At 48.3% G+C, this 57671-nt stretch carries 45 protein-coding genes and 1 tRNA gene (1 of these 46 running past the window's edge); 23 read left to right on the top strand and 23 right to left on the bottom strand.

Translation table 11 applies throughout. The annotated features are described in order from the left end of the window. On the top strand, nt 1–189 hold the 3' end of the coding sequence (locus IT233_13685) for a KUP/HAK/KT family potassium transporter (protein ID MCC7303686.1). It extends 1800 nt beyond the left edge of the window; the window shows 189 of its 1989 coding nt (coding positions 1801–1989); its start codon lies beyond the left edge, outside the window; it ends in the stop codon at nt 187–189. Between the two features lie 200 nt (nt 190–389). Here IT233_13685 and IT233_13680 read toward each other — a convergent pair whose 3' ends face one another. The 10 genes from IT233_13680 to IT233_13635 all read right to left on the bottom strand — a co-directional run bounded on the left by IT233_13680 (nt 390) and on the right by IT233_13635 (nt 7503). Continuing rightward, complete coding sequence (locus IT233_13680; GenBank protein ID MCC7303685.1) at nt 390–989, bottom strand: mobile mystery protein B; 600 nt, start codon at nt 987–989, stop codon at nt 390–392. Continuing rightward, complete coding sequence (locus IT233_13675) at nt 980–1417, bottom strand: mobile mystery protein A (GenBank protein MCC7303684.1); 438 nt, start codon at nt 1415–1417, stop codon at nt 980–982. Before IT233_13675 ends, IT233_13680 begins: the two co-directional genes overlap by 10 nt. Nucleotides 1418–1525: 108 nt before the next feature. Continuing rightward, nucleotides 1526–2407: an ATP synthase F1 subunit gamma gene (gene atpG, locus IT233_13670; protein ID MCC7303683.1), complete on the bottom strand. Its 882-nt coding sequence runs from the start codon at nt 2405–2407 to the stop codon at nt 1526–1528. Nucleotides 2408–2442: 35 nt separating this feature from the next. After that, complete coding sequence (locus tag IT233_13665) at nt 2443–4020, bottom strand: F0F1 ATP synthase subunit alpha (protein MCC7303682.1); 1578 nt, start codon at nt 4018–4020, stop codon at nt 2443–2445. Between the two features lie 12 nt (nt 4021–4032). After that, nucleotides 4033–4590 carry an ATP synthase F1 subunit delta gene (gene atpH / locus IT233_13660; protein ID MCC7303681.1) on the bottom strand — a complete coding sequence of 186 codons (558 nt, stop codon included), beginning with the start codon at nt 4588–4590 and terminating at the stop codon, nt 4033–4035. A gap of 1 nt (nt 4591) precedes the next feature. Next, nucleotides 4592–5086, bottom strand: coding sequence for a F0F1 ATP synthase subunit B (locus IT233_13655; GenBank protein ID MCC7303680.1), 495 nt, complete (start codon nt 5084–5086; stop codon nt 4592–4594). A gap of 69 nt (nt 5087–5155) precedes the next feature. Then, nucleotides 5156–5410: an ATP synthase F0 subunit C gene (gene atpE, locus IT233_13650; protein ID MCC7303679.1), complete on the bottom strand. Its 255-nt coding sequence runs from the start codon at nt 5408–5410 to the stop codon at nt 5156–5158. Between the two features lie 34 nt (nt 5411–5444). Next, on the bottom strand, nt 5445–6575 hold the full coding sequence (gene atpB / locus IT233_13645) for a F0F1 ATP synthase subunit A (GenBank protein MCC7303678.1): 1131 nt from the start codon (nt 6573–6575) through the stop codon (nt 5445–5447). A gap of 121 nt (nt 6576–6696) precedes the next feature. Beyond that, entirely contained in the window at nt 6697–7071 is a 375-nt protein-coding gene (locus IT233_13640; protein MCC7303677.1) for a hypothetical protein, read from the bottom strand. Nucleotides 7072–7107: 36 nt separating this feature from the next. Then, a complete protein-coding gene (locus tag IT233_13635; GenBank protein ID MCC7303676.1) occupies nt 7108–7503 on the bottom strand; it encodes a polymer-forming cytoskeletal protein in 396 nt (131 codons plus the stop codon). A gap of 148 nt (nt 7504–7651) precedes the next feature. Here IT233_13635 and IT233_13630 point away from each other — a divergent pair, with 148 nt between their 5' ends. Then, nucleotides 7652–8101, top strand: a complete 450-nt coding sequence (locus IT233_13630; protein MCC7303675.1) for a YbjN domain-containing protein — start codon at nt 7652–7654, stop codon at nt 8099–8101. 30 nt (nt 8102–8131) lie between these two features. On the opposite strand, the gene IT233_13625 is transcribed toward IT233_13630, so the two are convergent. From IT233_13625 to IT233_13610, 4 genes are read right to left on the bottom strand one after another with little or no spacing between them, the layout of a single operon-like run. Then, a complete protein-coding gene (locus IT233_13625) occupies nt 8132–8521 on the bottom strand; it encodes a hypothetical protein (GenBank protein MCC7303674.1) in 390 nt (129 codons plus the stop codon). Next, nucleotides 8511–9260, bottom strand: a complete 750-nt coding sequence (locus IT233_13620) for a 1-acyl-sn-glycerol-3-phosphate acyltransferase (GenBank protein ID MCC7303673.1) — start codon at nt 9258–9260, stop codon at nt 8511–8513. Before IT233_13620 ends, IT233_13625 begins: the two co-directional genes overlap by 11 nt. A gap of 16 nt (nt 9261–9276) precedes the next feature. After that, entirely contained in the window at nt 9277–10008 is a 732-nt protein-coding gene (recO, locus tag IT233_13615; protein ID MCC7303672.1) for a DNA repair protein RecO, read from the bottom strand. A 2-nt stretch (nt 10009–10010) separates the two neighbouring features. Beyond that, the gene (locus tag IT233_13610) at nt 10011–12347 is read right to left on the bottom strand and encodes a T9SS type A sorting domain-containing protein (GenBank protein MCC7303671.1); all 2337 of its coding nucleotides are present in this window, start codon (nt 12345–12347) and stop codon (nt 10011–10013) included. 115 nt (nt 12348–12462) lie between these two features. Between IT233_13610 and IT233_13605 the strand changes: the two genes are divergently transcribed. Together IT233_13605 and IT233_13600 are read left to right on the top strand one after the other, a co-directional pair. Further along, nucleotides 12463–14469 carry a tetratricopeptide repeat protein gene (locus tag IT233_13605; protein ID MCC7303670.1) on the top strand — a complete coding sequence of 669 codons (2007 nt, stop codon included), beginning with the start codon at nt 12463–12465 and terminating at the stop codon, nt 14467–14469. A 78-nt stretch (nt 14470–14547) separates the two neighbouring features. Further along, a tRNA-Arg gene (locus IT233_13600) sits at nt 14548–14621 on the top strand. Between the two features lie 83 nt (nt 14622–14704). Here IT233_13600 and IT233_13595 read toward each other — a convergent pair. Continuing rightward, nucleotides 14705–15169, bottom strand: a complete 465-nt coding sequence (locus tag IT233_13595; GenBank protein ID MCC7303669.1) for an Lrp/AsnC family transcriptional regulator — start codon at nt 15167–15169, stop codon at nt 14705–14707. A 151-nt stretch (nt 15170–15320) separates the two neighbouring features. Between IT233_13595 and IT233_13590 the strand changes: the two genes are divergently transcribed. Continuing rightward, nucleotides 15321–16577: a cystathionine gamma-synthase family protein gene (locus IT233_13590; protein ID MCC7303668.1), complete on the top strand. Its 1257-nt coding sequence runs from the start codon at nt 15321–15323 to the stop codon at nt 16575–16577. Between the two features lie 5 nt (nt 16578–16582). Here IT233_13590 and fdhF read toward each other — a convergent pair whose 3' ends face one another. Genes fdhF through IT233_13570 form a run of 4 tightly spaced genes read right to left on the bottom strand, consistent with a single transcriptional unit; the run spans nt 16583 to nt 23475 of the window. After that, entirely contained in the window at nt 16583–19309 is a 2727-nt protein-coding gene (gene fdhF, locus IT233_13585; protein MCC7303667.1) for a formate dehydrogenase subunit alpha, read from the bottom strand. A 3-nt stretch (nt 19310–19312) separates the two neighbouring features. Continuing rightward, nucleotides 19313–20965, bottom strand: a complete 1653-nt coding sequence (locus IT233_13580) for an NAD(P)H-dependent oxidoreductase subunit E (GenBank protein ID MCC7303666.1) — start codon at nt 20963–20965, stop codon at nt 19313–19315. A gap of 18 nt (nt 20966–20983) precedes the next feature. After that, complete coding sequence (gene fdhD / locus IT233_13575) at nt 20984–21793, bottom strand: formate dehydrogenase accessory sulfurtransferase FdhD (GenBank protein ID MCC7303665.1); 810 nt, start codon at nt 21791–21793, stop codon at nt 20984–20986. Next, entirely contained in the window at nt 21793–23475 is a 1683-nt protein-coding gene (locus IT233_13570; GenBank protein ID MCC7303664.1) for a formate--tetrahydrofolate ligase, read from the bottom strand. The genes fdhD and IT233_13570 overlap by 1 nt, the downstream gene beginning before the upstream one ends. A gap of 134 nt (nt 23476–23609) precedes the next feature. Between IT233_13570 and IT233_13565 the strand changes: the two genes are divergently transcribed. From IT233_13565 to IT233_13545, 5 genes are all read left to right on the top strand, one after another. After that, nucleotides 23610–24383 carry a T9SS type A sorting domain-containing protein gene (locus tag IT233_13565; GenBank protein MCC7303663.1) on the top strand — a complete coding sequence of 258 codons (774 nt, stop codon included), beginning with the start codon at nt 23610–23612 and terminating at the stop codon, nt 24381–24383. Continuing rightward, complete coding sequence (locus IT233_13560) at nt 24383–25384, top strand: hypothetical protein (protein ID MCC7303662.1); 1002 nt, start codon at nt 24383–24385, stop codon at nt 25382–25384. Before IT233_13565 ends, IT233_13560 begins: the two co-directional genes overlap by 1 nt. Before the next feature lie 5 nt (nt 25385–25389). Next, nucleotides 25390–26847, top strand: coding sequence for a DUF2029 domain-containing protein (locus IT233_13555; GenBank protein MCC7303661.1), 1458 nt, complete (start codon nt 25390–25392; stop codon nt 26845–26847). 63 nt (nt 26848–26910) lie between these two features. Continuing rightward, a complete protein-coding gene (locus IT233_13550) occupies nt 26911–27660 on the top strand; it encodes a TSUP family transporter (protein ID MCC7303660.1) in 750 nt (249 codons plus the stop codon). A gap of 26 nt (nt 27661–27686) precedes the next feature. Further along, entirely contained in the window at nt 27687–29366 is a 1680-nt protein-coding gene (locus IT233_13545) for a hypothetical protein (GenBank protein MCC7303659.1), read from the top strand. Here IT233_13545 and IT233_13540 read toward each other — a convergent pair. Then, nucleotides 29337–30665, bottom strand: a complete 1329-nt coding sequence (locus IT233_13540) for a PhoH family protein (protein ID MCC7303658.1) — start codon at nt 30663–30665, stop codon at nt 29337–29339. The genes IT233_13545 and IT233_13540 overlap by 30 nt on opposite strands. Nucleotides 30666–30899: 234 nt before the next feature. Here IT233_13540 and IT233_13535 point away from each other — a divergent pair, with 234 nt between their 5' ends. The 10 genes from IT233_13535 (at nt 30900) to IT233_13490 (ending at nt 48569) form a co-directional block, all read left to right on the top strand. Then, nucleotides 30900–31433: a YfiR family protein gene (locus IT233_13535; GenBank protein MCC7303657.1), complete on the top strand. Its 534-nt coding sequence runs from the start codon at nt 30900–30902 to the stop codon at nt 31431–31433. Next, nucleotides 31430–32311, top strand: a complete 882-nt coding sequence (locus IT233_13530; GenBank protein MCC7303656.1) for a hypothetical protein — start codon at nt 31430–31432, stop codon at nt 32309–32311. Before IT233_13535 ends, IT233_13530 begins: the two co-directional genes overlap by 4 nt. A gap of 36 nt (nt 32312–32347) precedes the next feature. Then, on the top strand, nt 32348–34126 hold the full coding sequence (locus IT233_13525; protein ID MCC7303655.1) for a SpoIIE family protein phosphatase: 1779 nt from the start codon (nt 32348–32350) through the stop codon (nt 34124–34126). 59 nt (nt 34127–34185) lie between these two features. Next, on the top strand, nt 34186–36723 hold the full coding sequence (locus tag IT233_13520; protein ID MCC7303654.1) for a gliding motility-associated C-terminal domain-containing protein: 2538 nt from the start codon (nt 34186–34188) through the stop codon (nt 36721–36723). A gap of 3 nt (nt 36724–36726) precedes the next feature. Then, nucleotides 36727–38661: a collagen-like protein gene (locus IT233_13515; GenBank protein ID MCC7303653.1), complete on the top strand. Its 1935-nt coding sequence runs from the start codon at nt 36727–36729 to the stop codon at nt 38659–38661. Between the two features lie 39 nt (nt 38662–38700). Further along, on the top strand, nt 38701–38799 hold the full coding sequence (locus IT233_13510) for a hypothetical protein (protein ID MCC7303652.1): 99 nt from the start codon (nt 38701–38703) through the stop codon (nt 38797–38799). 7 nt (nt 38800–38806) lie between these two features. Further along, on the top strand, nt 38807–39163 hold the full coding sequence (locus IT233_13505; protein ID MCC7303651.1) for a gliding motility-associated C-terminal domain-containing protein: 357 nt from the start codon (nt 38807–38809) through the stop codon (nt 39161–39163). A 4-nt stretch (nt 39164–39167) separates the two neighbouring features. Continuing rightward, entirely contained in the window at nt 39168–40082 is a 915-nt protein-coding gene (locus tag IT233_13500) for a type IX secretion system membrane protein PorP/SprF (protein ID MCC7303650.1), read from the top strand. Between the two features lie 3 nt (nt 40083–40085). Further along, nucleotides 40086–42755 carry an OmpA family protein gene (locus IT233_13495; protein ID MCC7303649.1) on the top strand — a complete coding sequence of 890 codons (2670 nt, stop codon included), beginning with the start codon at nt 40086–40088 and terminating at the stop codon, nt 42753–42755. Nucleotides 42756–42896: 141 nt separating this feature from the next. Further along, nucleotides 42897–48569, top strand: coding sequence for a PKD domain-containing protein (locus IT233_13490; GenBank protein ID MCC7303648.1), 5673 nt, complete (start codon nt 42897–42899; stop codon nt 48567–48569). Between the two features lie 56 nt (nt 48570–48625). Here the strand turns inward: IT233_13490 and IT233_13485 are convergent, their stop codons facing one another. After that, nucleotides 48626–49906: a hypothetical protein gene (locus IT233_13485; GenBank protein ID MCC7303647.1), complete on the bottom strand. Its 1281-nt coding sequence runs from the start codon at nt 49904–49906 to the stop codon at nt 48626–48628. After that, the gene (locus IT233_13480) at nt 49899–50369 is read right to left on the bottom strand and encodes a sigma-70 family RNA polymerase sigma factor (protein ID MCC7303646.1); all 471 of its coding nucleotides are present in this window, start codon (nt 50367–50369) and stop codon (nt 49899–49901) included. Before IT233_13480 ends, IT233_13485 begins: the two co-directional genes overlap by 8 nt. A 208-nt stretch (nt 50370–50577) precedes the next feature. Between IT233_13480 and IT233_13475 the strand changes: the two genes are divergently transcribed. Both IT233_13475 and IT233_13470 read left to right on the top strand, forming a co-directional pair. Beyond that, nucleotides 50578–55050 carry a hypothetical protein gene (locus IT233_13475; protein MCC7303645.1) on the top strand — a complete coding sequence of 1491 codons (4473 nt, stop codon included), beginning with the start codon at nt 50578–50580 and terminating at the stop codon, nt 55048–55050. A gap of 68 nt (nt 55051–55118) precedes the next feature. After that, nucleotides 55119–55538: a hypothetical protein gene (locus IT233_13470; protein ID MCC7303644.1), complete on the top strand. Its 420-nt coding sequence runs from the start codon at nt 55119–55121 to the stop codon at nt 55536–55538. A 51-nt stretch (nt 55539–55589) separates the two neighbouring features. Here IT233_13470 and IT233_13465 read toward each other — a convergent pair whose 3' ends face one another. After that, entirely contained in the window at nt 55590–56228 is a 639-nt protein-coding gene (locus IT233_13465) for a WG repeat-containing protein (protein MCC7303643.1), read from the bottom strand. Nucleotides 56229–56419: 191 nt separating this feature from the next. Between IT233_13465 and IT233_13460 the strand changes: the two genes are divergently transcribed. Further along, nucleotides 56420–57409 carry an aspartate-semialdehyde dehydrogenase gene (locus tag IT233_13460; protein MCC7303642.1) on the top strand — a complete coding sequence of 330 codons (990 nt, stop codon included), beginning with the start codon at nt 56420–56422 and terminating at the stop codon, nt 57407–57409. The last annotated feature ends 262 nt before the right edge of the window (nt 57410–57671 follow it).

Genomic DNA, 57671 nt, shown 5'->3' with positions numbered 1-57671 from the left:
GAAAAGATCACCCTGGACATTTACGGCATTCTCAAGTGGCTGGGGTTATCCGAAGGCCGCGCCTTTGGCCTCGACACTTCCTCTGTGGTGGTGGAAAAATTTCCGCTTGTGATCAATCCTGTTAAACTGCAGAGCATGAAGCGGGTTTTCCCAAAACCTCCGGCCGAGGAAGGGAAGAACGGGGAGTAGGGGGTTAGCCGCCAGACTCTTGCTTATTCCAAAATCAAGCCTATGTACTGTTATAATGTTGGTAGGGTGTTGGAAAGAATTATTCCAGCCCAAATGTACGATGGCGTAATTCTTATATCTCACGTTAGCCCATCCCAAAGATATTATTTCAAGACGAAGGAGTAATCAATGGCAAATATTCTAACAGGATGAATAACTATTCAACTCCTCGCAAACCGTATCAGCGCCGTGTATTTTCCCCGGTCGGCTTCACGCAAAGCTTTTAAGTAACGCTCGCGAATTTCTTCGGACGATTCGGTGGCTTGGCTTCCCCAGGTGTAATAATTCCCATCAAAAACATGACGGATCAAGAGGTCTGCCATTAAGCGCGAATGTCGTCCGTTCCCATTAGGAAAGGCGTGGATGCATACGAGGCGATGTTTATTGCGGATCACTAATTCGTCCGGCGGGAAGCTTTCTTCCTTGATCCATAGCCGTACGTCATCGTTCAGTTGCCTGAGCTGTACGGGAATTTGTTTCCAGTTCACCCCCAGATTGGTATCGCTCCTTCGGAATTTTCCGGCCCACTCCCAAACACTCCCAAACATCCTCCGATGAATGTCCCTGGTAAATTGCTCCGATAACAATTCCTCCTCATCAAAATTTTTACCCAAGGTCCATTCCAACGCTTCCTGAATGTTCAAGTGTTCACACCTGTTCAGCTCCTCCCGGGTTCGGATGCTTTTAATCAAAAGCCCGTCACGGTCGCCTTCACTCAGCAAAGTCTGCCCATCAGACGAATCTCCCTTTTTCAATCCCATAAATACCGGGGCATTTTCAGCATCAACTCTTCGGTCTTCTGGCGGATGGCATTTTCAATCCATTCTTTTTTTGCACCCTGTTTTTCCAATATCATCGTTTGGTGCGTGCGCATCACAATTTCTTTGGCCTTTTCCTCTGCCCTCTGACGGATCATTTCTTCTATCCCTTTCTCTTTTGGCACCAGCGCGTAAACCAATTTCATATTCATTGCCTCCGCCGCCTGCTGCAGGGCATGCAGGGTGATGCTGGCCTCGCGCTCCCTCCGCTCAAGATCATTCACACTCTGGGCGCTAATGTTCAGTCGTTTGCCCAATTGTCTTAACGACATCTGAAGTGCGCCACGCATCCACTGAACCCATCCGGATTCAGGTTTCGGAGGCAAGGAAATAGCCATAGGATCTTCAAAAGAGACTCGTTTAAATTTCATAATATAGTCTTATATAATTAAAGCAAATATAACACTATATTATGAAAACGCAAAACTAAGTCCGTAGAACTACAGTTCCAAAGATCTTCGTAAATCTCACTAAATCAATCAATTATTCAACGCTTCCGCTCCACCCACGATCTCTAAGATCTCCTTGGTGATGGCGGCCTGACGGGCTTTGTTGTAGGTGATGCGCAGTTCGCGCAGCATGTCGCGGGCGTTATCCGTAGCCTTGTGCATGGCCGTCATGCGTGCCCCGTGTTCGGAAGCATGGGAATCCAATAAGGCTTTGTAGAACTGGGTTTTTAAAGAACGGGGAATAAGGTCTTCTATGATAAACTCTTTCGTTGGCTCAAAAATATAATCAACGGAGCGCTTCTTCTTCCCGTCATTGGCGGGCGGTGCCACCGGCAAAAACTGCTCACGGGTGTTGATCTGCGTAGCGGCATTCTTGAATTTGTTATAGACAAGATCAATACGGTCGAACTGCCCCTTCACAAACGCTTCCATGATCTTCTCCGCAACCGGGGCCACATTTTCAAAAGTTAGCTTATCAAACAACTCGTTTACCTTTCTTGGCAAATCAGACCCAATGATCTTGTACTCGGTTTTCCGGAAATAATCTCCCCCTTTCTTCCCAATACACAATACCGAAATTTGCTTTCCGGCATATTCTTGTCGTGCGGTAAGCAAGGCCCGTTTGATCACTGAAGAGTTAAACCCTCCGCACAATCCGCGGTTAGAGGTAATCACAATCAACAACACAGATTTTACCTCTTTCTGTTTGGAATATATGCCATCTGAAGCGGATAAGCTGGCAGAAACGTTTTCAAGTATCTCCTTGAGTTTCTCTGCATACGGACGCATCTGAACTATGGCATCCTGAGCCCGTTTTAATTTGGCAGCAGAAACCATCTTCATAGCAGAAGTAATCTGCTGTGTGCTGGACACAGAAGTGATCCGGGTTCTGACTTCTTTTAAATTCGGCATTTAGAATTAAAATTCAAAGATCAAGAATCAAAGGGTTATTTGTATTTCGCTGAAATTTCTGCGGCCGCTTTCTCCAGGGTTCCGGTAATCGTATCATCCAGCTTCCCGGCTTTCAGGTCATTTAGCACATTCTTATGCTTGCTTTCCATGTATTGGAGGAAATCCACTTCAAATTCTTTTACTTTATTCAAAGGCACGTTACGCAACAATCCTTTGGTTCCGCAATAGATGATGGCAATTTGTTGCTCAACCCTGAACGGAGAGAACTGATTTTGTTTCAGGATCTCTACGTTCCGTGAACCTTTGTCGAGTACCGATTTAGTAGCCGCATCCAGATCAGATCCGAATTTTGCAAACGCTTCCAATTCGCGGTATTGCGCCTGATCCAGTTTTAACGTTCCAGCAACTTTTTTCATACTCTTGATCTGGGCATTTCCTCCCACGCGGGATACGGAAATACCTACGTTGATGGCCGGACGCACACCGGAGTTGAACAGGTTCGCCTCAAGGAATATCTGCCCGTCAGTGATCGAGATCACATTAGTAGGAATATAGGCAGATACGTCACCGGCCTGTGTTTCAATAATGGGAAGGGCTGTCAGAGATCCTCCGCCCTTTACTTTATCTTTTAAAGAATCCGGCAGATCATTCATGTTTTTCACCACATCCTGGGAAGAAATCACTTTTGCGGCACGCTCCAGCAAACGACTGTGCAGATAGAATACGTCGCCGGGATAGGCTTCACGGCCGGGAGGACGACGGAGCAGAAGGGACACCTCGCGGTAGGCCACCGCCTGTTTGGAAAGATCATCATATACAATAAGTGCCGGGCGACCGGTATCTCTGAAGAACTCTCCGATAGCGGCACCGGACATAGGCGCGTAGAACTGCATAGGCGCAGGATCAGAAGCTGTGGCGGAAACGATTACCGTATAAGGCATAGCTCCGTTCTCTTCCAGTACGCGTTGTACGTTGGCTACCGTTGAACCTTTTTGTCCGATGGCCACATAAATACAGAACACGGGTTCTCCGCGCTCATAAAATTCTTTCTGGTTGATAATGGTATCCAGGCAAACTGCGGTTTTCCCGGTCTGCCGATCTCCGATCACCAATTCCCGCTGTCCGCGCCCGATGGGAATCATGGCATCAATCGCCTTGATACCAGTCTGGAGGGGTTCATTTACCGGTTGGCGGAAGATTACCCCGGGAGCCTTACGCTCAATAGGCATTTCAAAAAGCTCACCTTTGATCGGTCCTTTTCCGTCAATGGGCTCTCCCATGGTATTCACCACACGCCCCAGCATACCTTCTCCCACCTTGATGGAAGCAATACGACCGGTACGTTTTACGGTATCCCCTTCTTTAATATCATTGGAAGAACCAAGCAATACAGCTCCCACGTTATCTTCTTCCAGGTTCAATACAATTCCTTTGAGTCCGTTCTCAAATTCAATGAGCTCACCGGATTGTACGTTGGAAAGACCGTAGATACGCGCAATACCGTCACCCACCTGCAACACGGTTCCTACTTCTTCCAGATCCGAGGCGGTTTTGTATCCTGCCAGTTGCTGGCGTAAGATTGCGGATACTTCTGCTGGTTTTACTTCTGCCATGATAATTGATTATTAATAGTCTTTGATGTAAGGATTTTCGTTGAATGTGCGTGTAAGCATTTTAATTTTCCGGAGTAAGCTGGTATCATCCTGTTTATCGCCAATGCGAAGGATAAACCCTCCGATGATATTCTTATCCACTTTCTCCACCAATTCCACTTCGCTGCTGTAGCTGTCTTTCACCAGTTTCATTACTTTGGCGCGAACATCGTCATCCAGCCCGTAGGCGGTAGTGATCACAGCGGTGAGGATCTTCTTCCGCACCTTGTATTTTTCAATATAGGATTCGGCAATGGCAGGGATGTAACTTTCGCGGCGCTTGGAGGCCATCAGTTGAAAATAGGCAGAGGTGATAGCGTCCACCTTCCCATCAAACAAGGCTTTCAGAATAGCTTGTTTCTTATCTGTTTTTACAATGGGAGAGTTAAAAAGCAATTCCAGTTCATGGCTTTCCTTACAGGTCTTTTGTACCAGCTTCATGTCCGCATATACCTGTTCCACCTTGCCTTTTTCTACAGCCAGGTCGATCAGTGATTTTGCGTACCGTACCGCTAAGCGGGAACCTTTCATTTTAGTTCAGTTTCACATCATCCAGCAGGGCTTTCACCAGCTGCTTTTGTTTTTCCTGGGAAGACAATTCTTCTTTCAGGATCTTTTCTGCAATTTCAATGGAGAGCTGAGCCACCTGGTTTTTCAATTCGGTGATGGCAGCCATTTTCTCGTGCTGGATGTTCTCACGGGCGGTGGTCATAATTTTATCAGCCTCCAGCTGAGCCTTTGTTTTGGCTTCCGCTACAATCTGATCTTTGATATCACGTGCTTCTTTCAGCATTTGGTCGCGTTCCGAGCGGGCTTCCTTAAGGATCTGCTCATTACCTGCCTGAAGGTTTTTAATTTCTTCGCGGGCTTTTTCAGCTGAATCGAGCGCGTCCTGAATGGAAACTTCACGGTCTTTGATCATTTTCATGATCGGCTTCCAGGCCATTTTCTTCAGCAGGAAGAAAAGGATAAGAAAGCAAAGGGTCATCCAAACGATGAGTCCTAACGAGGGCGTTAACAGTTCCATGTTCTTTTTGTTTTTGTTTCCCTTGTTCAAACAGCATCCCAGCCAACCGCCGGGAGCTGTCCGAAATGCTTACGACTTGAACACTACGAGGAATCCTACCAGCATCGCGATGATGGCGGCACCTTCCACGAGGGCAGCGGTAAGGATCATGTTAGCGCGGATGTCGTTCAGTGCTTCCGGCTGACGTGCGATGGATTCCAGCGCGCTTCCGCCAATGCGACCGATACCGAGTCCTGCTCCCACGGCGGCGAGGCCCGCTCCAAGAGCAGCCAGACCATATCCGAGACCGAGGTTTTCTGCGGCAAGTAATACGAGGTTTAACATTTGATTAGGTATTAAGGGTTTAACAAAAATTCATTTAATGATGTTCGGCATGGTGACCTTCTTCCACTGCCGCGCCGATATAGATCGCCGAGAGCAAGGTGAATACGTATGCCTGCAGGAAGGCCACCAGCAACTCCAGCAGGGACATGAACAAAACGAAGAAAACTGAAAGCACGGACGATCCGTACCCGGCGGTTGAACTCATTTCACCGAATACGAAAATGAGCGAAACGAAGGACAGGATTACGATGTGACCGGCAGTGATGTTGGCAAAGAGTCGGAGCATGAGCACCAACGGACGAATGAACATTCCCAGTATTTCCAGCGGTGTGAGGATGAACAGCACCGGCACCGGCACTCCGGGCATGGCGAGGATGTGTCTCCAGTAATGTCCGTTGGAACTGAACAGCGTGATCAGAAAGGTAATGCATGCCAGCACCAGCGTAACAGAAATATTTCCGGTAACATTGGCACCCCCCGGAATAAGAGGAACCAGTCCCATCATGTTACTTATCCAGATGAAGAAAAAGGCTGTAAGGAGAAAAGGCATGTATTTCTCATACTTCTTTTCTCCAATGTTAGGACGGGCTACATCGTCGCGCACAAAAATGATCAGAGGCTCAAAAAACGACTGGATGCCGGTGGGCGCTTTTCCTTTGTTGCGCACATATCCTTTTGCCACAGCGCGGAAAATAAGAATCATCAGGATCATGGCCACAAAAATGGAGGCCACGTTTTTGGTAACAGAAAGATCGATCAGTGTTGCACTGGCACGCTCATCTTTCAGTCCGGTTTCATCCACAATATAAATATGCTCGTGTTCGATACGGTAGGCATACTTTTTTTCTACGGTGGCTGTACCATGGTGAAAGGCAGAAGACAGGAATACATCTAAGCCCTTGTCGGTCCAGAGGATGACAGGAAGCGGAACCGAAACGGAATGTTCTCCTTCTCCCCACAAATGCCATTCGTGGGCATCGAGAACGTGATGGAGGATCATGGCACCCACGTCCAGTTTATCGCTGCCGTGCCCGGCAGCAGACGGGGCACCGGAACCGGTATCGGCAGAAACGGAGTGATGGTCCGGATCTCCGGCAAAAGCGGAAAAGGAAAGACCCAGGAAGGCTAAAACGATAAATATGCGAGAGTTCAACACCGTATTCATACCCTGAAATTCGGGGGCAAATTTATATATATAAATGGTTCAGAAATGCGCTGGCCCGGCCTCTTTTTTTCACAATCCCGGAGGGAAAAAGGGGCTATTTCAAGTGTCAGAAAATCAGGACTTAAGAAGTCTTTTTTAGCACTGCGGAGAGCTGCACAACCTCATAAATCAGAAAACTGATATAGATCAGCACAAACCAGCCTGCAAAACAAAAAGGCGAAGGCACTCCCAGTACCAGTGTGAGGATAAAGGCGGTGGCCAGCACCAGCATTTTCATTACGGTCATACCCATGAATGCCCTGATGAAGGCGGTAGGGGAGCCTTTGGTAGAACGGATGAGGTATTGGTGCTGAAACAGTGTGAAAAGGCAGAACAGGGGAGTCATTACAAAAGCGCCCGGATGACGGAAAGAAACGAGTTCCTGTGAAAGGTAGGGTACCGCGGCCAGCAGGAGCAGCAGTGCGCAGAGCAAACCAAGCCGGAGAAAATAATTCATCGGAAAGCAGATACCTCCGGTGGAGGATGAATTAGTTTAGTAGGAGACCGCTTTTTCCTCAGTAGTTTCCGCGCTCTTCATGTCCTTGATGATCCCGCCCATAGAGCAGGAACCCGTAAACACAGCACCGGGTTCAATCGCCAGTTTATTGGCAACAATATCTCCCGAAAGCTTGGAGGAGGATTTAAGAGCAAGGAGATCGGTCACATTGATCTTCCCGTTGATGGTTCCCGAAATGTCGGCATTCTGACAGCTGATCTCCCCCTCAATGTTCCCTGAAGCTCCCAGTACAAGCCTTCCTTTCACGTTCAGTTTACCTGTGAGCGATCCATCTACCCGGATGTCTCCGTTTGTATTAATCTCACCCTCAATGATGGTTCCCGCCCCGATGATATTTACAGTGCCGGAATCGGTGGTATGGCTTTTTGACATGGGATCTTTTTTTGTGTTGAACATGGGGCAAAGGTAATGCAATTGAACCCGTTACGAAAGCCCTGATTTTACTTGCAGGGGAAAGATATACTCATATCTTTGTTAAAAACCAGCCATGGTTTTAAAGGTCTAACTTAAATAACAAAAAATGCAACCAATTCAGACGTATTACAACATGGTGGAGGATATTATCCGAAACCTGGGCGTAGATCCTGCTATTTGCCGCGGGGAAATCGCCGGACAGTGGAATCTTAAACGGGGATCTGCCAATATCTGGGTAGATGTGTGGCAAACCAAAGATCAACAGGGAAATCTTCAGGATTACGGTTACATCCAGGTGATGGCCCCTGTATGTGAAGTGCCAGTGAACAACCAGCATCTATTCACCAAGGAACTTCTCGAGATCAACCACAATCTGTACGGAGTATCATTTACCATTTTCAAGGAATGGGCGTACATTAAGTCGATCCGTGAACTGGATGGGCTGGATCAGAACGAGGCACAGGCCATGTTCAACCGTATTGGATCTTATGCAGACGAATATGATGATCGCCTGAAGCAGAAATACGGCATCGTGCCTGCCGGACAACGCGTATAGCTCTTTCTCTTCCCCCGCCCCTTTTTTCTTTCAGGGGGCGGGTGGCAGGAGGAGGGTTTCAATATGGGGATTGCAAGATCCGGAGACAATATCCCTGATTTGGTACTGAAGGGTGTCGCCCAGGGATATCCCGTGTCGGCGGATCTGCTCAAAACTGGCATAGCCGCCAAAAACCTGAGAATAAAGTAAGGTATCCGTTCCGTAGTCCGTTCGCACCTCAATCTCCATTTCGCAATACCCTTCACTGACTGTATCTATACTAATTATCAATGCAGGATGATAAACGGACGAATAGCTGCAATCTCCGCCATCCGGTATTGGAGGGTTTTCGAAAGCAAGCCGGATCAGAAAGGAACCCACCCCCAGTACAGCAATCAGAATCAGAGGTAGTAGGATAGACCGTGGCTTCTTATTTTCCATGAGCTGATCTCCGGTTTAAAATCTTTGTTTTCATACCGGACCAAACACGGTCGCGCAGTTTTTCTACATCTTCCTCCGTCATGCCACGGGTATCTACTACCTCCAGCCACTCTGCTTCAATGGTACCGGGAACAAGTGAAAGGGGTTGAGCAGGACGATTCCGGAGATGGGAGTTGTACACAACCAGTACCGCCAGGGGCACCTGCGCGCGGATAGCCAGCCGGAAAGCGCCGTCTTTAAACGGCAAAAGAGCTTGTTCGGTGCGGTTGCGCGTGCCTTCAGGGCAGAGGAAGAGGCCAATGCCTTCTTCCAGGGTTTTTTGCATGGCGATCATGATCTTATGCCGGTCGGCCTTGTCCTCCCTCTTTACCATCAGATAGGTTCTGCGTATCACATATCCCAACAGCGGGATCTTTCCCAGTTCTGCTTTGGCAAGAAAACGAACAACGGGCGTGCAGGCGATGGCATAGGTGGGAATATCCAGCTGGGAAAGGTGATTTGCTATGACCACATACACAGCGTTCGGGTCAAGTATCTCGCGGTTTTTTACCCGTACCCTTACCATCAGGAAAAACATCAGTACGCCGGCCCAGAACCGGCTGACTTGATGGGCGGCACGGGGCGCACGCTGCGGCGGAAAAAAAGTGAACACAAAAAAATAGGTGGGAACAGCCAGAATCAAAGTCAGGGCGAAGAGCAGGGTTCCGTAAACTGCGAGTATTCCGTAAATGACCGGCATGGTTCAAAAGTAGGAATTAGGCTAGTTCTCCCAGCACCTCTTCCAGCACCTGTACGCTTTTTAGTGAGGGGAATCCTTCTACATGGGTGCCGTAGTAACTGATGATTCCGTGGAGAACGGCTCTTCGCTGTTCCCCGCTCAGCGCTACTTCACAGCATCCACCATAGTCCATAAAAAGAAAATTCCCAAGTATTTTTCCTGCCGCCGGGTCGAGGTGGAGCGGATGAGCGGGCTCCTCGGGAACAAACTCCCCGGCCTTCAGATCAAACCAGGGACAAAACTCCGAATAATTGCCGTGAGGAAAAAAGCCAAGGTATTTTGATAGCTGCAGCAGAAAACTGAGATGAAAATTAGAGGGATTGCCGGGCAGTACATCCAGGATCTGAAGTGAACTATGCAGGAATTCAAATAATAGCGGATTTTTTTCTTCTTCCCGGATCACCTGGCAAAGCACTTCGTCCAGGAAAAGAAGGATACTGCTCCGGCGGATATCTTCCCGGTTTATATAATGCACCTCGGTACGGATCTCCCGGATCCGCTGCAGTCCCCGGTTTTCCTTTTCATAGGCTACCAGTTCCACCAGCGACAAAGGTTGCAGCAAACGGGCTTTGGAAGCCGAACGGCGGCTGTGCGCTGCGTTCACAAGGTAACTTCGCAGACCATACGCTTCAGTATAAATGCGGGAAATTACGGTGGTATCAGAGTACGGAAGTGTATGAAAAACGATACCGCGCGTGGAAGCAAGCATGTTCAGTTGATCACGAGGATCTTGGTCACGAACGTTTTGCTGCCGTCATCGTTGGTAAGAAATACCATATAAACTCCGCTGCTTACTTTGTTACCGCTGAATGTGCGGCAATCCCATATGGCTTGTCCGCCCAGCGCTCTGGTCTGATAAACTACCGTACCTGAAATATCGGAGATCTTGACATGGCAGTCTTTTACCAGTCCGCGTATGGCAACAATCCCGTTATAGCCCGGTCGCACAGGATTAGGGAATGCATACACGTTTTCAAAATTTTCCAGTCCGTCCGTTGCCGTACTGCGGAAAGAACACAGTCCTTGTGCGGTACCAAAAAAAACCTCTCCCGAAATGCCGTCAATCGCAATGGAAGTAATGGTACTGGAAAGCAGGGGGGAATTATTTTCTTCGAAGTGATAGATTTGAGTCTGCCCGTCTTCCGAGAGCAGGAATACGCCTGCATTTTGCGTGCCGATCCATTTACGGTTGGCGCCGTCGGTGGTGATAGAGGTTACCACCTCTGTTTCCAGAAGGATCTGCGTGTGCCCGTCCTGTGTGACAAAAATCTGCTGGGCGTCAAAATCCCCTCCGTTAAAAACATTCTCCGGGCTATAGATCACTGCAATGCCGCGGTCGGTTCCTATCCAGATTTCCCCATCGTCGTCGCAGGCGATGCTGTACACTTCATTGCTGGGCAGATTTCCCAATCCCTCGCCTGTAATCACCTTTTTAACCTGATCATCAGCAGAAGAAACCGGGTCGGATCCCGGGTCATACACGAGCAATCCGCCACCGCGCGGTAAAACGCCCCAGATTTGTCCTTCTTTGTCTATGATGAGGTTGCTGATGAGCAACGCCTGGTATCCGGCACCGAAATTAAATGCGTACCAGGAGCCGTCAGGTTTTCTCAAACAGATGGGAGTGTTGGCTTTTGCATTGCTGACCCACAGATTCCCGTCTTCATCAAACACCTGCCCGTAACTGGCTACCCATCCGGTCTGGGGTGCATCCCCGCGGGGCTGAAGCGCACTGTTATACTGGTTGTGAAAAGTAGTGATTACTCCGTTACGGATTTCGATTAGTCCCTTCCCCAGGGTTCCTGCATAAACATGGGTGGGATCCTGCGGGTCAATCGTAACGGATACAATGTCTCTTACAGAGTCCAGAATGGTTTGGGTGTTCAGGTCAATGGTATTCCAGCTTTGATTGCTGTAATAAAAGATTCCGTCCACATTCGGATCGTCAGCGTTGTCCCACAACCCGTTGTGTTCGCCAGGCACTACCCAGACATTCTGACCTTTCACATCCAGCGCGTATACTTTATTGGTAGACGGGCCATCGGGTGTATGTGCGGAAGTATTCCAGGTGTTCCACACATTGACCAGACCAATATTCGCATCCGCCACCCATACCCTATTCGCGTTCTCCATGGCTACCTGCCGGGGGGCCGGAAATACGTTCTGATAAGTGTAAACGTGTGAAACCAGCGTCATGGCCGGGTCATAAACATCAAAATATCCGTCGAATGAAAAAACAATATTGTTGGCATTGGCTTCAATATGAAAACAGTTGTATCCTGAAACCGGTATGAAAGCAGGAGACCAGGCGCTTCCGTTATAAACAAAAACAGTATCCTGTCCGTACGCCAGCGTCATCAGCCGTTTAGCAAAGTTCACGTACACATTGCCGTTGAAAGCACATACACTGGAATAGATCCCTGTGGGTAATCCGGTCATTTTACTCCATGCCGCGAAATTCGAAAGATTGTTACTGGACAGGGGGGCACGGTAAACGCCCGAATCCGTAGCTGCGTAGATGTAGGTGCCGTCCATCCCCACATCATGAATATTGATATATCCGCCGTTTACTCCAAGGTAATAAGTGTCTTTGATTTCCTTCCGACGCGTATCCAGCACAACAATGCCGAAGCCGGTACTGAGATAAGCGTAATCGTTTTTCAGAAAAACAGAATTAATCGTTTTACTTCCTACGATATTGGCGCGCTTGATGTCAGATATATTTGTAACGATGGTTCCATCCAGGATGTCAATATTACCGGAGGTGTAGGTTACAACCAGTGTGCTGTTGTAGGAATTGAATTTGATATCGCTGGGAGAAACGTCGGAAAATCCGTTATGCTTTCCGATACGCTTAATGGAGTTGTCTCCTTTGTCGTACTCAATTATCCCACCCTGGGTAGCGCACCACACTTTTTCACCACTGAAGGTTACCGCGGTTCCTTTCCGGTAGGGCAAATGATCCCGCCATTGGCCGATGCCAATCTGACCTATGGCATGAACCATAAGCAATGTGTTGATAATGAGGATGAACAGGGGTTTTTTCACGGGATTACAATGATACGAAATTCCTGCCTCTCCCCAAACGGCGGATGCATCCGGATATTGTACCTGCGACTTTTCTTATCTTTAACTCACGCCCTGATTTCAAGCCAATTAGGATATGAGGTTCCTTCTCGTGTTTAATGTACTGATCTTACCGGTGGTGGTATTTTCCCAGGGTGTTAACCACGCCCGCGCGGATTCGCTGGAAAGGCGTTTGCAGGAGTACAAGACGAATGATACGGCAAGGGTACTAACGCTGATAAATCTGGCCAACGTTTTTCTTAATTTCAGTGCAACGCCTGAAGAAAAGCAAAAAGCCTATGAATACGGCAACCGGGCATTGCAGGCCGCAGATAGTACCGGAAACAAGCCCGGGCTGGTGGGTGTTTATTCTTTTTTTGGTCAGTATTATCAGATCCTTGGAAATCTTCCCAAAGCGCTGGAAAACAACCTGAGGGCATTGAAGCTGGCCGAAGAAACAGGAAGATGGTCGGATATTTTACGGATCAAGAACAGCATCGGAGCGCTTTATTTTTCGATGGAGGATAATAAAAACGCGCTCCGTTTTTACCAGGAGGTGCTGCAGTTGGCGCAGGAGAAGAACCGCTCGCCGCAGATCGCTCAGGCCCAGTCGAACATTGGGATCATTCATCACCGGCTCAAAGAATACGGTAAGGCGCTTGACTTTTATACTCAGGCCTTATTTACCTGCGAAAAGAGTAATTATCAGAAAGTAAAGGGGCATGTTCTGAACAGTCTGGGACGTTTGTATTTCGATATGGCACTGGACGACCAGGATAATCAGACCTCCAACCTTTTTAGCCAGTCCATGGATAAGGCGATTCACTATTATGACCAGTCGTTGAAAATAAAACGCGAACAGAATGATATCCGCGGTATTGCGAACACTCTTGGCAATCTGGCAACGGCCTACAAAGAACGGGGGCAGTTCGAGAACGCGCTCAACTATTATATTGAGGGAATGCAGCTGGCGGAACAAACGCACTATTACGACTGGCTGAAGGAAGGTTACGGCGGAATGTATGAACTGTATGAGCGTACCGGAGACTATAAGAATGCACTGAAATATTACATCAAGTACAAGAAGATCACCGACTCCCTGTTAAATGCCAATGCGAAGGAAGAAATGGCCGAGCTGCAGGGTAAATATAATACCGAGAAGAAAGACCGGGAGATCGAACTTTATAAAAAGGAGCAGGATCTCTCCAATGCAAAATTGTCGCAGCAGCGCATGCTTATCTGGTTTTCAGGTGCCGGACTGCTGATTGTAATCGTATTTTCATTTTTTCTTTTTCGGGGGTTTAAGGAGAAGCAAAAGATAAATGCGATCATTGAGGAGAAGAACAAAAGCATTACAGACAGTATACTTTACGCGCGGAGAATTCAAACAGCCATTCTTCCGTCTGATGAGGTGCTGCATGCAGGGTTGGGGGAACACTTTGTTTACTATCGTCCCAAGGATATTGTATCAGGAGATTTTTACTTTTTTTCTTCGGCCGGGAGCAAGGTTATTTTTGCCGTGGCAGACTGTACAGGACACGGTGTTCCGGGTGCTTTCATGAGCATGATCGGAAACAGTCTTCTCAGTGAGATTATCAATGAAAAGGGCATTCATGAGCCGGCGCAAATTCTGGAGCACCTACATTCCGGGGTTGTGAAGGCGCTGCAACAGCATAATGATGCCGAGACGAATGACGGGATGGATATCGCCATCTGTTCAATTGAACGCAGCAAGGGAGAATTGCATTATGCAGGAGCCAACAGGAGCTTGTGGACTTATTACGGGGGTGAGCTAACAGAAACGGCCGCAGACAAGGCACCCATCGGCGGTAGTCAGGGCAGGGGAGAGAAGAGGAGTTTCACAGGCCATGTTCTGAAACTGCCTGCGGGGAGTATGATTTACATGAGTACAGATGGATATGCGGATCAGTTTGGCGGACAGGAGGGGAAGAAGTTCCGGACAAAGCGCTTCAAGAATCTTTTAAAGGAACTCGGGGGAATGACCTGCAAGGAGCAGCAGAGCCGGCTGGCGGAAACGATGAAGGAATGGATGGGAAACACAGAGCAACTGGATGATATTTTAGTCGCAGGGATCCGGACCTGAGCGGCAGACGAATGGGTTCGGTTCAACTCACTGACGCCAATAGAAAAGAGTATCTTTGGCCCCATTATTTTCAATTTTGGTCTCGTAGCTCAACTGGATAGAGTGTCGGCCTCCGAAGCCGAAGGTTATGGGTTCGACTCCCATCGAGACCACTTCCATTCATCATGCTGCTGTAGTTTATCGAAGCGTGTTATCCGGAGATCTGTCGCCGCAGGCTGATTGATACATCGGGCCCTTATTCCAGGCGAATTTCTGTTTTACTAACCACTTCGGTCATAACAAAGGAACTCTGTACCCGTGAAATATTATCCAGGGCGGCCAGCTTGTTCGTGATAAACGCACTGTATTCATTCATGTCGCGTACCAGAATCTTCAGCAGGTAATCGTTCGCCCCGGCCGTGTGATGACACTCCATTACTTCGTCGAATTTTACAATGGATGATTCGAATTTTTTCAGTTGCGGCTTGGAATGGAGCTGAAGAGAAACATGACAGAATACCATCAGCGGTTTCCCGGCCTTCTCACGGTTAAGCAAGGCCACGTATTTCGAAATGATGCCGCTGCGCTCCATCCGACGTATCCGCTCGTATGCCGGCGTGGCGGTTAATCCCACCTCGTCGGCTACCTGCTTGATGTTCAAGGTGCCGTCGCGCTGCAGTAAACGAAGAATCTGCCGGTCGGTAGTGTCCAGTTTTTCCATCGGATGAATTTTCTGAATGACTGCAAATGTACGGAATGTAGAAGAATAAACATCTGGAAATCGGCTAATAGAAGAATAAAACACTAAATAATGAGTAAAATGAAGCAATAATGACTATTTTTCTCACCTTTGTTACAGCAACATCAACCGTATGGCAAAAAAGAGAAAATACAGACCGGAAAGCCTCATGATGAGTCATGGCTACAAACCGGAACTATCCGAGGGCGCAGTGAAGTGTCCTATTTTCCAGACATCCACTTTTGGTTTTAAAACGGCAGAGGAAGGGAAGGCCTTCTTTGAGGTAGCCTACGGAAAGAGGGATCTGCGCCCGAAGGAAGAAACAGGACTGATCTACAGCCGCATCAATAATCCGGATCTGGAAATCCTGGAAAACAGATTATGCCTTTGGGATGAAGCGGAGGACGGGGCAGTTTTCGAAAGTGGAATGGCGGCCATCAGCACAACGGTGCTGGAATTGTTACAGCCCGGAGATCTCCTGCTGCACAGTGAGCCCCTCTACGGAGGGACCGATCATTTTTTTAAGAACGTACTGAAGAAGTACGGAATAAATACGGTGGGTTTTATGCCGGATCAGAGCAAGGAGGAAATCCTGCGTGTGATTGAATCTACCGGAATGGCGGGTAAACTGGCCATGATCTATGTGGAAAGTCCGGCCAATCCAACCAACGATTTGTTCGACCTGGAAATGTGTGCTGCGCTGGCACAAACGTATTCCCGGCGGAACGGCAGAAAGGTAATAACCGCTATTGATAACACTTTTCTGGGACCCGTTTTTTCTCATCCGCTCAAGCACGGATTTGATTTGGTATTGTATTCGGCAACAAAATATATTGGCGGACACAGCGATGTAATCGCCGGCGCCTGCGTAGGCTCAGCTGTTTTGATGAAACGGATCAAGTCCTTCCGGAGTATCATGGGCACTATGGCATCTCCCAACACAGGATGGTTGCTGATGCGGAGCCTGGAAACGCTTAAAATGCGCATGACTACCCAGGCCGAAAATGCAGCGGTGGTGGCCCGCTGGCTTTCAAAACATCCGAAAGTGGAAAAAGTCTACTACCCGGGATTACTCAAAGCGGGCAGCCCTCAGCACCGGATATTCCGCAGGCAATGCCTGGGTCCGGGGGCCATGATCAGTTTTGACGTGAAGGGTGGAATGAAGAAGGCATTTAAAGTGCTGAATTCATTACAGCTCGTTAAACTGGCGGTGAGCCTCGGAAGTACGGAATCTCTGGCAGAGCATCCGTATACCATGACGCATTTTCCGGTAGATGAAGCACTTAAGCAAAAGATGAGTATCACTCCCAAAATGATACGTTTATCTGTGGGTGTAGAACATCCGGAAGACATCATCGCTGATGTAGCGCAGGCCCTGGATCGCGCCTGAACAAATCAGTTCTGCTTCCCCTGCCTTCCCCTGCTTTTGCGGATGCGAACGGCTACTACTTTATATTCCGGGCAAAGCGCTTCGCTGTCGTGCTCGTCAGAGGTAATATTATTGAGCATTATCTCGGGGAAGTGAAACGTGGAACTTAATATTCCGGGTTTTACATCTTCACTGATCCGGGCTTTGATATCTGCTTTTCCCCTGGCACTTTCCACGCATACCATATCGCCGTCAGCAATATTTTTCAGTTTCGCGTCGTCCGGATGAATGAGCAGTACATCTTCGGTGAGAATTTTTACATTTCCTGTACGGCGTGTCATGGTGCCGCAGTTATAGTGTTCCAGCTCCCGGTTGGTAGTAATGATATACGGGTATTCTTTTCCGTTCTTTTCCAGCTCCCGGCTTTCCTCGAAGGGGTAGAAATAAAATTTTCCTTTGCCTCTTTTGAATTCCTTCTGGTGCATGATTTTAGTTTCGGTGCCACCGGCGGCCACCGGCCATTGTTTTCCGTTGTCTCCTAATTCATCCCATTTCACGCCTTCAAAGAACGGAACGATCTGCGAAATTTCTTTCAGCAGGTTATCCGCTGTATAATCGCACTGGTCATATCCCATTTTTCGCATCATTTCCACAATGATCTGTCCGTCGGGTTTGGTGCCTTTTAGTGGAGGCACTGCCCGTTGTACCCGCTGAATCCTGCGTTCGCCGTTAGTAAAGGTGCCCTCTTTTTCAAGGAAGGTAGAGGCGGGAAGCACTACTGTGGCAAGGCGGGCCGTTTCGGTCATAAAGATCTCAGACACCACCAGCATCTCCAGGCTGTCCAGGGCTTTCATTACTTTTTGGGAATTGGGATCGGTTTGCACCACATCTTCGCCAATGATCCAAAGGGCCTTAAGTTTCTTATCTATGGCCGCTTCAAACATCTCGGGAATTTTGTAGCCGGCTTTTCCGGAAACGGTTGTACCGTAAAACCGGTTGTACTTCGACAGAATTTCGGGAATTGTAAAATCGAGGTAGCCGGCTCCCTGGTGGGGTTGGGCTCCCATATCTGCGGCGCCTTGTACGTTGTTTTGTCCGCGCAGCGGATTCACCCCGGTGCCTTTTTTTCCCACGTGGCCGGCGATCATTGCCAGATCGCAAATCAACTGCACAGTATAGGTTCCCTGGTATTGCTCGGTGACCCCCAGTCCGTGAAATTCCATGGCTGCTTTGGCCCTGGCGTAGGCCAGGGCTGCCTCCCGAACAAGTTCTTTCCTTACACCGGTGATTTTTTCAAGCTGATCCATTTTCAGCTTCATTATTTCTTCCTTCATCTCCTCATATCCTTCGCAGCGGGAAGCAATAAATTCTTTGTCCTCCGCGCCTTCGCTGATAATATAATACAGCATCATATTCAGCAGTGCTACGTTGGTGCCCGGACGTAACTGCAGATGATACGTGGCGTATTTTGTCAGTTCGGTTTTGCGCGGATCAGCTACGATACCCACCACTCCCTTCATCATTTTTTGCCTGATTTTCGCCCCGGTTACCGGATGTGCTGCGTTAGGGTTTGCACCGATAACGAAAATGCAATCGGTGTATTCCAGGTCTTCTATGGAATTGGTGGCCGCCCCGGTTCCGAAAGATTTCTGCATGCCCAGTGCCGTTGGAGAATGACACACCCGGGCACAGCAATCAATGTTATTGGTACCGATAACAGCACGAATGAATTTTTGCATCAGGTAATTCTCCTCATTCGGGGTGCGTGCAGATGAAATGCCGGCAATGGCATCCGGGCCGCTTGTTTGTTTTATGCGGGTAAATTCCTTTGCCATGAAATCGTAGGCTTCTTCCCAGCTTACCGGCTCAAATTTTCCGTGGCGTTTGATCAGTGGTGTTGTCAGCCGGTCAGGGTGATCATAGAATTTAAATGCGTAACGCCCTTTCAGGCAGGTGTGTCCGCTGTTCACTTCCGCATTGTAGGGCGCCTGTATGGACTTGACTTTTTCATTCACGGTGGCCACCTCCAGATTGCATCCCACACCGCAGTAAGTACATACGGTGCGGGTTTTGGTGACGTTGGCTACTGATTTGGATTCAAAAACATCCGATATAGCAGAGGTAGGACAAGCCTGAGCGCAGGCGCCGCAGCTCACGCAGTCGGAAGCGGCAAAGGTGGTCTCCATCCCCTTGATGATGTGACTGTCAAATCCCCTTCCGGCCATGCTAAGCACAAACTGCCCCTGCACTTCATCACAGGCGCGTACGCACCGAAAGCAATTAATGCACTTTGAAAAGTCGGATGTCATGTACGGATGACTCAGATCTTTTTTCCTGCCGAGGTGATTTTTCCCTTCGGGATAGCGCACATCACGGACGCCTACTTTGGCTGCCACGGTTTGCAGTTCGCAGTTGTTATTCACTTCGCAGGTGAGGCAGTCCAGCGGATGATCTGTCAGTACCAGTTCTACGATATTCTTCCGCAGTTTCTGTATTCTTTCGGAATGAGGATAAATATAAGAGCCGGGAACCACAGGCGTGTGGCAGGAGGCCTGGGCTTTTGTGGGACCGTTTTCCTTTAGCGCCACATCCACGCTGCATACCCGGCAGGATCCGAAGGGATCCAGCTTGGGGGCATCGCACAGGGTGGGAATATAATCCTTCCCGAAATTTCTCTTCAAAAAAATGAGAAGGGTCTCTCCCGGGATAATCTCATACGGACGGTTATCAATATAGGCGATCGGCTGACTCATGCGTTACTTTTTAAAATAGGGTTTTAATTCCTTTTCAAAATACTGCAGGGCATTCCTCACCGGCAGCGGAAGTCCGCCTCCCAACGCGCAGAGCGATCCTGTTTCCATTGTTTCAAGCAGGTCGTTCATCAGCGTCCGGTCTATTTTGTAATCTTCTTCTTTGGCTTTGTTTACCAATTCATATCCGCGGGTTGAACCCAGGCGGCAGGGGAAACACTTCCCGCAACTTTCGTGTGCCGTAAAACGGAAAAGATGTTCAATGTAATCTATCACTGGAAAATCAGCGGGCAGGCACACTACGGAAGCATGACCAAGCAAAAATCCGCCGGAAGTGAAGGATTCGAAATCAAGAGTCAGATCCTTCACCCGGGAAGCAGGTACAAGCCCGCCCAGCGGACCTCCAATGTGAAAGGCTTTAATTTTTTCCCGCAATCCGCCGCCACATTTCTGAAATACTTCCTTCAGGGGAGTTCCCATTTCCACTTCATATACTCCGGCCCGTTTAAAAAACCCGTCGAGCGAAACCAGTTTGGTGCCTGTGCTTCGCCCTTTACCAAGGGAAGCGAACGCTTTGCCCCCGTTGCGGATCACATAGGGAATACAGGCAAGGGTTTCTACATTATTCACCACGGTTGGTTTATTGAAGAGTCCCTGTTGGGTGGGATAAGGCGGACGTACGCGTACTTCCGGTCTTTGTCCTTCAATGGATGAAAGCAACGCCGTTTCCTCGCCGCAGATATATGCACCGGCGGCCCGAATGATCTTAAAATCAAAATCGAAACCGGAGGCAAGAATATTGGTACCGGTGAACCCTGCGCTGCGGATGTCGTCTATCGCTTGCTGTGCAACAGCAATGGCTTCGGGATATTCCGTCCGGATATAGATTACGCCGGTAGTTGCGCCGGTGATAAACCCTGCCAGTAGCATTCCCAGCAGTAAACTGTGCGGACGTTGTTCCAGCAAATAGCGGTCCGAATACGCGCCCGGATCTCCTTCATCAGCGTTACAGACGATAAACTTGATCTTTCCTTCTGTGTTTTTACAGGATTCCAGTTTCATGCCAAGAGGGAATCCGGCCCCGCCGCGTCCGCGCAAACCGGAAATTTTTAGTTCTTCCAGTAAGGCACCGGCTCCCCGTTTAAGAGACGGCCCCAGCAGGGCATAGAAATTTTCTATTCCGGGGAAAGGCGCAGTCAGCACAGGGGTGCCAAGGTGGCCGGTAGAATAGGCACCCGGACTTTTATATTTCCCTTTACGGATCTGTGCGATCTCCGCGATATCCTTCCCGGAATAATTCAGGCCTTTGTAATGAAAAGAATGATTCTCATGACAGCGTCCCATGCAGCACATTTCCCCGATTTCTTCTTTTTTGAAATGGCGGGAAAGCTTCTTTTTGAGTGCGTCCTGTGTGCCGGCTGTCAGGCAGGAACTGCCGTTACATGTGTACACCTTTTTGCCCTTGTTGCCGGCGTGGAGAAAATCATAGAAACTTGCCGTGCCGTAAACATTGGCCCTGCCAATCAAAAACTCATCGGCAAGTTTTTCCATTTCAGCTGCAGAAGGAGTTCCGGTCCGCTTTGCAGCGGCACCCAACTCTTCAAAGAGGTTCTTCGTTAATCCTTTTCTGCCTGAAAGTTCACTGAGGTTCTTAGACATAGTGCGGGGTATCTTGAATCATGTAACAGGAGAAAGTATTTTCACCTTTCCGGTATGAGTGTAGGCCGTAAAATTTCCATTTCTGCAAAAGGCGAGCAGGCTGATTCCTGATTCGCGGGCATATTCCACGGCGAGACTGGAGGGGGCAGAAACGGAGGCTACAAATGAGATTCCCGCCAGATGTGCCTTGCTTACAATTTCAAAGGAAATTCTTCCGCTTACCGTCAGCAGACGGGCCTTTTCCAGCAAGCCGCGGTTGAGCAAATCACCGATCACTTTATCTACCGCGTTATGCCTGCCGATATCCTCACGCACGGAGAGCGCTTCCCCTTCCAGTGTGAACATACCCGCTGCATGTGTTCCCCCGGTACGCTGGAAATGGAGCTGTTTGCGGTTCAGGAATTCAAACATTTTTCCAACAGCAGCGGCATCAAGCGTCCGCTGGTTGTCGAGGGGTGGGCCACTCATGCCTTCAAGGCTGGTCTTACCGCAGATCCCGCAGGAAGAGGCGGAGATGAGATTGCGTTTTCCGAGCAGATCCATCGAAACATTTTCTTCCGGAATGGTAAGATTAACGGAATCAATATGTCCTTCTTTATTGCGTGAGAGGATTTCTATCCGGGGAGCTGCCAGCGAATTGCGGAGGAGGTTTTCCGTCAGCATCAGGCCGCGGGCAAGGTCAAACTCATCTCCCGGCGTTTGCATTGTAACTGTAAAAGGAATCTGATTAACGGAAATGGATAAGGCCACCTCCACAGTTACATCATCCTGCACTTCTTCTGCATGGTTAGTGCTAAAACGCAGTCCTGTAAAGCGCTTGATCTCCATCAGGAAAGTCCGGTGATGTTACCGTTGTTGTCTATATCCATTCCTTCGGAAGCAGGAATTACCGGCAGTCCGGGCATGCGCATCATTTCACCCACTATGGCCACCACGAATCCGGCGCCGGCTGCAATCTCAAATTCCCGGATATTGATCTTGAATCCGGTCGGACGGCCTACTTTCTTTTCATCGTCTGTGAATGACTTCTGTGTTTTGGCGATGCACACCGGGAAGCCGCCAATGCCGAGTTTATCAAATTCTTTAAGCTGGGATTTCGCTTTGGGTGAATACGTTACATCATCCGCTCCGTAAATTCGGGTGGCGATGGTTTTGATCTTTTCCTCAATAGGCATACTCCAGTCGTAGAGCTGTTTGTAATTGTTCGTCTTGCTTTCGATTACCTCCACCACGGCCTGCGCCAGCTCCTTGGTGCCGTTTCCTCCCTGTCCCCAGCCTCTGGATACCACCGCCTTGACGCCCATCGCGGCACATTTTTCTTTTACAAAATTCAATTCTTCTTCCGAATCGGTGGGGAAGAAATTCAGCGCTACCACCGCCGTGAATCCGAACTGCCTGCAATTTTCTATATGCTTTTCTAGGTTTCCGAACCCCTTCTTCACGTACTCCATATTCGGGGTGTTATACTCTTCGCTTCGGGCACCGCCATGATGCCGGAGGGCACGCACAGTGGCCACAATCACGAGGGCTTTTGGCTTGAGTTCTCCTGCGGGACACTTAATATCAAGGAATTTTTCCGCTCCCAGGTCAGCGCCGAAGCCTGCCTCTGTTACAACATAATCCGAAAGAGACAAGCCCATCTGCGTAGCCACTATGGAATTAGTACCCTGCGCAATATTGGCAAATGGTCCGCAATGAATGATGGCGGGATTTCCTTCAAGTGTTTGCACCAGATTGGGCTTGATGGCATCTTTGAGCAGAATAGCCATAGCCCCTTCTGCCTTGAGGTCGCGTGCGTAGATCGCCTTCTTCCCAAAAGTGTATCCCACGAAAATATTTCCCAGCCGCTTTTTCAGATCTGCAAAATCTTTAGACAAACACAGGATGGCCATCACTTCGGAAGCCGCAGTAATATTAAATCCTGCTTCGCGGGGGATTCCGTTACCGGTACCTCCTAAACCAATCACCATTTGCCGGAGCGAACGGTCGTTCATGTCCATCACACGCTTCCAGGCCACCGTGCGCGGATCTATTCCCAGATTATTGCTTTTATTCTGAATGTTATTGTCTATGAGTGCTGCCAGGAGATTATTGGCTTTTTCAATGGCAGCAAAATCACCTGTGAAATGCAGGTTGATATCCACCATGGGAATAACCTGGGAATATCCGCCGCCGGCCGCTCCTCCTTTCATTCCGAAAACAGGTCCAAGCGATGGTTCCCTGAGCACAACCATGGATTTTTTTCCGATTTTATTCAGTCCGTCCGAGAGCCCGATCGAAACAGTGGTCTTACCCTCTCCGGCCGGGGTGGGATTGACAGCGCTTACCAGCACAAGGTTGGCTTTGGCAACTTTATTCTGATCAATCAGGTGGAGGGGAAGCTTGGCTTTGTACTTACCATAATGTTCCAGTTCATCGAGGTTTAATCCCAGCTTTTTTGCAATTTCATTAATATGCAGAATGCTCGCCTTCTGTGCGATTTCAAGATCTGTTGGTACCGGTTGAGACATAGGGTTTTAGATTAGGGTTTGCCGTAATTCCGAAGGAATAAATGTACTGATTTTGGTCGAAAATCAACTCAGAATATGACTTTCTCCATTGTTCATAGCCTTCGTAATCACTAAATTGCGGCAAAATTGAGAAGATGAAAAAAATTGGATTTGCCGCCGTTCTGCTAATCAGCGGTTGGCTCTCTGCACAAACCACAGCTACTGACTGGACTGCAAATGATTGCAGTGGAAACCCACATAATCTTTTTACCGAGCTCAACCAGGGCAAGGTAATCGTAATGGCTTGGGTAATGCCCTGCGGTGTTTGTATTACCCCCACACTTACGGCCTATAACGTAGCCCAGAGTTTTGCTTCTTCAGGTTGCGACGTGGAATTTTATCTCATTGATGATTACGGAAATACAAACTGTGCCACGTTAACCAACTGGGGTACCACCAATAATATCGGCCCGAATACAATCAACTTTTCAAATGCGGCTATAGATATGACCGCTTATGGAGCAGCAGCCATGCCGAAGATTGTGGTGGTGGGAGGACCTACGCATACGGTTTATACCATCCAGAACAATTCGGTGAATTCAACCACGGTTCAAAACGCCATTACCCAGGCTTGTCTGGATATTGTGAACAGTGTTAAAGATGTTTCTTCCAACGTAAGTCCGCTGGTATTAACTCCCAACCCGGTAACGGACAAGGGTGTTCTTACTTTTTCCTTGCAGAATTCCGCCAACCTGCAGATCGAGATCTATGATCTGCTGGGCAGCCGGCTCAAAACAGTGTCTTCTTCTGTTTTTGCCGCCGGAGATCAGAAAGTAGAGTGGAGTGCGAAGGATCTGGCACCCGGTATCTATTTCCTGAAAGTGAGTGAGGGAACCCGCGCCCGTGTACTGAAATTTGTTGTTCAATAGTGAGATCCGCGTTTTTTTTATTGAGCATCCTTGCCTCGGCCATTGCGGCGGCACAGTGTTGTTCTGCCGGCAGCGGCAGCCCCGTGGCCGGAGGTACGTCTCAGGGTGTTCTGCAGGAGAAACAGATGGAGATCAGTACCCATTTTCAGCATATTTACACAGGTACTTACTACAGGGGCAGCGAAAAATTGAAGGATACCACAACATGGTTTTCCAGCAATTACCTGTATCTCCGCACGGCCATCGGGCTCTCGAAAAAACTAACTTTTTCCGTTGAATCCGGATATTACCTGAACCGGACCGATTTTCTTAACGATTCACTATCCTATCAATCAGGCGGCATCGGCGATCTCATTCTTTTCCCGAGATACGAGGTGTACAGCAAAGCCTGTGAGTCACATAAAACGGAAATTGTATTAGGACTGGGTTTTAAAATTCCCCTCGGGAAATACAATGATTCAATCGGAATGCTGGAACCTTTCTCGGGTACTACCATCTACTTTACCATGCCGCCTGCCGTGCAACCTTCCACGGGTGCCAACGATGTGATTTTATACGGATTTTATTATCGCGAACTCCTGAAGCCGGAACTGAAAGTCTTCAGTTCACTGGTGCATGTGCATAAGGGCTGGAATCCGCTGGGAGAGAAGTTTGGAAATTACACTGCGCTCGGATTATTTGTGAGTAAGGTTTTTAAAAAGAAACTGGGAGTAACCCTCCAGCTCAAGACGGAAAATATCGAGCGGATGAAATACAACGAGGACGCGTATATGATGGGATCCTATTTGTATGATGTGGATGCAACGGGCAGTGAAAAATTGTTTCTTGTACCTCAGCTGTCCTATGGGTTCTTTAAAGGGAAATTGCTGTATTACATTTCTTCCGAGTTTCCTGTTTACCAGCGACTGAACAAGGCCCAGGTTGCTTCCGAACGTTTTATTACCACCGGGCTGTCCTGGCGCTTTTTCGCCAATAAGCCCTTCACCAAAAAAGAATCCTGATTCCCATGCGGACACTCGTGCGGGGTGTCGTATTGACTGATTTGCTGACGGTTTGCGCCGGCACTATACTGTCTGTGATAGTATGGATTACTTCCGAAACCTCGGAAGGTGGAACAGATGCCATCATGCATTACGGTATTGCGAAGTATTCCTGGCAGCACCCGGAACTTTTTCTTGATCTGTGGGGGAAACCTCTTTTTACCATTTTTTCCTCTCCGTTTGCTCAGGGAGGCGCAGGTGCTCACGGATTTTTCAACATTCTGGTTAGTGCGGCAACTGCATGGCTGGTCATCCGGACTGCAGGGAAACTGGGATTATATTCAGCCTGGTTTGCAGGAGCCGTTCTTTTCCTGTTCCCGGTATGGCTGCCGCTCACTTTCAGTACCATGACGGAGCCCCTTTTTGCATTTCTTCTGGCCTGGGCCGTGTATGCCCTTTTTTCAGGGAAGGATATCACCGCAGCCGTGGTGGTTTCTTTTTTACCCTTTGCGCGGCAGGAGGGATTTGCATTTATTATTCTTTTCGCCCTACTTTTTGTCTTAAGGAAGGAGTGGAAAAGAATACCCTGGCTGGCTACCGGCACCCTCTTCTTTTCGCTGGCAGGCGCGTTGGTCTTCAATGATATTTTCTGGGTATTAGAGCAGCAGCCTTACCATGCGGATGATTTTACACGAACCGGCGACCCGTTTCATTATTTTCTTTCATATAATGGACTCTTCGGAGTAGCCGGCAGCATACTGCTGGTGGCCGGATCCGCTTGGATGATTCAGCGGGGCCGGAGGATGAAGCAGTGGAACGACTGGCTTCCGGCCGCCGGATTTTTCATGGTACTTGCGGCACATTCCTATGTGAATTACAAAGGACAAGCCGGCGCAATCGGATTGCTGCGTGTAATGGCTACGGTGGCCCCGCTGGCTGCATTGCTGGTCCTTGCAGGTTTGCAATGGATCAGAAAATCGAGGATGTTCATTCCTGCCGGATGGTTCTTGTTATTGCTCCAGGGATTTTTAACATGGAGGGCGGTGGACTTGCCGCTGCGGGAGAATCCGGTGCAGCGCGCGGTGCAGGAATTTTCCTCCACATTTCCCGAGGGAGATAAGCAACATCGGAAGATCTATAGTACCGATCCTATGTTCTGGTATTATTTCAACAGAGATTTTTGGGATGAAGAGGGCTGGGTTCAGGTCAACCACAAAGGTCATTACGGAAAAATGACCAACGGCTCCCTGCTGCTGGTAGACGCTCATTGGGGAAAATGGATGGACAAGCGCGAGCTGATGCAAAGACCCGAAATTCACTTGAAGAGAATATTTTTCGCAAGAGAATTTCTTCCGTATGAATCAGGGAATTACAGCATCTATATCTTTGAAACCGACAGCGGAAGAAAATCCGACAATTTCCGGACGGAGAGAGAATGGCTGATAAAGGACCCTTTCCCCCGGAACACTCCGCCGGTGCCGTAACCCTTATCCCGATAGCTTTTTACTACCTTCAGCCCCTTGGACGTATTCTCGGTCTCCGATCTTGTGTGGCTGTGCGGCTTGATTTTTCTGGCCGGATTTGTAGACTCCATCGTGGGCGGAGGCGGACTCATTACCATTCCTGCTTTCATGATCCTTGTGCCTGAATTACCGGTAACCACCATGTTCGGCACCAATAAAACAGCAGCCATTATGGGCACCTCCGTGTCGGCCTACCGGTATTCAAAGGAGGTAAACCTGAACTGGCGGGTGTTGTGGCCTGCGCTGGTAACGTCGCTGATAGCGGCAGTGGGGGGAGCGCAGTGCGTAAGTTTGATCAGCCGTGAGGTAGTGCGCCCGTTGGTGTTTATTCTGCTCATTGCCGTGGCCGTGTATACGTTCATTCGAAAAGATTTCGGGATGCACCACCGTCATCACCACACGGAAACAAGAGCGAAGTGGCTGGGAGCGGTTTTCGGGGCCCTGATCGGTTTCTATGACGGCTTTTTCGGCCCGGGTACCGGAAGTTTTTTTATTTTTTTCTTTGTGGGTGTTTTCGGTTACGATTTTCTGCATGCGTCGGCCGCCGCGAAAATTCTTAATGTGGCTGCGAATGCCACGGCCGTGATCTGGTTTGCCTTCACGGGAAATGTGATCTGGCCGGTAGCATTGCTGATTGCTGTTTTCAACATGGCCGGGGCCTGGCTGGGTGTGCGTGTTGCTATAAAGCAGGGAAGCCGGTTCGTGAGGATTCTTTTTCTGGTGGTGGTGAGCGCACTCATTCTGAAGCTGGGATGGGATATGTTCGGTGCCTGATCCCCTGTTTTTTCTATTTTTATGAAATGTCGAAGAAAAAAGCGGCAACGGCGGTTCATAAGGTTCCGGTGAAAGGAATTTTCGACGAGATACCATATTTCCCGTTCCTCATCACCGCTTTGTTTCTGCTTCTCGCCGGTACAGGCATGTACCATCACGAAATGTGGCGCGATGAGCATCAGGCCTGGCTCGTGGCACGCGACGCGGCCTCGTATGCAGACCTTTACCAGAATATGCGATACGAAGGGAACCCTATGCTCTGGCATACGTTTCTGTGGATCTTCGCCAAAATCACCTGGAACCCGGTAGTGATGCAGGTGTTTCATCTGCTGATCGCTGCAGGATTTGTTTTTCTCCTTCATCGTTTTTCTCCTTTTTCCAGAGTGATAAACACCCTGATCACATTCAATTATTTTTTATTTTATGAATATGCCGTGATTTCCCGGGGTTACGGATTGGGATTGTTATTGGTTTTTATTGCCTGCATACTTTTCAAAAAAGCCGGTGAAAAGCCCCTCTGGACCGGGCTGACCCTGTTTCTATTAGCAAATACTTCTATTTACGGAATGCTGATGGGAACAGCGGTATTCGGAATATTATTCCTGGAAAATTATTTTGGGAAGCTAAAGCAGGTGAAGATTTCTCCTGCCGCCATAGCGATCATAGGTTTTTTCTGGCTTTCTGGCTCGGTTCTTTCCGTGTGGCAGGTGATGCCGGAGCCGGATAATACGTTCCCGGTGCCTTATGCCAGAGGAGCATTCGATATTAACCGTTTGTGGTTCTGCGTTTGGCGCGTTTTTTCCACCTGGTTCTCTGTTCCGGATGTTTCAAGACTTGAGTTTTGGAATACCAGTTTTTTTATCTCTGATGCGCATACCTCCGGAGCTGTATTCCCTTTGATGGTTATTGCCGCGTTTGCACTGATGTTCATTCAAAACCGGAGTGTTTTCATTGTCTTTACACTGGGAATTTGCGGACTGCTGGGATTATTCTATTACAGTCTTCTTACGCATGGTCGTTACCTGGGGCATTTTATGATTTTGCTGCTGCTCTGTCTTTGGCTGAAGGAATATTTCAGGCCGGAGCAGGACAAGAGCATGCTGGCCGGATGGGGAGATAAGGTAAAAAAATTTGTATTCCCTGCCGCATTGGCGATCAGTGCTGCAGGAGGCATTCTGGCATTTATGAAAGACGTGAATGTTCCTTTCTCGGGAAGCACGGAAGCGGTAACCTTTTTAAAGCAGAAGCATCTTACGGGCATGAAGATCATAGGTGCTACGGATTTTGTGATCTCCTGTATTCCTTCGGAGCTTCAGAACAGAAATACCTATTACACCGAGCGTGGAGAGTGGGGAACATTTGTAAAGTGGGACAGCAAACGTGAGAAAACAGTGGATTTCAATAAAGTAATAGCAGCAGCAGCGGAACAGATCCGGGCGCACGATTCGGTGCTTGTTATATTATCCGCTCCACCCAATGTGAACACAGCCCAGGGCGCGCACCTCCTCCAGAACGAGGTGCTTTCCCCCGATGTGGAGGTGCATCTGATCAAAATGGTTACAGCAACCGTGGTGAAAGATGAGCAATATTATATCTACATGGCGAAGAAACCGGGAGGGTTTACAAAAAATCATTCGCAAACCCTTCGGCAGACTCAGGATGACACTATTTCGCTATTACAGAAAATCATTAGCAAGGTTGGCTAGTTCACTTCGTTCGCCCTTTTCCAGCGTTATATGTGCATACACGTCCTGGCCTTTCAGACGGTCAATAAGATAGGAGAGGCCGTTACTTTGAGTGTCGAGATAGGGCGTGTCGATCTGGAAGATATCACCCGTGAACACAATCTTACAATTCTCTCCGGCGCGGGAGATCACGGTTTTCACTTCGTGTGGTGTTAAGTTCTGGGCTTCATCCACAATGAAGAATACGTTCGATAAGCTTCGGCCCCGTATGTACGCCAGCGGGCAAACAACCAGCTTCTCATTCTCTACCATCTCGGTGATCTGCTTGAACTCCTTATCTTTTTCTGAGAACTGACTCTTGATGTATTTCAAATTATCCCACAGCGGTTCCATGTACGGATTCAGCTTGCTCTTGATGTCGCCGGGCAAATATCCGATGTCTTTGTTGCTTAGCGGAACAATGGGGCGTGCAAGGTAAATCTGGTGGAAATTGCGGCGTTGCTCCAGCGCACCGGCCAGCGACAAAAGGGTTTTTCCTGTTCCGGCAACCCCCTGTACCGTTACCAGTGCAATCTTTGGATCAAGAATAGCCTGCAGTGCAAAGGCCTGTTCAGCGTTTTTTGGATTGATTCTGAATGCAGAATTCTTTTGCACGCGCTCAATCTTTCCTTCCTCCTGGTTATAGTGCCCCAGCACCGATTTCTGACCGCTCTTGATCACATAAAAATGATTCGCAGGCGGCTTCTGTTTTTTCAGCACTAAATCCACAGGACATGAACCCTTTTCGTAGAGCTGATCAATCGCAGCGGGATTTACCTTGTCCAGATATGTTTTTCCCGTGTACAGCTCGCTCAGGTCCTTAATCTTACCCGTCTCGTAATCTTCTGCCAGCAGGTTGAGTGATTTTGCCTTGATGCGCAAATTGATGTCCTTGGTAACCAGAATCACCTTTCGGTCAGGATACTGTTCGCTCAGGTGAAGAGCGGAATTAAGAATGCGGTGATCCGCCTTCCTTTCCCCGAAAACGCGTTCTGCATCCAGTTTGGCCGACTGATGCATCTCAATCTTAAAAAGCCCGTGCCCTTTCCCGTTGATATTCACCCATTCCTGCAAGGTGTTTTTCCCCGAAACTTTGTCGATGTACCGGGTGAACTCCCGGGCAGAGAAATTCTTGGTATCGTTTCCTTTTTTAAAATTATCCAACTCCTCCAGCACCGTGATCGGAATCACCACGTCGTGTTCTTTGAAATTCTTGAGGGCATTGTGATCATAAATTATTACGGAGGTGTCCAGCACGAAGATCTTCTTGTCTTTCTGCATAAGGGAATGCGGTATTGTTACGGAGTAAAACTATGAAACCGGACTCCGGACTCCGTAGGGCCTCCCCCAAAGAAATCAACACAACTCTGTTATAATCAAGGGCTTCATTTGTCCATGTTCAGCGAATTCGGTAACTTTGCGTTCTGCTTACCGGACACTTTATAAATTACTCGTAATCAGATAGATATAAAGTATTAGCTGGATTGGAACAGGGTTTGTAAGTAGCCAGAAAGAATGAAAAAGGCGTTTGCTTTAGTGGTGCTTTCTTTTCTGTTGGTTTCGGCCGATCTGGTGAAACTGGCTCCGCCTTTGGCTTCCGACACCAACACCAAGATCAAGGCTGTTTTTTTGTACAACTTCACCAAGTACATTGAATGGCCGCAGAAATATAAGTCCGGGAACTTTATTATCGGGGTTCTGGCCGACGAAGGATTTGCGAAGGAGATAGATGTGTTCTTCAATCCCAAAAGTATCGGATCCCAGCGGTTCGAGATAAAATATTTTCCCAAGCCTTCGGATATTTCGCAGTGTCACATGATCTACGTGTCTCCGAATTTCAGCGGCAATATTTCGGAGGTGCTCAACCGGATCAAGGGCAAGAGCACCTTGCTGATAACGGAAAAGGCGGGTTATGCCAAGCAGGGAGCGGCCATCAACTTTACCGTGGTGGAAAACAAGCAGAAATTTGAACTGAATAAGGCGAATGCCGAGAAATATGATCTCAAGGTTTCCAGCAGTCTTACCAATCTGGCCATTAATATCGAATGAGAAAGCTGCTGCACATATCGCTCTTCTTCCTCCTTCCGGTATGGGCAGGTGCGCAGGTAGACAGCCTGAACAAAGCCATTGACCTTTATTCTGCAAAAGATTTTGCAGCAGCCATCCGGGTCATCAACGGGGTTGTTGAGCATCCCGCCACCATGAATATGCCGAACAGCTGGTACCTCCGGGGTCTCATTTATAAAGAATACTTCAAGAACTTTGAAGCCGCTGATTCGCGCTCTAAAGCCCGTGACGAATCGGTGCGCTCCTTCTTCAAGGTGATTGAGCTGGATACGGCCCGGAAATTTGTAGATGCCAGCGTGTACCAGTCGCTCAAATTCCTAGGATCTACTTATTACAATACTTCCACGGACTTCTTTACCAAGGATTCCTATAAAATCGCCATTGAATATTTTGAGATTTATAAAAAGTGTTACCAGATCGCAGATCCAACGTTCGATTCCCGTCCAAGCCATATTAAATTCTATCTCGCCCTGGGTACAGCAATGGAAGAGATATTTGTTTCAAACCGCAAAGTGAATTTTGAATACATGGACGTAACCTCAGGTATGTTCCGGAAAGTACTGGAGATGGATTCAGTAAACGTTACGGCTTACTATAATCTTTGTGTGCTCTACTATAACCAGGGAGTAAGCGTCATCAACGATATGAGTGATGAAACAGATATCCTGGATATGGATCAGGTGCAGGATAAAGCGCTGGTGTTTTTCAAACAGGCTCTGCCTTATGCTCTGAAAGCCTATGAGCTGGATCCGAAACGCAGAGAAACCCTGGTTTCTCTTTCGGGCATCTACTTCTCGCTTCACGAGAACGACAAAGAGGCTCAGATCAAGGCTGAACTCGAGCTACTGGATAAAAAATAGTACCTTCAGGGTCTTAATCTACTTGCACTTTTATTCATGCGGCTTACCATCGGTCGTAGGATCAGTTTCGGTTTCGGGATCCTCGTATTCCTGACTCTGCTGGCCTTTGCCCTTACGATCCTCACCATCCGGGATAGTACCCGTATTAACGACAAGATTACCAACCTTTATAATCCTTCGGTAAGCGATTTACGGGAACTGAATGTGCTGGTGATCCGTTCCAAAATGCTGATCAATTCCTGGGTGAAAACGCAAGGCCCCAGCGAGGATAAAGTGAAGCTAAAAAGCCTGATCTACGAGCAGTATCCCGATCTCCGGATCCGGATAAAAACACTCGCAGCCAACTGGAGCGACGAAGAACGGACTTCAATAGAAGCCATTTTTTCGCTGATCGATAAATTATTTGACCTGCATAAGGATATCATGCGCGATCTCGGATCCTTTGATTCGTATGAGGACCCTTCTGTGATGTTTCCCTATACCGAAATGATTGACGAAACCGGCGAAGTCAGTGAGAAAACACGCATCATACTGGATGAGCTGGCGGAGCTTACTTCCATTCAGCAGAAAAATGCTTCTGTGCGAGTAGCTGAAATGCAGGATTCCTTTTCTACCCTGCAGCAGGTGGTGGTTCTGCTTGGTGTATTGTTGCCGCTGGGTGGAATATTCATCGCTTTCTTTACCCTTATTTCCATAGTACGGCCCGTAACACAGCTGAAAAATGTGCTGTTTCGAATGAGCAAGGGAGTGCTACCCGCCGAAAAAATCAAGGAGAGAAGCGACGAAATCGGCGACATGTCCCGCGCACTCAATGAACTCGTTACCGCTATGAAAATGACCACTGAATTTGCAAACGAGGTGGGATCCGGAAACTTTGAATCCTATTACAAACCCCTTTCTGAAGAGGATACGCTGGGGCAGGCGCTTCTGAAAATGCGCCTTGACCTCCGGGAGAATGAGCGCTCGCTGGAACAAAAAGTGGAAGAACGAACAGCGGAAGTGGTGCAGCAGAAGCAGGAGATTGAATTTCAAAAGGCTAAAATCGAGGTGCTGTTCAACCACGTTACGGATAGTATCCGCTATGCTAAACGACTGCAGGATGCTATTCTTCCTCCGGACTCTGTGGTTTCCCGTCTTCTTCCTGAATCGTTTGTACTTTATAAACCCAAGGATATTGTTTCAGGAGATTTCTACTGGATCGAAAAAGTCGGGAAGAAGATATTCTTTGCTACCATCGACTGCACTGGCCACGGTGTTCCGGGAGCTATCATGAGTATTGTGGGACACAACCAGCTAAAACAGGCCGTCGCTAAAGTACCTTCTCTGCAGCCCAGCCTGATCCTCGATGAACTTTCAAAAGGAGTAAGAGAATCGCTCCACCAGAACGTAGAAGGATCTACCACCAAGGATGGTATGGATATGACGCTTTGTGCCCTTGATCCTGATGCCATGATCCTGGAAGTGGCCGGGGCGTTCAACCCGCTGTACTTTATCCGCGATGGAGAAGTGCAGGAAATCAAAGGGAATAAATTCCCGGTGGGTGTTTTTGTGGGCGAAAAAAAGAACTTTACCAATCATAAAATCTCTGTACAGAAAGGGGATGTAATCTACCTGTTCTCCGATGGGTATGCTGATCAGTTCGGAGGATTAAAGGGCAAAAAGTTCATGGTGAATCAGTTCCGGCAGCTCTTGCTGAAAAATCACACCCTGCCGATGACCGCCCAAAAGCAGAACCTTGAACAAGCTCTGGAAGACTGGAAAGGGGCTGAAGATCAGGTAGATGACATATTGGTCATGGGAGTGAGAATCCACTAAAAGCAGCTTCATTATTATTTGTAAATTTAGACAGCTAATCAGGTCTGAAACGGTCAATGATGCATTGTTTTAAAAGCAGGTTTTTTCTGATTACCTGCCTCGTTCTTTTTCTTCCGTGCTATTCCATGGCGCAGGGCAACGATGATCCCTGTAACGCCTTCTCGCTGACCATGACAAATCCTGCGTCCTGTCCTACCTGGGACATTGACACCAATATTTTTCAAGGGAATAATTTTGGTGCAAGCGCTGATCCGCTGAAACCGGGTTATTTTGGCTGCGTGAGCGGTAACGACGCACCGCCTGTAACAGCGGATGTATGGTATAAATTTATTGCCACGGCAGAGAGGCTTTCTGTGGGTGTTTCCGGACTCGGACAAAATGGTGTGCAGCTCTACCTCCGCCAGACATCCTGCAATGCACTGATTCCTATCAATTGTGATTTTGTAACGGCAGGATCTGCCTTTCTTAGTTGTGATGTGATGGTGCCCGGCGAATCGTATTACCTGCGCGTTTTTGGCGGCTCTTCCACCGACCAGGCTACTTTTACAATGAAATTTCACTGGATGCACCCCTGCGATGACTGTGTGCAGAATTCCCGGCTGTTTGTGAATCCCCCTCCCGTGCAGGGGCACTTCTTTCCGGGCGATACGGTGGAGTTCACCTACGTGATAAAAGGGTACAAACCTTTCGGAGGCGATCAGCTTCATGGAATTGTTCCTGATTTAGGCCCGGGGTGGGATCTATCCAGTCTTACACCTGTGAACACACCACCAACCCAACCGGCCAGCGGCTTGGGCTCCTGGGGCTGGTATAACAATATCCCGGATGAAAACAGTAATTTACTGAATGGGTTTTTTTACGATGGTCCTCCCAGCATCAATAACAATCCTACCGACAACAAAGGAGATGTGAGCAACCCGGGTAGTACCTGGACGTTCCGGTGGAAGGTTCGTACACTTCCCGGCTGTACTTCACCGGATGATCTCAGCATGAATATTTACCATCTCTCCGATTTTGAAACCGGCAGTGGCACACAACCGGATTGTAAATATGATGCAGATTATCACTTCAAAGCCATCCTGAACTGCTGTACCGCCTCGGTAATCACCACCGTAAATTCAGGGTGTAAGAACGACACCAACGGAATGGCCAATCTGAGTGTGATTGCACAAAGCCCGCCTTATTCATGCCAGATTTACAATGCCAGCGGAACCCTGGTGTTCAACGTCATCGGACAGGCTTCACCCAATTTTATTATCAGCGGACTCGCTGCGGGTGAGTATACTGCGCTTTCCTGGGGGGCGCAATGCACCACCGGGACTGCCTTCCGTTTGAAATCCCAAATGGCATGGCAACCGCAGCAAACTTCCTTCCATTGTACTCCTTCCTGTAACAATTCTGCTGTCATAACAGGTCCTGTTGTTTCAGGCTATGGTTTTTTATGGAGCCCGTCCGGGCAAACTACACCAACGGCTTCAGGTCTTTGTCCGGGCGTATATACCATTGCTGTGAGTTATACCAACTTGGGATGTAATGATACCTTCATGCTCAATGTGACCGCTCCGCCTCCGGACGATCCGGCTTTTTATTATGAGCCTCCCTATGGACCCAATTACTGCACAGTAGATACCGGTATCGTTGAGGTGGAATACCTTGCACATCCCGGCGGCATTTTTTCGTGGACTGGTCCCGCTTCGAACCTGAATCCGGCCACAGGAGATATCATCTCATTCCCACCGTTCAATGGTGGTACCTATACCATTACCTACACCACACCGGGGCCATGTACCACCTCCAGTTCGCAACAACTTACATTTACACAGTCGCCTCCGGCCCCGGCAATGAGCGGCGCCACCAGCATTTGTGTAGATCAGCAACCACTGGTTATCACCCCTACCAATATGCCATTCGGCTGCGCGTTAATCTGGGATGCTAGCGGAAATTTTTCATTTCCCAATACCACTAATCCTATCGTACTCACCGGGCTTTTCCCCGGCACGGATACGGTGTACACCATTTATTACGATGCGCTTACTTCCTGTTTCGGATTGCCTTCCGCATTTGCCTATACTGTTTTTCCTCAACCAGTAGCTAACGCCGGTACAGACACCACCGTTTGTAAGGACTTTACCTTCACTTTGTCCGGTTCAGGTGGAATCAGTTATATCTGGTCACCGGCCTCAGGACTTGAAAATCCTTACATGCAGTTTACCAACGGCAACACTTCGTCCACCACTACATATCAATTATTGGTAACGGATGCAAACGGATGCCGCGACACGGATTACGTTTCAGTGTACATTAACCCGGATGATACATGCCAGTTACAGGTGTGGAACGGATTTTCGCCAAACAACGACGGATTCAATGATACCTGGTTTATAGAGGGAATTGATAACCAGCCCGGCAACAAAGTGAGTGTATTTAATCGCTGGGGCGACCTGGTTTGGTCTACCGGTGATTATCATAACCGTAATAACGCATGGGACGGAAGGTGCACTCTAACTGGTGATGAACTTCCGGCCGCTACCTATTTCTACGTAATACAAATTCCAACCAAACCAACACGGTCCGGGTGGATCGAATTAACGAAGTAAACAATGAAACAGATTTTTACTTTTTCAATTTTGTTTTGTTCACTGCATTTGTGCTTTAGCCAGGCGCCGTCCCTGATTCCATATCAGGGCATTGCAAGAGATGCTTCGGGTAATGAGATCAGCGGAACCATCACGGTGGATTTTGCTGTGCATCAGGGAAGCCCGACCGGAACAGTGGTGTTTTCTGAAAGACATACGGCGGTAACAAATCAATTCGGGTTATTTTCTGTTAGCATCGGAGATCCTTCAGCACCGGATCTTACCGGATCTTTCACCACGATTAACTGGTCAGCCGGACCCTATTATCTGGAAGTGTTGCTTGATGCCAGTGGTGGAACAAATACTCTTTCTATCGGAACCACTCAGATGATGTCGGTACCCTACGCACTTTACGCACAAACGGCAGGCAATGGTCCCGCAGGCCCCACCGGCCCCACCGGCCCTGCAGGCGCAACCGGCCCCACTGGCGCAACCGGAACTGTTGGTCCCACCGGTGCCGCGGGTGCAACCGGCCCCACAGGCGCAACCGGCTCCACCGGCGTTACCGGCCCTACCGGATCTTTTTCGCTCACAGGAACCTTTGGTCAAACCATCTATCATGACGGAACCGGATGGACTGCCGCCAGCAATTTATTCAATGACGGAACAAACATAGGAATCAACAATGCCACACCTTCATTCCCGCTAACGATCGGCACCACCACCGGAACAGAAATAGGTTTTTTTGGTATTACCGGTGCCGATATTTATTCCCCGACCACGTTAACGCTGGAAGGGCAAAACGGTGTATCCCTTCATGGGAACGATCTGCTCTTCAGAACCAATTTCCTTGATCGCATTAAAGTAACCACGGCCGGAGATGTGGGTATTGGAACAATCACACCCAATTATAAATTGGAGGTAATCGGTACCGGTCGCTTTTCATCTTCCCTTACAGTGAACAATTATTCATTTCCGGCATCCGACGGAGTGAATGGGCAAACAATGGTCACCAACGGATCGGGCACTTTGTCCTGGACAACGATTACCGGGTTACCGGCAGGTCTCTCGGGGCAAACACTTCATCACAACGGAAGCACCTGGCTCGCCAATTCAAATTTAATCAATACGGGTACGAACGTAGGGATAGGCATAGGAACACCAGGTTACAAATTACATGTTTCCTCAGGCACCTATCCGGGGATACAGGTAGATGGCTCGGATGCTCTCTGGGCAGGAATTTATGTAAATGGTACCACCAACTCAACTCAGCCATTTTATGGGTATAAAATTATGGGAAGCGTAAAGGCCTATTCATTTGTTACCTCAAGCGGTGACTGGATTTTGTCTGTGAACGGAGCTGACCGGCTTTCCGTTCTTGGGAATACCGGTTATATGGGAATTCTGAACACCGCTCCCCAGGCTCCGCTGGATGTAACAGGGTCTATCCGCATGAACGACGGCAACCAGGCGAGCGGGAAAATAATGGTTAGCGATAATACCGGAACAGGTTCCTGGGCTGCCGCCTCTCAGATAACATGCGTAACCCCGCCCGCATGTCAGACGGTGGTGTCTGCATCAAGTATTGCCACCCCCTTCAACAATAATCTGGCAACCTTTGTTAAAGGGTCGGCCAACACTAAAGTTAAAATTACCTTTCAAACACATTTGACTGTAGCCGACTTGTCAGGGAGTAACGGATGTGTTTTTGAATTGAGGATAGACGGCAATCCGGGTGTGAACGCATCGGGCAAGGTCATTTATTTTAAAGACAACAATAATAGCGTGCCCATGTCGGTCTTTGAACCGGTGACGGTGGTGGGATACTTTTCTAATGTGCCCGCCGGAGGGCATGCAGTCCAGTTGTTTGTTTATACCCTGGGAGGCAATGCTACCGGAATTATGTATGATAACGGTTGCTGGAATGCAAGCAATGTTCTTATTGAAGAATTCTGGTGAAATGAAACAATTCCCACTGCTGATTTTTGTCTGGTTATTGTGGTCCGCGATGCGGGCACAAACCATTTCCTCTTCCGTAATAGGAGGAGGCGGAACCGGTGTGAGTGGGAATATGGTACTATCATGGACTTTTGGTGAAACATTCGTGACCAGCCTTACCGACGGAACACGCTGGATGACCCAGGGATTTCATCAGCCGGTTCGCGTGAACGATTCTATTCCCTACTCCGACACATCTGCTTTTATCCCTAACGGCATTACTCCCAACAGCGACGGATTTAATGATTCCTGGGTTATTGACGGAATTGATACTGTCAGGAACACGGTGTACGTGTTTAACCGTTGGGGCGATCTTGTTTGGAAAGCCAGCGATTATGATAATGCATCGGTGGTGTGGAAAGGCGACAACTTCAACGGTGATCGGCTTCCCGTTGCAACCTATTTTTATATCATCAGTACACCGCAGAAGGAATTTAAAGGCTGGATTGAATTATTGAGATAAGGATATGAAACGGATATTCACATTTTGTTCCCTGTTGCTGTTCATCTCCGGATGGTCGCAGCAGGATGCACAGTATACACAGTATATGTTCAATCACCTTGCGATGAACCCTGCTTACGCAGGAACCAGGGATGTGCTGGACGTGGTACTGCAGCATCGTACGCAATGGACCAGAATGGACGGAGGCCCGCTGAACTCGTCCATGGCATTCCAGATGCCCATTGGGAAGAAAAAAGCCGGCGTGGGTGTTGAACTCCTCTCTGAAAAAATCGGACCCAAAAGCATTGGAAGCATACGGGGTTCCTACTCTTACAGAATTAAACTGGGACCCGGAAAACTTTCCTTCGGACTGAAGATGGGTGTGAACAGTTACCATTACGACTGGAATAAAATAAAATACCGTGATCTGAATGATCCGTTTGCAGGGGATAATGGTCAGGATCAGTGGACCGTTATCTCCGCGGATTTCGGAATGTTTTATTACACCAAATCTTTTTACTCCGGTTTGGCGATTACACACCTGAACCAGAATCGCCTTTACGAATTATCCGACACACTCTATAATGAAACACAGGTACCCCACCTCTTTCTTCCTGTGGGCGTGGGAATTCAGCTCAGCGAACATCTCGTGATGAATCCTTCTATTTTACTGAAGGCAACGGTGGCCGCTCCGCTTGACCTGGATGTAAATTGTAATTTTCTTATAGATAATAAGGTATGGCTGGGTGCCGGATACCGGATGGGATACGGAGTAAGCCTGTTGGGTTTATGGAACATCAGCGATCACTTACGGATGGGCTATTCCTACGATTACGGACTGAACCGGATTGGAGCGGTAGGAAGAGGAAGCCACGAATTTATGCTGGGATATGGTATAGGATGGAATACTACGAAAACATTAACACCACGATACTTGTAGGGAATGAGGAGCCGGAGAATACTATTCATACTGCTGTTTGTCGGATTCTTCTGCGGGATCAGTGCTTCCGCTACGTCTCAGTCGCGACTTCAACGGGCCGACCGTTACTATAATACCTATCAGTATGCGATGGCGGCAAAAATGTACCGGAAGGCCGCCAAAGGGAAGAAAAAAGAGGAGGCGTTGTTCAAACTTGCGGAATGTTACCGCATGATGAATAACTACAAGGAAGCGGAAGCAGTCTATAGCCGCCTGGTTAATATGAAAACCCTTAATCCAAAAGTGTATTACCATTATGCCGAAATGCTCCTGCATAATAAGAAGTACGATGAAGCCGGGGAACAGCTGCGAACCTATCTTGCCCTGGTGCCGTCTGATGAGAAAGGCAAATTGCTGCTTCGCTCGTCGGACGAAATGAAAGCATGGAAAGTTCAGACTGCCGCATATAAAGTATATCCCCTGAAAGATCTGAATACCTCCCTGTCGGAATATTCTCCGGTAATATTCGGAGAGGGACTGGTTTATGCCTCGGAATCAAAGTTAGATCTGGTATCCGGCGGCGCGAACCAGTGGAACGGCAACCCGAACCTTGTGGTGTTTTACAGTAAGGGGAAACGAAGCGGCGACTCAACCGTATATGGTAACGGTACTCCGTTGTCGGTGCTGTTCAATAACGAATCTCAGAACGGCCCTATCGCATTCGCTCCCGATGGAAAGGAAGCCTGTTATTGTAAAGTGAATAATCAGAAAAAGAAAGGGAAAGAGTTCACCAACCGGCCAAAACTTTTCTTTGTGACCATGAATGGAAACCGCCCGGGAGAGCCGGTGCCTTTCGAATATAACTCCGATGATTATTCCGTAGGGCATCCCGCATATTCCAATGATGGAAACATTTTGTTTTTTGTTTCCGACATGCCCGGCGGAATGGGAGGGAAGGATATCTGGATGTGTAAAAGAGAGTCCGGCGGCTGGGGTAAACCCGTAAATCTGGGTGCACCGGTGAATACGAAAGGAGACGAAACTTTTCCCGGATGTGGCCCGGACGGTGTATTGTATTTTTCTTCCAGCGGTCATATCGGTTTTGGAGGACTGGATATTTTTTCCACCCATCTGAAGGAGGGAAAGTGGGAGAGTCCGGCCAATCTGCAATATCCCGTTAATACTGCATCCGATGATTTCGGCATGTGTTTCAGAGACAAGAATCGCGGCTATTTTACTTCCAACCGGCCGGGTGCAGGCGGCGATGATATATACGGCTTTTACCGCATCGCTGAAATCAGCAATGTGAGCGGTAAGATACTCCTGACGAAAAATATCAAAGATGCGGCGGCGAATGTTCAGGTGGCCCTGCTCAATGATAAAAAGGAAGTGCTGCAAACCACCGTTACCGATGAGTTCGGATATTTTCGTTTCGATCATGTTCCTTCCAATAAAAACTATATGGTGATGATCGAGTCGGACGATCCCACCCAACTAAAGGATAAGTATTACCTGGCCGACAATCAGAACCGGATTGTGAAAAAGACAGTGGTCGGGCAAAAGGGTCTCTTTGTTTTTGAACTGCTTCCTTCCGATCTGACCAAACTTCCAAAGCTGGTAGAGGAGGATGCTTTTGTTTCCATCGCCGGCAGCCTGCTGGTGGGAGAAGAGAAGATGCCCCTTTCCAATACCAGTGTAAATGTTAAAAATGAAAAGGGAGAACTGATTCAGACTACTACCACCAACTCGTTCGGAGCATTCGTATTTACTGACCTTCCCACCGACGATAATTACCTTCTCATGATTGAGGAGAAGGATGCCGACCTTAACGGGAAGAAAATTTACTTCGTGAATAAGAGTGGGAAGGAAGTAGCCGTATCACAGGGTGGGTTTAAGTATAAACTCATTCATTCAGATAAAACGAGTCTTTCCCTCTTAATAGTGAAGGACGAGGACCTGCGTATAGACCTGAAAGGAAAGATTCTGGGCGACAACAAAACCCCGTTAACCAATACCAAAGTGCTGGTGGTGAACGAGAAGGGTGAAGTGGTGCAGACCGCCATTACCGATGGTAAAGGAGATTTTGTTTTTGTTTCTCTTCCTGCTGATAAAAAGTACCTCGTACAAATTGATGAGAAAGACGCACAAGTGCTCAATTTTAAAAATCTGGTTGTGGTGGATGAGAAAGGAAAGGTGCTGGGGAACTTTCACCTCTTCAGTGGTAAATTCAAATGGGAGATGCTTCCTACCGAACAGAAAACGCTGGCCAGTATTTATGTAGATGATCCCTGGCTCCAGGTGCAGAAGCTGAAATCAAACACGGAAAAAAAGGATACAATTACCATCATCGAGAATATCTATTATGAATACGATAAGTGGGATCTTTTACCTGAAGCCAGAATTGTTCTGGATAAAGTGGTGCAGGTAATGAAAATGAACCCGGGCATCACCATCGAGATTTATGCGCACACGGATAGTCGCTCCAGCACGGATTACAACCAAAAACTGTCTGAAAAGCGCGCGAAGGCCGCTGCAGATTACATTGCCTCAAAAGGCATTGATAAAAAGCGCCTGACAAGTAAAGGAATGGGAGAGCAGAAAGTGCTGAATAAGTGTAAGGATGGGGTAGAGTGTACGGAGGACGAGCACGCCAAGAACCGGCGCACCGAGTTTAAGATCCAGACAAAAAAGTAAGAACACGTCTTCACGAAATTTAAGTTCGTCGAAGAAATTCAGTGGTTCGTCAGGCCTTAGGTGAGGCCCTATTGCTTTTTCCTTTGTTTTTTCGTTTCTTTATAGCTGAAGAATCAGGTATAGCCCCTAAAGCAAAATCTCATGAGAACTTTTTCTGCCCTTGTAGCAATACTTTCAGTTACGGTATTGTCGTTTAACCTGCACGCCCAGAATTGGGTAGATATGATGCAGGATCCGAACCAGAACTTCTATGACGTTCAGGACGAGTTCGATCAATATTGGTCATCCCGCGATTACACAGAACGTGGAAAAGGATTTAAAGCATTCAAGCGCTGGGAAAATTTTGTCGGACCTCGTGTGTTTCCACATGGAGACCGCACGCAGATGTACACTGCCATGCAAACCTACTACGCACAATGGGCACAAAATCTTCTGACAGAATCGCAGGGACCGAATCCTTCACCCCAAGCCGGAAACTGGACATATATCGGACCATTGACACAGTCGAGCGGAACAGGCGTGGGCCGGGTGAATGGTGTGGTGATAGATCCTAATTCCTCTACCACCTGGTATGTATGCGCACCGGGTGGAGGATTGTGGAAAACAACCAACAGCGGAGGTTCATGGACCATGTGGAACACAGACGGGCTGGCGGCCATAGGCGCAACCCACCTTGCCATTGATCCTACCAACAGCCAGGTCATGTACCTGGCCACAGGCGACGGCGATGCTGCGGATACCTACAGCATTGGTGTTTTGAAATCTACAAACGGGGGAACCACATGGAATACAACCAACCTGAACTGGGTGGTGACAAACGGACGCCGTATAAGTAAGCTGCTCATTGATCCCAGCAACACACAAATTATTCACGCAGCCACTAGCATCGGAATGTATCGCTCCACCGACGGCGGAACAACTTTTGTTCAAACACAGGCTGGGAACTTCAAAGATGCGGAATTGAAACCCGGATCTCCTGCTACTGTTTATGCTGTAACGGCTACCGGTTTTTATCTTTCCACAAATTCCGGAGCATCCTATTCTAACCCATTTAACAATACTTCCGCGAACCGCCTTGCCATTGCAGTAACTGCAGCCAATACAGCCTATGTTTATATGCTGGCAGGCAGTGCTGCGAATAGCGGATTCCTCGCTTTTTACCGTTCCACGAACAGCGGGGCAAGTTTTACTCAGATCACCGTTTCTTCCCCTTCAAATATGCTCGGTTGGGCGAGCGCCGGTAATGATACCGGCGGGCAGAGTTGGTACGACCTCGCGCTGGCTGCTTCCCCAACCAATGCGAACGAGTGTGTGGCGGGTGGTGTGAACGTATGGAGAACCACTAACGGCGGAACCAGCTGGACACTGAATGCACACTGGACCGGAAGCGGCGCTCCTTATGTACATGCTGATCATCACTGGCTGGAATATGTGAACGGAACCACTGTGATGTGCGGGAACGACGGTGGAATTTTCAGAACTACCAATAACGGAGGTGCATGGTCGGATCTGAGCAGCGGATTACACATTGCACAGATGTACCGGTTGGGAACTTCTGCAACCGTGAGTAATAAAAATATCCATGGCTGGCAGGATAATGGAACCAGCAAAAATACCGGTACCACTTTCCAGGCTATCATCGGCGGCGATGGTATGGAGTGTATCATTGACTATAATAATGCCTCGATCCTTTATGGTGAACTTTATTACGGCAACGTACGCCGTTCTACCAACGATGGGGGATCGTGGTCTACCATCGTAAACACAGGTGGAAGCGGGGTGAATGCCAATGGTAACTGGGTAACTCCGTATGTGATGCATCCCACTACCTCCAGCACGCTGCTGATCGGCAAAGCCAGTTTATATCAAAGTACAAACAGCGGAACCACATGGACCGCGCTGGGTGCCACCACCGGAGGTAGCGGAAGCTTCGTGCAGGTTCATTATGCGAAATCCAATCCGTCCTATATATACGCTATCAAACAGAATGCAGTATTCCGGTCTACCAACGGCGGAACTTCCTTTACTAACGTAACAGGAGCGCTGCCGACTTCGGCGGCCATGACATATATCTATACTTCCACAACGGATCCAACACGGGTGTATGTTACGTATTCGGGGTATGTTTCAGGTACTAAAGTGTATATGTCTACCGATGCCGGAGCAACCTGGACGAATTATTCTACCGGCCTCCCTAACCTTCCGGTGAACTGTGTCGTTTACCAGAACGCATCCGCCAACGGTGTGTATGTGGGAACGGATGTGGGTGTATATTATCGCGATGACAACAACGCGACCTGGGTGAACTTCTTTACAGGACTTCCAAACGTAATCGTGAATGAACTGGAGATTCAGTACACACTCGGAAAAATCAGAGCAGCTACGTACGGACGTGGTATCTGGGAATCAGATCTGTTCTCCTCAGGAAGTTCTGCTCCTGTGGCAGACTTTACATCAAACTACACCAGCGGATGCCCGGGAATTTGTATCCAGTTTACCGATATTTCATCGTTTTCACCCACCAGCTGGAGCTGGAGCTTCCAGGGAGGAACGCCGGCCACATCCACTTCCCAGAATCCGCTGATCTGTTACAGCGCACCCGGAACTTATTCAGTGACACTGACCGCAACGAATGCCAATGGCACCGATACGGAAACCAAAACAACATACATTACCATTTCAACCGCCGGTCCTCTTCCGCTGCAGGAAGGATTCGAGCCTTCGCCTACTTTCCCTCCTACCAACTGGATCAATAAGGACGCAGGACTGGATAGCTACGTTTGGGCACGTACTATCGCCACCGGAGGATATGCACTTTCCACCGCGTGTATGTGGTACGACAACTACACACTGAATAGCTCGGGTTTACGAGATGAAATGTGGAGTCCTAAATATGATCTCACCACGGTGAGTACGTGTACACTTAGTTTCGACGTGGCTTACGCGCGTTATGATGCTACTTACAGCGATACGCTGGCCGTTCTGATTTCCACTGACTGCGGGCAAACTTTTACCCAGGTCTGGATCAAAGGTGGTCCAACGCTGGCTACCGCACCGGATAATACCACTGCATTTACTCCTACTTCTACACAATGGAGAACGGAAACTGTTAACCTTAATACGTATACCGGACAACCTACATTCATGGTCGTATTTCAGAACCGTGGTCGTTGGGGAAATAATATTTATGTAGATAACATTAATCTGAACGGTACCCCTGTGAGCGGTCCGCCGCCAACGGCCGTGATGAACGCTAGTTCAACATCTACCTGTGCGAACGGCTGTATCAGTTTCTCCGACGCATCTACCGGTTCACCTACCGCATGGAGCTGGACTTTCCCGAGCGGAACACCGGCCACATCCAATGTTCAGAATCCGGGTTCTGTTTGCTGGAGCACGGCAGGGACCTATACCGTGACTCTTACCGCATCAAACGCCAATGGATCCAGTACCACCACTCAGGTAATCACGGTGAATCCGCAGCCTACTATCACCGTTACTCCTGCCGCACCCAGTTACTGCCAGGGCGGTAACGTAGCGCTGACCGCCGCCGGCGGAACAACTTATACCTGGAGCCCGGCAACTTCACTGAGCGCCACAACAGGAGCAAACGTAACAGCCAGCCCCACGGCTACTACCACATACACGGTAACCGGTACCGGAGGAAACGGATGTACACGAACAGCTACTGTAACGGTTACCGTGAACCCGCTTCCCACCATAACCGTTACACCAACACCAGCCACGATATGCAGCGGTAGTTCATCAAGTGTAACAGCAAGCGGAGGTACGAGCTACACCTGGGCACCCGGGGCAAGTCTGAGTGCAACAACAGGCACTACCGTAACAGCCACACCAACGGTAACCACTACTTATACAGTTACCGGAACTAACGCGAACGGATGTACACGTACAGGAACGGTTACGGTAGCGGTGAACCCATTGCCAACGGTTTCTGTTTCCGCATCGTCCGCAACTATTTGTGCAGGATCTAACACAACACTTACAGGAACCGGAGCCGCATCGTATACCTGGGCACCCGGTGCCAGCTTAAGCGCTACCACCGGTGCATCTGTTACCGCCTCTCCAACAGTGACTACCACGTATACGGTAACTGGAACCGGATCGAACGGTTGTACCCGCACCGCTACACAAACAATTACCGTGAATCCGCGACCTACGATTACTGCAACGCCGTCCACCGCCACCTTCTGCTCAGGCGGAAGTGTTGCTATTACCGCATCCGGCGGCCAAAACCCCAATTCGTATACCTGGGCACCTGCATCAGGCCTCAGCGCCACTACGGGCAATAACGTAACGGCCAACCCTACGGTAACCACAACATATACCGTTACGGGAAGCGCTTCGAACGGATGTACCAACACGGCGACAGTTCTTGTAACAGTAAATCCGCTCCCAACGGTTACTGTAACCCCAACTCCTGCAACAATCTGCAGCGGCAGTTCGTCTTCAATAACCGCCAGCGGAGGAAGTACCTATACCTGGACACCCGGTGCAAGTTTGAGCGCTACTACCGGTGCAACGGTTACGGCCACCCCCACTGTAACCACAGTGTATACGGTTACCGCCACCAGTGTAGCAGGATGTACCCGCACCGCCACACAAACCATAACCGTTATTCCTTCACCTACCATCACCACCACGGTTACTAACGCAACCATTTGCAGCGGCTCAAGCACCAGCATAACTGCCAGTGGTGGCGTTTCTTATACTTGGGCACCCGGTGCCAGCTTAAGTGCTACCACCGGTGCAACGGTTACCGCTACCCCGACTGTTACTACAACGTATACTGTAACAGGAACGTCTTCCAACGGATGTACCCGTACCGCTACAAGAACCATTACGGTGAATCCTTCACCTACCGTAACAGCTACAGCAGCAAATCCGGTACTGTGTTCCACTTCTTCTACGTCCATTACCGCTACGGGTGCCAGCACCTATGCCTGGGCACCCGGAGCAAGTCTGAGTGCTACAACAGGCGCTACCGTAACGGCATCGCCTACCGTAACAACAACCTATACAGTTACGGGAACCGGTTCCAATGGATGTACACGTACCACCACGGTAACGGTAACGGTTACCACCAACCCCACAGTAACAGTTTCGCCTGCTAATCCGGCGTATTGTCCAGGCGGCAATGTTGTACTCACCGCTAACGGAGCCAACACGTATACCTGGGCGCCGGCTACGGGCTTAAGCGCAACTACCGGAACTTCCGTAACGGCATCTCCGACGGCTACCACCTCGTATACGGTAACAGGCACAGCAGGCGGATGTACTAATACCACCATAGTAACAGTGACTGTTTATCCGGCTCCGGCCACGCCCACTATTACTCAGCTGAGCAACGTGCTCACATGTAATCCAGCCTTTGCAACCTATCAGTGGTACCTGAACAGTGTGCTCATATCGGGTGCTACAAATCAGTCGTACACCATTACACAAACCGGAACATACACGGTAGTAGTTACAGATGCCAACGGATGCACTGCTACATCCACCGGCTTTTCTGCGATCTATACTGGAGTGGAAGAATTCTCGCTTACACATTTCAACCTCTTCCCGAATCCGAATGATGGAGTGTTCAATCTTGAGTTTGGTATTTTGGGATCACATAATCTAACCATAGAGATCCAGAATGCGATAGGGCAAACCGTATATTCAGAGAAGCTGAGTACCTTTTCCGGAAACTACAGTCACCGCTTCGACATCACCAGCTTCGGCAAGGGAGTTTATACACTCAGCATCCGAAACGAAGCGAACCAGAGTGTGAAGAAGGTGATTGTTTATTAATTAAGTCAGAATAACAGATTCAGTAGGTCAGGTCATTAAATAAATTTTGGTCTGACCTACTTAATCTCTTCCAGCTTCTTAACGGCCTGCTGCTTGTATTGTCCGGTTCCTTTGCTGATCTCCTCCAACAACGTTTTACCCTTTTCTTTCTCACCTTTCTTAAGGTAGGATAAAGCCAGATTCCAGCGGGCCTCCTCGTACTTTGGATGCTTTGGGTACTTGATAACCTCAAGGAATTCTGCGATAGCCAGATCCGTCTTACCGGTATCCAGGTATGTCATCCCCTGCTTAAAATGTATATCAGTTGTTACATAAATACTATCGGCCATTCCACCGAAATTATACCCCTGATTATTAGTATTACCAGAAGTAGTAGTGGAAGTGTTTGGAACCGTATTATACGTATTGTTGTCCGTTGGCACGATCACCTGGTTAGGGCTTGGCGGAGGCATGGTTGTAACAGTTTTTTCGGGAGGAGCCTTATCGTTTATGGACGCGTCTTTTGTTTTTTCCTTTTGGGATGAATCGCCGAATTTAACGGAACTTCTTTTCTTCTTACCGGCCGTTTTTCCTTTGTTTATTACATTGGGAACGTCTGAATTGGATTTTTTTTGCTGTTTATTTTCTATCTCAACATCCTGCAGGTCGTTGTCTCCCTCCTGCACTGAAGTTTCTGAAGGTGCAGCGTCGTTCTTTTTTAAATCATCAGTCAGGGGAACCTTTGAGTCCGGGCCTGTAAAAATAATATCTTCCGAAGCAGATTTCGGCGCATTCACTTCTTCTTCTGAGACCGTAAACTCTTCTTTACCAGATTCGTTAGTGAATGTGAGCGTACCGGTACCTTTTCGTTCCAAAGTGGAATTTTCTCCCGTACCAGGAGGTGAAGTCAGATTTTCCGGTTTGGGCTCCTCCTTGCCGGTTTCTGTTACCGCACCTCCCTGATTTTCTTCTTTAAGTGGGGACAATTCTTCCGTGGTAACCGGTGAACTGAGATCTTTATCCTGTGAAATAAAGAAATAGCCAAGGCCAAGAACCAGGGTAAGACCTGCGGCCATAGAAACCCAGGTGCGGGTGGTCATACGGACCACCTTTACCTGTGGAGGAGATGTTTGAAGACGTACTTCCTTCTTAATGGTATCAATGATCACCGGAATCTTTTCCCGGTTACGAACAGCCAGCAGCCCTTCCAATACATCGGAGCAAATCTCACACCCCAGCGTATGTCGCTCTACTTTATGTTCTTCAGCAGCATTCAGCTGCTTCCCAACATAACGTAACATCATCTCCTCCGGTATATGCCCGTCGGGTCCGAATAGCTTATGGAACTGATCACTCATTTTTTCCGTTCATACAGTTGGTAAGATTCCGCTTACCGTTCTGGATAAAACTTTTTACTTCGTTCATGGAGTATCCAGTAATCCCCGATACTTCCGTGTAACTCTTTTCTTTTAAAAAGAACAATTCAACACTCATGCGCTGCTGCTCATTCAGTTTCTTTATGCATTCTTCCAGCTGCCGCAACATCACTTCTTTATCCTTTTCACCCTCTTGATGCATGAAAACAGAGGATTCCATAACCGCCTCTTCATCCTTCTTATACTCCTTCAATCTTTCCTGCTTTGATTTACGGCTCCGTAAATACATCAGACAGTGATTCCTGGCCACACTGTGCAGCCAGGATTTGAAGTTCTCAACCTCATGTTTCTTAAGGTCTTCCAGCAATTTCTCAAAAATCAGCATTACTGCATCCTGGGCCTCATCTTCATCGCCGAGGTATTTCATGCATATACCAAAAACCATGACGGTATGCCGCTCAAAGAGAATTCCTACTATCTCGCTGTTATTCAACGACTTATATAGCGCTACCAGTTCGGCATCCGGTAAAGAGCGTATGTTTTGGCCTGTTTCCAAGAGCGATACAAAGATAATCTTTAAAAAAAGAGATGGGGCTTATGGAATTCATGATCCTGGGGCATCAAACAGGCAAAGACACTTAAAAACCAATACCATGAGAAAGTCGTTCATCAAACCCGTTCTTGCCGCAGTAGCTGCCGCCGGAATGGTATGTATGATAAGCTGGATGTACCCCGCCTTGTATCACAGCGCGGCGGACAACTCCTTTACAACTTCACTGAAGGAAAAAACAAGAACCTGGAATGAGCGCGCTCCGGAGGACCGCCTGTATCTGCAGTTTGACAAGCCGTTTTATGAGCCGGGTGAGACCATCTGGTTTTCGGCTTTTGTACGTGACGGGGTTTCGCTGAAACCGAGCACCAAAAGCGAAATGCTTTATGTGGACCTCATGAGTCCGAAAGGAACGGTTGAAAAAACCATCAAAATACTTGCACGCGACGGACAGGGGAAAGGTGATTTTGCAATCAGCGAGATGGCAGCGGGCGGTATGTATAAGGTACGCGCTTATACGCAATGGATGCGCAACTTCTCCTCCGGCACCTATGGGTTCGAAAAAGACATCCAGGTGCAGGACGTTATACTTCCCAACCTGAAAATGAAACTCGATTTTGAGAAAAAAGCCTATGGCCCCGGTGATGAAGTAAGTGTGAAACTAGAGGTGAATACGAACGAGAATAAACCGCTGTCTAACCAGAAAGTGAAGGTGGTGGTGAACATCGGTGGGGAAAAATTTACCGAAGAAATGGCGATGACCGATGTACTGGGACAGAAAAAGATCAAATTCAAACTTCCCAACAAACTCAAGAGTAACGACGGACTTGTGAATATAATGATGGATTATAACGGGAACACGGAGTCAGTATCCCGTTCTATACCCATTGTCCTAAATAACATTAAGCTGGAATTCTTTCCCGAAGGAGGAGATCTGGTGAACGGGATGGGAAGCAAGGTTGCTTTCCGCGCGCTGAATGAATTCGGAAAACCGGCGGATGTGGATGGAGTTGTTCTGGACTCCAAAGGGAAAGAGATCGCATCGTTTTCCAGTTTCCATTTCGGAATGGGCGCGTTTAACATGATCCCATCCGATAAAGAGCAATATACAGTTAAGATTACCCGCCCGGAGGGTGTGAAAACCACGTACAGCCTTCCCACGGTACAGCCAACCGGCTATACGCTGGCCATCAACAATACAAAACCAGGTGAGGTAGGCATCAAAATTAATTCCAATGAAAGCAAGGAACTTTCTCTGATCGGACAGGTACGCGGAAAGATTGTTTACAGCACTGCATTAAAAGTGAAGTCCGGAGAAAATCTTTTCCTGATTCCTTCTTCTTCATTCCCTATCGGTGTGGCGCAGTTTACACTGTTCGATGAAAACGGAGTGGAGGTGTGTGAGCGACTTGCATTCATGAATAAAAAGAAGCAGCTCAACGTGAACATCACAACCGACAAGGAAAAATACATGCCCCGCGAGAAGGTGAATATGACGATAACCGTTACGGATGAACATGGTGCTCCTGCAGCAGCCGACCTGGCCCTTACGGTTATGAACGATCAGCTGAATGCTTTTGCCGATGATCGCCAGGGAAATATCCTTGCGAAACTTCTTTTGGAGAGCGATCTGAAGCAAAAGGTGGAGGAACCTAATTTTTACTTTGATAAGAAAGAAGCGAAAGCGGACCAGGCGCTGGATTTCCTCCTGCTTACTTCCGGTTGGAGAAGATTTGAATGGAAGCAGGTAATCGCCCGGCAGTTCCCTCCCATGTATTATCAGGGTGAACGCGCCGTAGTGAGTGGAGTGGTATACAATGCTTACACCTCACAGCCGGTACCGAATGCTACTATTAAAATGAACAGCAATGGTAATGTATTTAAAACCGATGCTTCCGGACGATTTATTTTCAACAAGCTGGAACTGTTCGAGCCCGTAACCTTTACTGTTGACGCGCCCCAGTACAATGCGAACCAGATGTATGTGAATACCTATAATCCGGCGATGTACGTTTACCTGTATCCGAAAAATAACCAGCAGTACCAGAGCTATTATTATGATGCTGTTCCTTCCTCTGACGGTGATGCTGGTGTAATGGAGCTGGAAGATGTACAGTTTGTACCTGTTCAGAGAGATGAAATGAAAGTGCAGGTACAGCAGCAGAAGAAGGACAATGCCGGAAATGGCGTGAAGAATAAATCGCGCAGTGCCGGTTTTGATGATTTCGCACCCAAAAAATCAGCCCCGGCGCCAATGCCCAAATCCACCACGGTGGTAACGGGTACCGGAAACAATGTACAGGTTAAATCAGGAACGATTGTTGCCTTCGGCGCACCGGATTCAAAGCCGGTGGACCAGAAAAATGTTAATGATCCGGTTAGCGGTAAAGAACTGAAGAAAAAGGGGAAGGCAGAGAAGTTCGGCCCAATGGGAAATGTTTCAGCTACCGGGCTGTATCGCTCCCGCGAATTCGCAGCTCCTCAGTATAAAGACGGTGAAATTCCCACGGTTCGTGAAGATTTCCGCAGCACTGTATATTGGAATCCGGAGGTGCAGGTAGGTGCAAACGGAGTAAAGACAGTTGCATTTTACAATTCGGATGAGATTACATCTTTCCGGGCTGTTGCAGAAGGAGTAGGAAACAATGGCAGCGTGGGCAGAGGAGAAAAAGTGATCTTCACCCAAACTCCCATTGCGATGACCGTGAAAGCTCCCGTGGAAGTGGCTACGCTGGATCAGATCAGCATTCCGCTGACCCTGAAGAATAACACAGCCAAGCCTGTGTCCGGTATGCTCCGCTTTACGGCACCTGAGGGAATGAAACTGATGGGCTCCGTAACCGAACTGCAAACCATTGCTCCCGGTAAAGCTAAAACGGTGTTACTTCAGTATGAGGTGGGCAGCGATGCCCGAAGCGGAAACCTGAGCGTGGAATTCAGCGCTTGTGGAATGAAAGATGCATTCTCACAACCAATCACTATTGTAGCTAAAGGATTCCCGGTGGCGGTTTCTTATAACGGAACAGACAGAAACGGGCAGTTCAAACTCGATATCCGGAATATGATCAAAGGATCTCTTCGTGTGAAATTTGCCGCTTTCCCGTCGGTAGTGGGAGATATTCTGACCGGGCTGGACGGTATTCTTCGCGAGCCGCATGGATGCTTCGAGCAAACATCCATGAGTTCCTGGCCGAATACCATGGTGCTGGATTATTACCAGAATACCGATGAGAAGAATACAGAGACAATGCAAAAAGCAGCCGACCTTCTCAAAAGAGGTTACAGCCGCCTGGTCACTTTTGAAACAAATGCAAAAGGATACCAGTGGTTCGGACAGGCTCCCGCTCACGAAGGGCTTACCGCTTACGGCATAATGCAGTTCAGCGATATGCAGAGAGTAGGCGCAGAAGTGGACAAGGACATGCTGAAGCGTACTTCTGATTGGCTGATGGAACAGCGCGATGGAAACGGTGGGTATCGCCGTAACACTACGGCGTATCACGCCTTCGGTTCGATCAGCCCTGAAGTGATGAACGGATATATTACCTACGCCCTGGCGGAATCCGGATATTCCAATATGGAAAAAGAGGTGAATGCTTCGTATAAAAATGCCATGGAAAGCAAGGACCCTTACCAGCTGGCACTTATTGCCAACACGTTGGGCGCAAATAAGGATTCACGGTATAACCATGTGATGCAGGAGCTCCTTAAAACTCAGAAGAGCGATGGTAGCTTCTCCGGATCCACACATAGCATCACACATTCCACCGGTCAGTCGCTGACCATCGAGACCACCTCTTTGGCAATCATTGCGATGCTGAAGGATCCGGGCGGTTCATACAGCGGCAACCTGATCAACAGCGTTAAGTGGCTGGCTTCCAGCCGCAATTCCTACGGAACATTTGGTAATACCCAGGGAACGGTACTGGCTCTTAAAGCGATGACCGAGTATGCAAAAAAGTCTAAAAAAGCTAAAGAGGGCGGAACAATTGAGCTTTATGTAGATGGCAGGAAAGTTGATGAGGTGAAGTATGAGGCCGGACAGGAAGGAACTATTGAAATGGACGGACTGGAGAAGTACATCACCAAAGGCAACGAGGATATCAAAGTGAAATTCACCGACACCAAAGAATCACTTCCTTACACGGTATCTGTTGAATACAGCACCTCACTTCCCAACAGCAACAAGGAGTGTGTAATTGATCTGGATGTAAAAATCAGCGAGAAGACCGTAAAACAGGGCGAGACAGTAAGGCTGAAGGCTACCGTGAAGAACCTGAAAAAAGAAGGCGTACCCAGCACGATGGTAGTAGTGGGAATACCTGCCGGATTCAGTGTTCAGCCCTGGCAGCTGAAGGAAATGCAGGAGAAGAAGATGTTCGATTATTACGAGATCATTGGTAATAAACTTGCGATCTACTATACCGGAATGGCTCCGGAAGCCGTAAAAGAACTCAACTTTGATCTGAAAGCAGAGATCCCCGGCACGTACGAAGCTCCTGCTTCCGCGGCCTATCTCTACTACACGAATGAATTTAAAACCTGGACCAATTACGGAACAGTAACCATTAACTAAACAACCAGTGCTCTGCACCCTTCCCTTGAAAAAAGGGGAGGGTGGGAGAGCATAAAAGCAGCATAATCATGAAGAACACACTCACAATCATCGCAGTACTTTTCACCTGTTGCCTCGCAGCGCAGAACCTCAATCCGCAATACCAGAATCCGCTTCCGCAACAGATGCAGCAGCAGATTCTCAATGTAAATAATAATCCGGTGAACAATGAGGATAACAACGACCGGAATGTGGTAAATCAGCAGGACTGGAACGAAGAGCAGCCGCAGGTGAATAAAGAGGAGCAACAAGAGAAACCCTGCCCGGATTGTGATAAAATCAAGAAGTCAAAGCGTGAAAATTACGGGAATAATTATGCCGGTAATTACAATGGCGGGGCAAAGAAATTCAAGCGGAGAAAAACCTGGAAGCGCATATGTTATAACCTCAGCCACCGCACGGGCATGAAAAAATCTAAAAGCAATTACAGCGTGTGTTTTAACTGGTGATACGGAAACATTCCCATGCTGCCCGGCCCTGCGGAAACCCGCGGGGCTTTTTTAATAGGGTGCCTTAATGGGAATGCGCTCCGGCTTCCGGATATGCATTTTGTACCACTTGCCATCCTGCTGAATAGTAATGGAGTCGTTGTCGAAGTGCAGCAAGGCCTGGTATTCTGCCGGAATCACCATTTTCCCGGTTTTATCCATCATTCCCCATTTGCCGCCTTCCATTTTCCAATGTTCCTCATCAATAGGAACCTGGGAGCAGCCCAGGCATACGCTGGTAAGTCCGGCTTTAAAGGGAGTGGCGAAATCCCAGTTGGCGGGAATCACTTTCTGTCCGCGGGTATTAAAAAACCCCATTTTGCCATTGTCAATGAAGCGGGCGAGTCCTTCTTCGAAGTAATCAGGACCATTATCATACACCACCGGAGTGAGAAGGTAGTTCCCTTTCCGGTCAATAATGCTCCAGCCGGAACTATCGGTTACTGCCGTAACAAGGCTGGTATCAAAGTCGTAGGCGAAGTCGTACCGGGCAGGGATGATCACTCCCAGCGAATCACGGAAGCCGTACTTACCGTCTTTTTCAAATACTTCCGGTTTACGGTCTCCGGAGACCTCGTTCTGTTGAACCGGGGTTTCGCAGGAACAATAAAGAAGTGTGAGGAGCAGGATGGGGCAGAAGATCTTTCTCATGGCTTATTAAAGGTCTGAATTTTTTTGCCGTGAGGTGAAAATAATAGATATTTGCCGTCGAAATGAGTACGATGATGTATAAAAAGTGTAAGAAAGCCTTTCCTCCGGGGTAGGACCTGTACATGGTATATGTCATAGAGGCCCTTCCCGTAAAGAAGGGTTTTTTTATGTAAGGAATTAAAACAAGATTCATGAAAATCGCCGTTGTAGGAGCTACCGGGCTCGTAGGTACCAAAATGATGCAAGTGCTGGAGGAAAGAAATTTCCCCGTAATGGAGTTCTTTCCTGTAGCCTCCGAAAAAAGTGTAGGGAAGGAGGTAACATTCAAAGGCAAGACGTATAAGGTTATTGGGATGGACGAGGCGATCAGGTGCAAACCTGACATCGCTATTTTTTCTGCTGGGGGCGGTACTTCTACCGAGTGGGCGCCGAAGTTTGCAGCGGCAGGCATCACAGTGGTGGATAACTCCTCCGCCTGGCGAATGGATCCCACCAAGAAACTGGTGGTGCCGGAGATCAACGCGGATGTGCTGGGGAAAGAGGATAAGATCATTGCTAATCCGAATTGCTCCACCATTCAAATGGTGGTGGCATTGAACCCCCTTCATCAGAAATATAAGGTCAGGCGCATTGTAGTTTCAACCTACCAGAGCGTGACAGGAACAGGCAAGAAGGCGGTGGATCAGCTAATGAACGAGCGTAAAGGAGTGAAGGGAGAAATGGCCTATGCGTATCCCATTGACCTGAATCTGCTTCCGCAAATTGATGTATTCCTGGACAACGGCTACACGAAAGAGGAGATGAAGATGGTGAATGAAACGAAGAAGATCATGCGTGATGATACTATTCGTGTTACGGCCACTACCGTGCGGGTGCCGGTGATGGGCGGGCACAGCGAGAGTGTGAATATAGAATTTGAAAAGAATTTTGACCTCGAAGAAGTACGGCAACTATTGGCATCTTCGCCGGGAATAATAGTGGTAGACGATATAAGGAATTTAAAATACCCGATGCCCATAGACGCGTACGACAGGGATGAAGTTTTTGTTGGAAGATTACGCCGCGACGAAACCCAGCCCAATACCCTTAACATGTGGGTGGTGTCTGACAACCTCCGCAAGGGTGCCGCTACAAATGCGGTTCAGATCGCGGAGTATTTGGTGGAGAAGGGGTTGGTGTAGTTTTTCATCTTTAATCCTTTTTAGAGTCTCTGTAAACTTTTTTTATTTCAGGTCTCTATTCTGCATCCCTTGCACTTCCCCTTCCGGTTTTGTATCATTGCTTAAATCTTCCGGTTATGGGAAATGTAAAATTCACCCCCCCTGTGTAATTATCAGAAAATCAGCGCTCTACCTAATTAGTAGCTTGGTGATGCTGTTTTCCTCTCTTTATTCAAAAGCAAATACAGCCCCATCTTGCAGCGGTGGGTTTATTCTGGGCAAT

The sequence above is a fragment of the Bacteroidia bacterium genome (assembly GCA_020852255.1).
In the GTDB taxonomy this organism is placed as follows: domain Bacteria; phylum Bacteroidota; class Bacteroidia; order JADZBD01; family JADZBD01; genus JADZBD01.
Note: the sequence above shows the minus strand (reverse complement) of the source record. Positions and strands in the feature narration are given on the sequence as shown.

What these genes read in the sequence shown, in the direction of transcription:
- IT233_13680 (MCC7303685.1), bottom strand. Translation starts at nt 989, where the DNA reads ATGGGATTGAAAAAGGGAGATTCGTCTGATGGGCAGACTTTGCTGAGT.
- IT233_13675 (MCC7303684.1), bottom strand. Translation starts at nt 1,417, where the DNA reads ATGAAATTTAAACGAGTCTCTTTTGAAGATCCTATGGCTATTTCCTTG.
- atpG (MCC7303683.1), bottom strand. Translation starts at nt 2,407, where the DNA reads ATGCCGAATTTAAAAGAAGTCAGAACCCGGATCACTTCTGTGTCCAGC.
- IT233_13665 (MCC7303682.1), bottom strand. Translation starts at nt 4,020, where the DNA reads ATGGCAGAAGTAAAACCAGCAGAAGTATCCGCAATCTTACGCCAGCAA.
- atpH (MCC7303681.1), bottom strand. Translation starts at nt 4,590, where the DNA reads ATGAAAGGTTCCCGCTTAGCGGTACGGTACGCAAAATCACTGATCGAC.
- IT233_13655 (MCC7303680.1), bottom strand. Translation starts at nt 5,086, where the DNA reads ATGGAACTGTTAACGCCCTCGTTAGGACTCATCGTTTGGATGACCCTT.
- atpE (MCC7303679.1), bottom strand. Translation starts at nt 5,410, where the DNA reads ATGTTAAACCTCGTATTACTTGCCGCAGAAAACCTCGGTCTCGGATAT.
- atpB (MCC7303678.1), bottom strand. Translation starts at nt 6,575, where the DNA reads ATGAATACGGTGTTGAACTCTCGCATATTTATCGTTTTAGCCTTCCTG.
- IT233_13640 (MCC7303677.1), bottom strand. Translation starts at nt 7,071, where the DNA reads ATGAATTATTTTCTCCGGCTTGGTTTGCTCTGCGCACTGCTGCTCCTG.
- IT233_13635 (MCC7303676.1), bottom strand. Translation starts at nt 7,503, where the DNA reads ATGTCAAAAAGCCATACCACCGATTCCGGCACTGTAAATATCATCGGG.
- IT233_13630 (MCC7303675.1), top strand. Translation starts at nt 7,652, where the DNA reads ATGCAACCAATTCAGACGTATTACAACATGGTGGAGGATATTATCCGA.
- IT233_13625 (MCC7303674.1), bottom strand. Translation starts at nt 8,521, where the DNA reads ATGGAAAATAAGAAGCCACGGTCTATCCTACTACCTCTGATTCTGATT.
- IT233_13620 (MCC7303673.1), bottom strand. Translation starts at nt 9,260, where the DNA reads ATGCCGGTCATTTACGGAATACTCGCAGTTTACGGAACCCTGCTCTTC.
- recO (MCC7303672.1), bottom strand. Translation starts at nt 10,008, where the DNA reads ATGCTTGCTTCCACGCGCGGTATCGTTTTTCATACACTTCCGTACTCT.
- IT233_13605 (MCC7303670.1), top strand. Translation starts at nt 12,463, where the DNA reads ATGAGGTTCCTTCTCGTGTTTAATGTACTGATCTTACCGGTGGTGGTA.
- IT233_13595 (MCC7303669.1), bottom strand. Translation starts at nt 15,169, where the DNA reads ATGGAAAAACTGGACACTACCGACCGGCAGATTCTTCGTTTACTGCAG.
- IT233_13590 (MCC7303668.1), top strand. Translation starts at nt 15,321, where the DNA reads ATGGCAAAAAAGAGAAAATACAGACCGGAAAGCCTCATGATGAGTCAT.
- fdhF (MCC7303667.1), bottom strand. Translation starts at nt 19,309, where the DNA reads ATGAGTCAGCCGATCGCCTATATTGATAACCGTCCGTATGAGATTATC.
- IT233_13580 (MCC7303666.1), bottom strand. Translation starts at nt 20,965, where the DNA reads ATGTCTAAGAACCTCAGTGAACTTTCAGGCAGAAAAGGATTAACGAAG.
- fdhD (MCC7303665.1), bottom strand. Translation starts at nt 21,793, where the DNA reads ATGGAGATCAAGCGCTTTACAGGACTGCGTTTTAGCACTAACCATGCA.
- IT233_13570 (MCC7303664.1), bottom strand. Translation starts at nt 23,475, where the DNA reads ATGTCTCAACCGGTACCAACAGATCTTGAAATCGCACAGAAGGCGAGC.
- IT233_13565 (MCC7303663.1), top strand. Translation starts at nt 23,610, where the DNA reads ATGAAAAAAATTGGATTTGCCGCCGTTCTGCTAATCAGCGGTTGGCTC.
- IT233_13555 (MCC7303661.1), top strand. Translation starts at nt 25,390, where the DNA reads ATGCGGACACTCGTGCGGGGTGTCGTATTGACTGATTTGCTGACGGTT.
- IT233_13545 (MCC7303659.1), top strand. Translation starts at nt 27,687, where the DNA reads ATGTCGAAGAAAAAAGCGGCAACGGCGGTTCATAAGGTTCCGGTGAAA.
- IT233_13540 (MCC7303658.1), bottom strand. Translation starts at nt 30,665, where the DNA reads ATGCAGAAAGACAAGAAGATCTTCGTGCTGGACACCTCCGTAATAATT.
- IT233_13535 (MCC7303657.1), top strand. Translation starts at nt 30,900, where the DNA reads ATGAAAAAGGCGTTTGCTTTAGTGGTGCTTTCTTTTCTGTTGGTTTCG.
- IT233_13530 (MCC7303656.1), top strand. Translation starts at nt 31,430, where the DNA reads ATGAGAAAGCTGCTGCACATATCGCTCTTCTTCCTCCTTCCGGTATGG.
- IT233_13525 (MCC7303655.1), top strand. Translation starts at nt 32,348, where the DNA reads ATGCGGCTTACCATCGGTCGTAGGATCAGTTTCGGTTTCGGGATCCTC.
- IT233_13520 (MCC7303654.1), top strand. Translation starts at nt 34,186, where the DNA reads ATGCATTGTTTTAAAAGCAGGTTTTTTCTGATTACCTGCCTCGTTCTT.
- IT233_13515 (MCC7303653.1), top strand. Translation starts at nt 36,727, where the DNA reads ATGAAACAGATTTTTACTTTTTCAATTTTGTTTTGTTCACTGCATTTG.
- IT233_13500 (MCC7303650.1), top strand. Translation starts at nt 39,168, where the DNA reads ATGAAACGGATATTCACATTTTGTTCCCTGTTGCTGTTCATCTCCGGA.
- IT233_13495 (MCC7303649.1), top strand. Translation starts at nt 40,086, where the DNA reads ATGAGGAGCCGGAGAATACTATTCATACTGCTGTTTGTCGGATTCTTC.
- IT233_13490 (MCC7303648.1), top strand. Translation starts at nt 42,897, where the DNA reads ATGAGAACTTTTTCTGCCCTTGTAGCAATACTTTCAGTTACGGTATTG.
- IT233_13485 (MCC7303647.1), bottom strand. Translation starts at nt 49,906, where the DNA reads ATGAGTGATCAGTTCCATAAGCTATTCGGACCCGACGGGCATATACCG.
- IT233_13480 (MCC7303646.1), bottom strand. Translation starts at nt 50,369, where the DNA reads ATGGTTTTTGGTATATGCATGAAATACCTCGGCGATGAAGATGAGGCC.
- IT233_13475 (MCC7303645.1), top strand. Translation starts at nt 50,578, where the DNA reads ATGAGAAAGTCGTTCATCAAACCCGTTCTTGCCGCAGTAGCTGCCGCC.
- IT233_13470 (MCC7303644.1), top strand. Translation starts at nt 55,119, where the DNA reads ATGAAGAACACACTCACAATCATCGCAGTACTTTTCACCTGTTGCCTC.
- IT233_13465 (MCC7303643.1), bottom strand. Translation starts at nt 56,228, where the DNA reads ATGAGAAAGATCTTCTGCCCCATCCTGCTCCTCACACTTCTTTATTGT.
- IT233_13460 (MCC7303642.1), top strand. Translation starts at nt 56,420, where the DNA reads ATGAAAATCGCCGTTGTAGGAGCTACCGGGCTCGTAGGTACCAAAATG.